Genomic DNA, 56622 nt, shown 5'->3' on the forward strand with positions numbered 1-56622 from the left:
GGACGAGGACTGGGATACCCTCATCTTGCTTGACGCGTGTCGGTACGACATGTTCGCCGAGCGGACCGCTCTCGAAGGGACCCTCGAGTCGCGAATCTCGGCCGGCTCGACGAGCGAAGAGTTCCTCGATCGGAACTTCGGCTCCGGCACGTTCCACGACACCGTCTACGTAAACACGAACCCGTACCTCCCGAAACTCGGTCTCGATGACGACGGGACCTTCCACGCAGTCATCGACCTGCTCGACGACTGGGACCAAGACCTAGAGACTGTCCACCCCGAAACCGTCGTCGAGGCCGCACTGGACGCCCACCGACGGTTCCCAAACAAACGGTTGATCGTCCACTTCATGCAGCCACACTTCCCGTTCATCGGCGAGACCGGACGCCGGATCGCCGCGAAGGGGTGGTCGACCGAGCAGGGTGATGGGGGCGGGGGCGAACAAGCCATCGACGGCCGGACGGTGTGGCAACAGCTCCGCGCGGGAACGGAGGGAACGGAGTTGACTCACGAACTCGCCTGGGAAGCGTACTGCGAGAATCTTGAGGTGGTCCTCGATCACGTCGAACGACTCCTCGACGGTATCGACGGCAAGACCGTCGTCTCGGCGGACCACGGCAACATGGTCGGGGAACGGCTCCGCCCGCTCCCCTCGCGTCGGAAGTACGGCCACTACTACGGTGTGTACACGCCCGAACTCGTTCGCGTCCCGTGGCACGTGATCGAGTCCGAGGAGCGTCGGGAGATCGTCGCGGAACCGCCGGTCGAAACCGGCGGTCAGACCGACGACGTCGTCGAAGAGCGGCTGGATGCACTCGGCTACCGCTGATCCGGATCTAGAGGGTTCGATCGACATCCTCGACGGTCCGTTCCAGCCCGGTTTCGAGGCCGACCACCGGCTCCCAGTCGAGCATCTCCTGCGCCTTCGAGATGTCCGGTCGCCGCCGCGTCGGGTCGTCCTCCGGAAGCGGTTCGTAGACGACGTCGCTATCGGTGTCACAGATCTCGAGCACGCGTTCCGCGAGCGTTCGGATGCTGATCTCGTTCTCGCCGCCGACGTTCACCACGTCGCCCTTCATGTCGTCGGTCCGCATGACCGCGCGGAGGCCGTCGATCATGTCGTCGACGTAGCAGAACGTTCGGGTCTGGCTCCCGTCGCCGTAGACGGTCAGGTCCTCACCCCGGAGCGCCTGCGAGAGGAAGGTCGGGACGACACGGCCGTCGTCCGGTCGCATCCGTGGCCCGTAGGTGTTGAAGATGCGAACCGTGCGCACGTCGAGGTCGTACGCGTCGTTGTACGCCACGGTCAGCGTCTCGCCGAAGCGCTTGGACTCGTCGTAACAGCCCCGCGGCCCGCGGATGTTCACGTTGCCGGTATAGCTCTCGGGCTGGGGGTGGACCTTCGGATCGCCGTAGACCTCGCTGGTGCTGGCAAAGAGCATCGTCGCGTCGTGTTCGAGCGCGTGATCCAACAGGAAGCGGGTGCCCTCGGTGTTCGTCAGCGCGATGCGCACCGGGAACTCGGTGAAGTCAGCCGGCGACGCCCGCGAGGCGAGGTGGTATATCTCGTCGACCGCCGGGAGGTCGGGGCTCTCGCGCAGGTCGGTCTCGACGACCTCGAACCGGTCGTTCGAGTCGAGGTGTGCGACGTTGTCGTATGTTCCGCTGCCGAAGTTGTCCACGCAGACGACTTCGTAGCCGTCGGCGAGGAGTCGCTCGCAGAGGTGGCTGCCGAGAAAACCGGCGCCGCCGGCGACGATGGCGCTATCTCCCATACCGTCGGCATGCGCGCCTATGCGTGAAAAGTCGCCCGACTCGAATCTGATTCCGATCGTTCTTTATCCTCGCACGGGGAGGAACGTGGCAAGCGACCTATGCGATTCGGGACCCACCTCTCCGCTCGAAAGATCCGCCGGAAACTCGACGCTAGCGGACCGCTGGACACCGGACGCGCTGGCGTCGAACTCCTCTCGCGGAAACTCGTCTTCACGCCCCTCTTCGCTACCCTGTTCGAACGCGGTTATCCCCCATCGATTCCCCGTCATCGCCTGCTCGACGAGTCCGAGACGTTTCGCCCCGAACCTATCGACTCGTCGGCGACCGACGCCGCATTCGACGAGGACCGATTCGTGACGCTCGTCCCCGGCGGTCGCATCCTCGCCGGGAGCGGCGCGATCTTCACGGGCGAGGGTGAACTCGTCGTCGAGTCGCTCTCGCCGTCCGCGGACCGCTCCGCGTACACGACCATCCCGCTCATCGATCACCTGTTTCGCGACGGCCCGCGGTTCGTCACCGACATCTTCACCGGTGACGTCCATTCCCTCAGGCCCGCCGACGACTCGACCGGCCTCCTCTGCCCGTTGATCCCCCGCTACCGAAACTACTACCACTGGACGATCGAGACGCTCCCGAAACTCCGTCTCCTCGACGCGTTCGGGGACGAAACCGGCCGCGAGCCGACGCTACTCGTCCCGGCCGATCCACCCGCGTGGATGCGGGACTCGCTTCGACTCCTCGGCGGCGAGGACTTCCCGATCCGGCACGCCCGCGAGCCGGTGTACGACGCCGATCCGACGGTCGTCCCCTCGTTCGCCGGCACGGTCACCGGTGCGGAACACCGGTGGTTCAAACGGCAGACGAGTGGTCTTCGCGGCGACGCAGACACCGACCGTTCCCGGCGCATCTACGTCTCTAGAGCGGGCGCACGGGAGCGGCGCGTCCACAACGACGACGCCGTCCTCGACGCCCTCGACGACTACGGGTTCGAACCCTACCGCCTGGAGGAACTCCCCGTCGCCGAACAGGTGCGACTGTTCGCGGAGGCCGAGGCGGTCGTCGGCCCCCACGGCGCCGGGCTGTCGAACATCGTCTACAGCGATGACGTCGCAGTCGTCGAACTGTTCGGGTCGAACGTGAAGACGAACTTCGCCCGCATCGCGGAGGCGGCCGGGTTCGAGTACCACCGTCTCGAGGGCCGTCAGGACGGCCCCGACATCGAGGTCGACGTGTCGCGGCTCCGCGAGACAGTCGAGCAGATCGTCGACTGATCGGCCACGCGAACGTGGATCGCCACCGCTTTGAAGATCGACCGCGCTTCAGTCGGTACGATGGGTATCTCGTTTCGGGCGTGGCTGGACGAACACCGCGAGCAGTTCCACGACGACGGACCGAAACGGTGCGCGATGCACGCGGCCTACACCGCCTTTCTCGGTCTCTGGTATACGCTCACGTCCCGGCGATCGATCGGTCGGAACGTCTACGAGAAGGAGTGGGACCTGCTTGTCGTCCTCGACGCCTGCCGCGTCGACGTCCTGGAGGCCGTCGCCGACGACTACGAGTTCGTCGACTCCATCGACCGGGTGCTGTCCGTCGGCAGCCACTCCCGGGAGTGGCTGGCGGGGACCTTCACCGACGCCCGGCGCGACGATATCGCCCGGACCGCCATGGTCACCGGCAACGGCCACACGCAGGCCATCTTCTTCGACGACGAGTTCCCGCCCAAGGAGACGGTGCCGTTCTGCCGGCCGAAGTGGGATGTCGTCGACGGCGACGATTTCGATCTCCTGGAGATGGTGTGGCAGGACGACCACCCCGAGGGCTACGGCGTCCCGCCACGGTCCATCACCGACCGGACGATCGCCGCGGGACGCGAGGGGGATCACGACCGTCTGATCGCTCACTACATGCAACCGCACATCCCCTACATCGCCGACGCGATGCGGGAGGATCGGGAGCCGACCGAGGACGAAGCCCGCGGGTGGAAGCGACTGGAGTCGGGCGACCTCGACGCGGACACCCACTGGGATCTCTACGAGGCGAACCTCCGACTCGTCCTCGACGACGTCGAACTCCTCCTCGAGAACATCGACGCCGAGCGGGTGGCGATCACCGCCGACCACGGCAACGTCTTTGGCGAGTGGGGGACGTACGGCCACCCGGAGGGCTTTCCCCATCCCGACGTGCGGGTGGTGCCGTGGGTGGAGACGTCGGCGACCGATTCGGGGACCCACTCGCCGGAAGGCCTCCGGGAGGACGAGGTGGCGACCTCCGTGGAGGAGCACTTGGAGGCGATGGGGTACGTATAGGTGAATACTTTCCACAATACTAATATCAGAGCCTTCGACAATGAGCGGTATGTCAGCTCCAAATATTCTACTCATCTCGATCGACAGCCTTCGTTCCGATTTCTGTTCCTTCCTAAATGATTCCGAACGGACGATGGATTTTCTGGATGACCTCGCTGGGGAGTCGACGGTATTCGAACGGGCAATCTCACCGTCCACGTGGACTCTTCCTGTCCATGCATCAGTTTTCACCGGTCTGTATCCCTTCGAACACGGTCTGAACGACGGCGAGACCATCCTCGGAGATCATCCGACGTTGGCGGAGATCCTTGTCGAACGGGGATATACGGCTCGATCGTTCACCCACAATGACTGGTTTCGAACTAGCGGTATGGCACGTGGATTTGACCACGAGCACACACGAATGCCCGGAATGGTCCAACATGGGTTCGACAACCTACGCGATGGGGTTCGAGATCGGGATTCGTCGTCGATAACCAAGGGAACGAAGCAGCTGTTGGAGGCGGTACCGGTCAAAGCACGGAAAGCATTCTTCAGACACCGGCTCAAGGGCGCACGAACGGTGACGAAAGCTATTCGCCGACTGAAGTCGGATGACGCTCCCTTTTGTCATATGGTTCATCTCAACGACGTTCATCACGCATACCGGCCGCATATCGACTATTATCGGAAGTTCGGGGAGGAAGGGTTGATCAACCTTCACAAAAATGTACTGTACCAACAGGAACTGAAACGAAAGCGCGACGGGATCGAGACAGGGAATTACGATATCGACGAGGACAGGCTCGAACTTATGATCGATTTGTACCGGGGATCGATACTGCAGGTCGACGCCCAAATCGAACGTCTGGTCGATTCTCTTATCGAAACCGGCGAGTACGAGAATACCGTCATCGTGGTCTTCGGTGACCACGGTGATCTGCTGGGCGAACGTGGCCGGTTCGGACATGGGTCCCCGATCTGCGACGAACTCGTCCGTGTCCCTCTTCTCATCCGCGACCCGACCGGACAGCTGGAAGCAAGTCGTCGTTCGGATCCGGCACAACTGAACGACCTCTATCCGACGCTGCTTAAATTGATCGGGGAATCGCCTCCCCCGACTCATAGTCTTCCGTTGCAGTCTGATTCACGTGATGCCGCTTTCGTCCACTATCGGAGCGGCAAGCTTAATCAATCCTCCGACGCTCTCGATTTTCCAGAATCGGAGTTTCCACCCTTCAAACAGGCAGCGATTTGGAAGGCGCCCGATTCCAAACTAGTGTATTATCCTGATGAAGATCGGTACCGGCATGATGAAGAGATGAATACTGACCTGCTACCGGAACTCCGCGCCCATCTTGAAAACCTCGATCCCGTGCCAGCAAGAGGAGAAAAAGAACTGTCGGCAAATGTTCGATCGAACCTGAAACAGATGGGCTATTTGTAACCGTTCTCAATTTGTGTACAGATCCGGAAGATTTCTCAAATCGAATTTAGTGACTGTAGTGAGCGTTTAATGAGCTCCGTTCTCCTTGGCCGGAGCAATAAAGTCCGACATACGGTCGTTGTTCACCTGGTCTTCGTAGAATTATAAATGGAACTAGCGATCCGGTAGCCTGGTTTTCCGAACACCGCAGCGAATACTAATGCGACCGTTACGACGTTCACGTACGACTGCTTCGACATCCAATAAAGTGCCTTGAGACTGGAGAGAATTGCCTGTGGTGACCACAGTTTCTCATCGAGTAGTCGCCGAGAATGCATGCGGTAAACGGTTTCGAGACGCTGATATCTGATTTGCGGATCGTATGCATCATAGATCTCCTTGTAATCCTTGACGACCCGAATCATATCTGGCATTGCTTCGGGTTTCTCCCCGCGGTGATCCTCATGAATTCCGCGCTCCAGAAGCAGTTCGTCGCTATACTCGAACCTCGTCTTATTAGCCAGTAACAAACGGATATCGATTCCATCACGCGCGGGCCGAGGAGTGAGTGGCATGATAGATTTGAGAACCGACCGCTCGATCAGCATAGTTGAGGGAATACATGGATGCATCGACATCCTTAGTGCCTGTTCGAGCACGTCCCCGCGGACGTCCGGTTTCGGATGAACCTCTCGACGCGAATCGCTCGTCCCATCGGTCCTGCCTTCCTTTTCATCGGTAAAGAAACCACAATAAGCCACGCCAACATCCTCGTTTTCCCGAATGATTTCGACGTGTCGCTCTATCTTTTCTGGCAGTAGTTGATCGTCATCGTCTAGGAATTGAATATATTTGCCGCTAGATGCTTGGAACCCGGTATTCCGTGCCGGGTTCGCCCCTCTGTTCTTGTCATGGGGAATATAGGTCACATCGTAATCCGAGACCACGTTTTCGGCGTGCCTTTCTCCCGAATCGTCGACCACTATCGTTTCAACGTTTTCGTATGTTTGATTTATTGCACTCTTGATGGCAAGACGAAGCCACTCGTTCCGATAGTATGTGGTTATGATTATTGATGCCAACTCAGTCATGTCTATTCGCTACTGTTAGGACTGGCCATATAAGTATCGAGTTGATAATCGGTGGTGCGTTTGACTGGTGCAGTCACCAACATTCGGATGGTCCGCTGTCTGAATCACCAGTACGATCCGACCATCCGGTGGGTGTCGGTGACACTACTGAGAGGTACTTACCCGTTCCGTCCGATTCGTGTTAGCCTGACCAATCGGATCGATCCAGTCATACGTCGTACTAAACCAGTTCGATGTTTGGAAAGTTTACAAGTATCCAAACCGACGTTCCGTGTCGGTCGGCAGTATCTTTGTTTAACAACCCCGTTTCTGAATTATAGTGTTGCCTGATTCCTTTTTTCAGCAAGTCGGATGCTTTCTGAAAAGAATCCCGGCATAGAAACAACAGCGCATACGCCAAGTGAATATAAGGAACCATCGAACCCTGTTCGTACGTATCCCATTCGATGGACTCCGAATCCCGTTTTATACCTTGTATAATGGTCTCGATTTTATCATGCGACCAGATAGAGTGTTCGGGAAACTGCCGCCGCAATTCCGCTAATGCGTATGCGTTTACTGGCAAATATCCGATTTCCTTTTTGAGCATATTGTTGGAATAGTTGTGGTACTTCGAGATTATCCAGTTCCAGATCATCTTCCAGTGTCGGGAGCTATCTACCGCTACGCTCGTCGCATCTTGAAGAGATGGATTCACATAATGCCTGATCACCCCCGAGGGATGCAATCCGATATTCGATTTCAGTCTGCGCAAAAATACTCCGATGAGTTCGCTTACCCCATCTCCGGAAGACAGCGTTGCACCGGCCGCGGCAAATATCAGTTGATGATTGAGTGTTCGGTCATACGAGAGCAGCGTTCCGTCTGTTTCGACGCGCTCCCAAAGTCCAAGTCGCTTGCTGAATGGATGTAATGAGAACACCTCCCGTGATTTTTCGATCAATTCGGGTCGGTTCAATTTCATGCCAGCATATGCAAGTGCACGGATGGGTGCGGCTTGTCCGATCACCCCATTACATTTGTCTTTGCCTTGGACCGTCCGAGCGTAGTATGTGTATTGGTTGGGCCGGAATTCGGTATCGAGGAGGAACTCAATCGCCTTATCAGCTGCCACAGCGAACGCCTCGTTGCTCGAGATCTCATGCGCCTTTATCAACGTCAATAACCAGTGTGCGGTTGCCCGGACAGGAGTAAGACGTTCAGCAAGTGCTCCATTCTGTCCGCTGGGGAATGCCCCATCCGAGCGCTGTAGATCGACCCCCCTCGTTGCGCTCTCTTCAATTAAGGCATGGACAGTAGTCGGAATATCATCATTTCCGACGCTTTCGGTCATTGGCCCGGCCTTCGCTCTTGACGGATATCAATTCCTTGGAAGATACGATCGGTAGAGGATCGGCAGAACCATTCGGTACGACCGGTAGCCGCTCGGCCCTATCGGACGGTTCACGCGACGAAAGAAAGTTTTTATACGGTCTTTGGATATGACTGTAGCAAGACTGGTGATACTATTTCGACCATCGTAGTCGGTATCGACGGCGCCACGTTCGATCTGTTCGGCGATTGGCTCGACGACCTCCCGACCATCGCCGGTATCCTCGAACGCGGCACCGGCGCCCGGATGGAGAGCGTGACGCCGCCGGTGACGAGTCCGGCGTGGCGCTGTTACGCGACGGGCAAGCAGCCGAGTTCCATCGGCGTCTACTGGTGGCGGCAGTTCGACCGCGACCGGCAGGAGTTCGTCGGGGTCGACCAGATACCGCTGACGAGCAAGTGTTACTGGGAGTATCTCGACGACCCGGACGAGACGGTGGCCGTCCTCGGCGTCCCGCTCAACGCCCCCCCTCGCGAGGTCAACGGCGTCCTCGTCGCTGGCGGACCGTACGCCGACCCCGAGGAGTACACGTATCCGGCGTCGATACAGGAGACGCTCGAAACCGAGTTCGACTATCAGCTTCACCCCTCGACCGACCCGGCGTCGGCCGATCACCCCGAGCGGCAGGAGATCGTCGACGACCTCGAGAAGATGATCCACCAGCGGTTCGACGTCGCCGAATGGTTGCGCGAGGAACGCTCGCCAGCGCTGCTGAACCTGACGTTCTTCTACGTCAACCACCTTCAGCACATGTCGTGGCGTTCCGACGGCGTGAAGCATCTCTGGCAGGTGATCGACGAGCGTCTGGGCCAGTTGCTCACCGACACGGACGACGTGGTGATCCACTCCGATCACGGACTCCACGAGATTCAGCGCGTGTTCTATCTCAACGCGTGGTTGGTCGAGAACGGCTATCTCTCGACCCACGAGGAATCCACCTCGAAGCGACAGACGGTCGGGCGCGTCATCGATACGGTAAACGATGCCCTCGAACGGGCGGGGGCGAAGTCGCTCGTGGTGCGTTCGCTGCCCGACAGCGTCGTCGACCGCCTCGGGGAGTACGGCAGCGACCGGATCATCGACACCAGCGACTTCGAGCGTCGGATCGACTTCGAGCGGTCGGCGGCGGTCGGCCTCCCCCACGGCGTCGTGTACGTCCTCAACGACGACGAGGCGACGACCGAACGTCTTCGAGAAGAACTCGCCCGTGCTCGCGACCCCGAGACGGGGATGGAGATCGCCAACGATGTCGTCGACGCCGCCGAGGTGTACCCGACGCCACTCCCCGACGATGCCCCGGATCTGTTCGTGCGGTACGCCGACGGCATCGAGGTGAAAGACGTCAACGCGGACGACGAGTCGCGGGTGTTCGGTAGCCGCGCCAAGTTCCGCGCCGACAACCACTTGGAGGGAGTGCTGATGGCCGCGGGACCGTCGATTACGGGCGACGAGGCCGCCCTCGATCGGCCGGGCCTGGTTGACATCGCTCCCACGGCGTTGCACCTGCTCGGGGAACCGATCCCAGAAGACGTCGACGGCGACGTGCTGACCGACCTGTTCGCGTCGGGGAGCGATCCGTGCGAGCGGCCGGTCGAGTCGCAGTCGCCAGGCCGGTTCGAGGCTACAGCCGCCGACGTGGCCGACCACGAGGAGACCAAAGAGCGGTTGCAGGACCTGGGCTACCTCGAGTGAGCGTCACTCTACGACGCTCGTCAGAGTTTGGATGGAATCGCGAAGCCGTTGAGCAGCGGTGAACGTCGCGTCGTGGTACGACCAGCGACGGATCGGTCGTTTTTCGGGTCCAAACTCGCTTTTGAACTTCACGACGCCCTCGATCCCGCCGCTGGGATTGAAGTCGTAATACTCCGTCCCCCGTTCGACCGCGTCTTCGATGATGTCGGCATGGATGCGATCGTTGATATACTTCGAAAAGTAGTCGGCGTAGGCGGCGGCATGCCAGTTCACCGCGTGGCCGTTCCAGTAAAACACTAACGCGCCGGAGGCAATTTCGCCATCCACCTCCGTGACCCACAGTTTGATCGACTCCGGTCGTTCGGTCGCGAGCTCGTGGATGCGCTCGAAGAACTCCCACGAGTAGGTTTTCGAGACGTCGTCCCACCGTTCTATCGACGCCTGGTACGCGCCGTAGTACGTTCGGTAGTCGTCGAGTGTCGTCGCCCCGCGCACCGAAACGCCAGCTTCCTTGGATTTCCGGACACCGTATCGTCTATCTTTCGAGAAGTCGTCGTACAACTCGTCGAACGGTCGGTCGAGCGGGAGGATCTGTGTGAAGTCCTCCTCGGTCGAGACGGTCCCTCCGTTGAGGGCGTCGAGTCCGGGTTCCTCCGGGGCGAGTGGCGACTCTACGACCTTACACTCCGCCGTCCGCCAGCCGCACACACGATCGTAGAATTCGGTGACCTCCTCGGTGAGCGGACCGTCGGCGATCAGCCCGCCGTAACAGCCGGCGTAGCTTGACCGGAGCCGTCGGAACACCCGGTTACCTCCGGGAGAGAGGCGGACCATCGGTAGCACGACCGTCGTTCCGTTGGAGAGTTCAGCAGCCACGGGATCAGCCCCCGAGACGTCCTCCGCAGCGGTGGCGATATCCGCCCAGAGCGGCGTGTGGAAGAAAGTCGCATACGAACACGCGTTCGCGACATCCCACCACCGGTCGTCGCTCACGTCGTGGATGAATCGCATTGCGACTGCCTTTTCGACACCGATAGTTAGTGTTTGTTATCGTCCGGAACAAAAAGCTCATTCCGACGTGGGCGAAGGGGTAGTGTATGGCTGACCGGATTCCACTGTACGAGGTCACGAACGTCATCGGGACGGAGGTGCTCGACGACGTTCGAGATGTTATCGAATCGGGATGGCTCACCCTCGGTGAGAAGACCGAGCGGTTCGAGCGGGGCTTCTCCGACGCACACGATACCGCCCACGGAATCGCAGTAAACTCCTGTACGTCGGCACTATACGCCGCGCTGCGAGCACTCGGGATCGGAGCAAACGACACCGTCGTCGTTCCGGCGATGACGTTCTCCGCGACGGCCAACGTGGTGCGTCTGCTCGATGCCGACGTCGTTCTCGCGGACGTGGACGACAACGGCAACCTAGATCCTGACAGTCTCTCTCGTGTTCTCACGACCCACGACGTTGACGCGGTCATGCCCGTTCATCTCTACGGACTTCCCTGTGACATGGAGCCGATTCTCGATCTCGCCGACGAACACGACGCTGCGGTGGTCGAGGACTGTGCCCACGCTCCGGGAGCGACGCTCGATGGTCGCCCGGTCGGGTCGTTCGGTGATGCCGGCTGTTTCAGCTTCTACGCGACGAAGAACATGACGACTGGCGAGGGCGGGATGGTCACCACGAACGACGATACCGTCGCCGAGAAAGTACGAAAGCTCCGGAATCACCACCAGACGAAGTCCCCCGACGAAAAAGTGGACGCTTGGGGATACGACGTTGACGGACTCGGGTTCAACTTTCGTATGAGCGAGATCACGGCCGCTCTCGGCGTGAACCAGCTCGAGAAGCTCCCGGACATGAACGAGAGCCGACGAGCCGTCGCTCGACGGTACCGCGACGCAGTCGCGGACATCGACGGCCTGCGCTGGGTCGGCACCGACACCGACGACAAGACGCACGTCTTTCACCTGTTCGTCGTCGAGGTGGAAGATTCGTATCCGTACACGCGCAACGAACTCTACGACCGTCTCTCCGAACAGGACATCCTCACCGGCGTCCACTATCCGTCGATTTCCAAACTCACGTACTATCGGGACGTCGACGGCGAGTACGAACATGCGGAGGCCCTCTCGGATCGCATCCTCTCGTTGCCGATGTTCCCCGAGATGGAGACGGCAACCCAGCAGCGGGTCGTCGAGGCCCTCCAGGTATGACCGGATCGGCACCGCCGACGGTCGGCCATTTCCGCACTCGCTATCTCCCGCTCACCGAGACGTTCATTTATCAGTACCTCACGAACTACTCCCGATACGATCCGTTCATGTGTAGCCTCACCGAAGAGAACGTCGACAAGTTCCCGTTTCAGCCGCGGGAGACGCTCTCCACGCAGCCAGTTTGGCAACCGAAACGATGGTGGTATGAGGCCGTTCATCGAACCAAACTGGACGCACCGTTCTACGGGGAGATCATCGATCGCCGAGACCCGGAGCTCATTCATGCACATTTCGGGCCGACGGGGGCAGCGCTGTCGAAATATCGCACTCCCGACCGGCCGCTGGTGACGACGTTCTACGGCTACGACACGTCGGAGGTCGTCACCCGCGGCGGGACGGCGAAACAGCGACTCAAGCGCCAGTACTACCTCCGACTCTATCGACGCCTGTTCGACGCCGGCGATCTCTTTTTGGTTGAGGGACCAGCGATGAAGGAGAAACTGGTCCGTCTCGGCTGTCCCGAGGGCAAGGTGGCGCTCCAACGCATCGCCATCGACACCGACCGCATCGAGCCCTCGTATCCGAGCGGCGAGCCACCGCTCACCGTTCTGATGGTCGGGCGGTTCGTCGAAAAGAAGGGGATGCCGGACGGAATTCGGGCGTTCGCGTCGACGTTCCGCGACACCGACACCGAACTCAGAATCATCGGCGACGAAGGGGTGAAAGGCTACTCCGAGACCGACCTCCGAACGATAGCCGAAAACCGGGATGTCCTCGACCAGGTGACGTTCACCGGGTTCCTCGACTACGAGGCGTATCTGGACGAGGTGCATTCGTGTGATCTACTGCTGGCACCGAGCAAGGTCGGATCGCGGGGCGATTCCGAGGGGGGCGCACCGACGGTGTTGCTCGAGGCGCAGGCCGCGGGCAAACCCGTCGTTTCGACGAGTCACGCCGACATTCCCTACGTCGTCGCGGACGAAGAGACGGGGCTCCTCTCGCGACCCGGCGACGTGAAGGGACTCGCCGACGCCCTCACCCGATTCCGTGACGACCCCGACCTGTTCGGTGAATTCGGTCGTCGGGGACGCTCCCGCATGGAGCGACGCCACGATATCGACCGCCTTGCTCCGGCGCTGGAGGCGAAGTACGACCGGATCCGTGGCTGAGGGAAGGTTTCGGTCTGACGAATCACAACAGTATTGATTCGGGAGGATGTGGTACCGACAACACCGTGAAGGGACTCATATTGGCCGGTGGAACGGGTTCCCGTCTCCGCCCGATAACGCATACCGGACCGAAACAGCTGCTACCGGTGGCGAACAGACCGGTTATCGAGTACGCGATAGAGGACTTGCGTTCGGCTGGTATCACCGAGATCGGCGTCGTCTTGGGACAGCATGGTGCCGACGCGATTCAGGAGTCACTCGGCGACGGCCACGACTTCGGCGTCGACATCACGTACATCCTCCAAGGGGCCCCGCTCGGCCTGGCTCACGCCGTCGGGTGCGCTCGTGATTTCGTCGGCGACGACACGTTCGTCGTCTATCTGGGCGACGATCTTCTCGGCGACGATATCGACGACCTCGTCGCCGAATTCGATCCCAGAACGCACGAGGCCAGCATCGCGGTCCAGACGGTCGACGACCCGTCCCGGTACGGCATCGTCGACCACGACGACCGAGGCGACGTCGCCCGGCTCGTCGAGAAGCCCGACGATCCGCCGAGTCGCTCCGCCATCATCGGCGTCTACGTGTTCACCCCACAGATCTTCGAGTGTATCGAGGGTCTCGAGTCGTCGTGGCGGGGCGAGTTCGAACTCACGGATGCCATTCAGCGACTGCTCAATGATGGGTATCGTGTGCAGGCACACACCATCTCCGGGTGGTGGAAAGACACCGGCACCCCCGAGGACATCGTCGGCGCCAACCGACTCGTCCTCGACGACATCGCGAACGATGTTCGAGGAGATATCGCCGACGATGCGACGATCGAAGGCCGCCTTCAGGTCGGCGAGGGGACTGTCATCGAGGCGGGCAGCACCGTGCGCGGCCCCGTATCGCTCGGAAACGACGTCCACGTGCGGGAAGGGGCGTACGTGGGTCCGTATACGAGCGTTGGTGACGGATGTACCATCGAGAACGTCCATCTCGAATCGAGCGTCATGATGGCCGACGCGACGGTAACGACTTCGGCGACCATCGTCGATAGCCTCCTCGGCCCCGACGTCTCTATCACCGCTCGCGAGACCGAACCGAACGGCAATCGACTCGTCGTCGGCCGGGATTCGACGCTCGAACTGTAACAATGACACTCAGAATCATCACCCATCGGTGTGACCGGTGCGGGACTATCGTCGGCGGCAACGTACTCGAACGCAATCGGACGCTGAAATGTCCGGGGCTGAACTGTTCTCGAGTTCACGAGTTTCGGGAACTTCCCGCCGACGATCGGGAGTACCTCACGTCCCAGACCGAAACCTATTCAATCGAATAAGACACCCGTCGATACATGACTACGCTGGTTACGGGCGGCCTCGGCTATCTCGGTTCCCGCCTCATTCGTGAACTCCCTCACCATCCGTCGTTCAGCGGCGAGCAAATCCGGATTCTGGACAACTACCGCCAGCCGCGGTTCCACGCGCTCTGGGACCTCCCCGTTGTCGCGGACTACGAGTTCATCGAGGGAGATATCCGCGACGAGGAAACCGTCTTAGAGGCCCTAGATGGCGTCGATACCGTCTTCCATCTCGCGGCGGTCACGAACGCCTCCGAAACGTTCGACATTCCGGAGAAGACGTGGGAGGTGAACTACGACGCCGCGATGCAACTGTACGACGCCGCACAGGAAGCGGGTGTCGAGGAGTTCGTCAACGTCTCCACGTGTTCGGTTTACGGGACGACCGACGAGGAAATAACCGAGGAGTTCGACTGTGACCCGGAGTCACCTTACGGGGAGGCGAAGCTGGAAGCGGAACAGGAGATGCTCGAAGAGTACGACGGGGAGATGGGTCTGACGGCCCTGCGCCTCGGTACCGTCTACGGCTGGACCACGGGGATGCGCTTCGACACCGTCGTCGACAAGTTCGCCATGTTGGCGGCGATGGATCGACCGCTCACCGTGTACCGCGGCGCCGAGAACCAGAAGCGCCCGTACCTCCACGTACAGGACGCCGTTCGCTCCATGCTGTTCGCGGCGAGCGAACTGGGCGACGGCGAAGCGTACAACGTCGTCGGACAGAACGGTCGACTCCAGGACGTCGTCGACGCCATCGTGAACCACTTCCCCGACGTCGAAGTCGGCTATACCGACGCGGAAAACATCAACCAACTCTCCTACATCGTGAGCGACGAGAAGATTTCCGACCGGGGATTCGAAACCGTGTACACGCTGGACCAGGGCGTAGAGGAACTCGCCGACAAGTTCAGGGCCCTGATCTGAACGTTTATCGTGGCGAGTCGGAGAGGAGAAAGGAGAGATGGTGAACGTCGACGTGGTCGTTCCCACGTACAACGACCCAGCGGGAACGAAACGGACGCTTGACTCGCTCTCCGTACGGTCGGTCCGGGGACGATTGGTATTCGTCGACAACGCCTCCACCGACAACACACCCGACGTCGTTCGGTCCTACGAACGTGACCACGATCACGTCGTTCTCCACACGGAACACGACGTCCAGTCCTCCTACGCCGCCCGAAACACCGGTATCCGCCACACCGACGCCGACGTCATCGCCTTCCTCGACGCCGACATGACGGTCTCTGACGACTACTTCGACCGTGCACTCGCCCACCTCCACGAGGACGACCTCGACTACATGGGCTGTCGCGTCGACCTCACCATCCCCGACGACGAACGCACCCGAACCGCCCGCTACAACGCTCACACCGGCTTCCCCGTCGAGCAGTATCTCGCCCGCCACCGCTACGCCCCGACCTGTGCCCTGTTCGTCCGACGCGAGGTGTTCGAGGACGTGGGCCTGTTCGACCCGCGTCTCGTCTCGGGCGGCGACATGGAGTTCGGCAACCGCGTCGACGCCGCGGGCTACGAGATGGGCTACTGCGCCGACGCCGTCGTCAACCACCCGGTGCGCTCGTCGTTTCGCTCCCTCTACGACAAGAACGTCCGGGTCGGGCGGGGTCACTGTCAGCTCCAGCGGTACTACCCCGGGCGGTACGGGGAGCCGCCGATCCCGCCGCGTCACGCGCCGCTCGATACGGACGCTCCCGACCTGCCGCTCGACGACCGCCTCGCCTTCGGCGCGCTCTCGGCGGCGATGACGGCGGCACGGGCGAGCGGCTACGCGCGTGAACTAGCGTCGCCGTCCGAGACGGGCGCGGACGTGGACGGGCCGCCGTCGCTGTAGCGAACGGTACGGCTTTGTCGGATCGGATCGTACTTTTCGCATGAACGACCTCGCGGACTTCTGGGGCGTGTGGAGCGAGGAGACGGCGACGAAGACACGCGAAGCCGTCGGAGTGGTTCGTGATCGAAACACCGCGCGCCTCGAACGAATCGTCGACTGATACTGCCGGCTGTACGTCGACCGAGACGACGCATCGTGAAGCGGGTGCGAAAGTTCGAACGCGGATCGGTTCGTCGAGTATATGGCTGATAACGGTACGACCTACTCCTCGACCGTCTCCACCTTCTCCAACAACCCCGGCGTCAGCAGCGCGTACAGATACCCCAGCCCCACGGCCCCGGTGAACACAACGATAGCCAAAATTTGCAACACGGCGGCGACGGACGGCTTCGTCCACAGCCCTTTCACCCGCCGCGGAACCCGATCCAGAAACAGCAGTCGGAGATAGTCGGCTTCGTCCCCGTCTTCGTCGGGGTACAGCAGGTTCATGACCCGCTTCGAATACCCCTGCCAGAACGACCGGAAGACGAGCCACTTGAACTCACCGCGGTAGTCGAACAGTTTGTGCTCCACCACCGCGTCGTCGGTATAAATGACGCCCCGCCCGGTCAACTCCCGAATCCGGATACAGACGGGGGCCTCGTGGGCCTGGATGTGTTTGTCGCCCCGGCGGCCGGTGTGGGTGTCGTAGCCGCCGGCCTCGAGGAAGACGTCCCGGCGAAAGGAGATGTTCGAGCCGTAGCCGTTGCGGATCTCCTCGCCGTCCTCGGCGAAGCCGGGTTCGACGCAGCCGACAAGCCAGTAGAACTCCGCGGGGAAGAAGTCGGGGCGGTCGGTCTGCCAGTCGGGGCGCACGTCGCCGCCGACGGCGACGGCGTCGGTGTTCTCGTACACCGCGACCAGTTCGGCGATCCAGTCCTCGTGGGCGACGGCGTCGTCGTCGAGCATCGCCACGATTTCCCCGGAGGCGAGTTCGGCACCCTTGGTCCGGGAGTAGGAGATGCCGCGGTTCTCATCGTTGCAGTGACAGACGACGGTTTCGCGGTCACAGAAGTGCTCCTGCACCCGGTCGTACACGTCCGGATTCCCGTCGACGACGAGGACGACTTCCAGCGGCTCGTACGTCTGGGCGAGGACGCTCTCGACGGCCTCGCTGAAGGCGTCGTACCGCTCCATCGCGTACGTACAGACGACGACCGACACCTGCATCGCCCGGACGTTCCGCCGAGGTGCGAATAAGCGTTTTCGTTGGCGACGCCCCGTCGTTCGGGCGTGGAAACTCCTTGCGGCCGCCGGGAGATAACAAGGTTTATGCCCATAATCCCAGTCCGTTCGGCCAATGAGCGACGATCAGAGACAGGGGTCCTCGTCGGTCGTAGACCTCTTTTTCGAGTGGTACCACGTCCCCGTGCTCGTCCTCGTCGTGGCGACGATGCTCGCCATCCGCCTCCAGAAGTACAGTACCTTCGTCCGGGACGGACGGGTGTACTTCTCCGGCAACGACGCCTGGTATCACCTCCGCCAGGTCGAGTACACGGTGCGCAACTGGCCGTTCACGATGCCGTACGACCCGTGGACGAACTTCCCGTACGGCACGAACGCCGCGCAGTTCGGGACGCTCTACGACCAGATCGTCGCCACGGCGGCGCTGGTCGTCGGCCTCGGGAGTCCGTCGAGTGACCTGATCGCGAAGACACTCCTGGTCGCGCCGGCGGTCTTCGGCGCGCTGATCGCACTCCCCGTCTACGCCGTCGGCAAGCGGATGGCCGGCCGCCTGGCCGGTCTCTTCGGTGCCGTCGTCCTCCTCTTGCTTCCGGGGCAGTTCCTCCAGCGCGGCCTCGTGGGCTTTGCCGACCACAACATCGCGGAGCCGCTCTTCCAGACGATCGCCGTCCTGGCGTTGATGATCGCGGTGACGGTCGCCAGCCGCGAGAAGCCCGTCTGGGAACTGGTCCTCGACCGCGACCTGGAGGCCCTCCGCCAGCCGCTCCTCTGGAGCGCCCTCGCGGGCGTCGCCGTCGCGCTCTACATGTGGGTGTGGCCGCCGGGCGTCCTGCTCGTCGGCGTCTTCGGCGTCTACCTGGTCTATCAGCTCACCAGCGATTACGTCACCGGCGGCTCGCCCGAGCCGGTCGCCTTCGTCGGCGTCGTCTCGATGGTCGTCGCCGCCCTCCTGATGCTCCTCCAGTTCGAGGAGGGATCGTTCAGCCCGACCGACTTCGGCTTCCTCCAGCCGGTCGTCGCGCTCGGCGTCGGCGCCGGCGCCGCGTTCATGGCCGGACTCGCCCGGCAGTTCGACCGGGCCGACCTCGACCGGTCGCTCTACCCGGTCGCGGTCGTCGGGCTGATCGCTGTCGCGGCCGGCGTCGGCGCCGTCGCGCTCCCGTCGCTGTGGGGAACGATCACCTCGAACGCCCTCAGCTTCATCGGCTTCAGCGCCACCGCCGGCCTCCGGACCATCTCCGAGGCACAGCCGTACCTCTCGCCCGACATCCTCGAACAGAACGCGATGGACGCCACCGGCCGGATCATGGCCGACTACGGCTTCGCCCTCTTTACCGGCGTGGCGGCGGTCATCTGGCTGATCGCCAAGCCGCTGGTGCGCGACGGCGAGACCGAACGCGTCGCCTACGCCGCGGGCTCGCTCGCGCTGATCGGCCTCATCTTCCTCGTCCCCGGGCCGTTCCGGGCGCTCGGCGACGCCGTCGGCGTCGTCTCCGAACTGATCGGCATCGCGCTGGTGGCGCTGATGCTGTTCGGGGCCGTCCTCCAGTCGAACTACGACGGCGAGAACCTGCTGTTCGTCGTGTGGGCCGCCTTCATGACGTCGGCGGCGTTCACCCAGGTCCGGTTCCACTACTACCTGGCCCCCGTGGTCGCGATCGCCAACGCCTACCTGATCGGGCAGGTCCTCGCGTATCTCGACCTCGACGTCTCGTCGTTCGAGGCGCTCAGCGACCTGCAGGGGTATCAGGTGCTCGCGGTGCTCGCGGCGGCGATGCTGATCGTCACGCCGGTGTTGCTCGTGCCGATGAACGTCCGCAGCACGGGCAACCCCGACTTCGATCGGAGCAGCACCGCCTGGGAGTCGGCCCAGAGTACGGGGCCCGGTGCGATCACCGAGTGGGAGGGGTCGCTCGACTGGATGGAGTCGAACACGCCCGCACCCGGCACCCTCGGCGGTGCGGACAACGAGATGGAGCATTACGGCACGTACTCCCTGACGAGCGACTACGACTACCCGGCCGGCGCCTACGGCGTGCAGTCGTGGTGGGACTACGGCCACTGGATCACCGTCCGCGGCGAGCGGATTCCGAACGCCAACCCGTTCCAGCAGGGCGCTACTGACGCCGCGAACTTCCTGCTCGCCCCGAACGAGACGGCCGCGCAGGACGCCCTCGGCGAACGCGACGAGGAGGCCGCGGGCACCCGGTACGTGATGGTCGACTGGCAGATGGTCAACCCGCAGTCGAAGTTCGGCGCCCCGACCGTCTTCTACGACGCCGAGAACGTCTCCCAGAGCGACTTCTACGGTCCGGTGTACGCCAGCAACCTCCGCGGGCTCTTCTACCTGCGCAACCAGCGGTACTACGACAGCCTGATGGTTCGGCTCTACGCCTACCACGGGAGCGCCATGGAGCCCCAGCCGATCGTCGTCGACTGGGAACAGCGCCGCGCACAGACCCAGAGCGGCGAGACCATCTCCATCCGCGCCGGGCCACAGGGCGAGAACCAGCGGGTCCTCCGCCAGTTCCCCAACATGTCGGCCGCGGAGTCCTACGTCGCCAACGACAGCACGTCACAGATCGGCGGCGTGGGCCACTACCCGACCGAGCGGGTGCCCGCACTGGAACATTACCGGCTGGTGAAGGTGAGCGAGTCGAACGCCACCAGCGCCTCGCAGTACCAGCGGGCCACGCGGGGCACCTTCGCCGTGACGGGCGTGCCGCCGTCGTCGCAGACGGTCTACGAGCCCTCGTGGGTGAAGTCCTTCGAGAAGGTGCCCGGAGCGACGGTCACCAGCGACGGTCTGCCCCCGAACACGTCGGTCCGTGCGACGGTGCCGATGCGGGTGCCGACGACCAACGAGACGTTCACCTACACCCAGGAGACCCGGACGAACGACGACGGCGAACTCCGGATGACGCTCCCCTACGCCACGACGGGCTACGACGAGTACGGCCCCTCGAACGGCTACACGAACGTGAGCGTCAGGGCGACCGGCCCGTACACGATCGAGACGGGCCTGGCCACGCGGAACGGCTCGTTCGTCCAGTACCGCTCCCAGGTCCAGATCGAGGAAGGCCGCGTCAACGGCGACATCGAGGGCGACCGCGAGGTGACCCTGGAGGAGAACAACCCGTTCCAGAACCTCTCGCTCGGCGGCGGTAACGAGTCCGAATCCCTGGACCCAGCCGGCTCGGTCGACGGCTCGACCGACGGGGCCGAGAGTCCGGACGACGGCGGGGGCACCGACGACGCGTCGCCCGCCGCCCAGTCGCGGCTCCACGCACCCACCGCCGACGTTCGGGCCTGACGGGAGATGGACCGTCGCCTCCCCTCGCTGGTCGTCGTCTACCTCAAGGGGATCTGCATGGGCGCGGCCGACGCCGTGCCGGGCGTCTCGGGTGGCACCATCGCGCTCATCACGGGCATCTACGAGCGCCTCATCGCCGCCATCACCGCCGTCACGCCGGCGCGCGTACTGTCCGTCCTCGCCGCCCCGGTTCCGGGGCGGCGCGCGGACGCCCGCGCCGCCTTCCGTGCCGTCGACGGTCGCTTTCTCGCCGCGCTCGGCGGCGGCATCGCCACCGCCATCCTCGTGGTGACGCGCGTGCTCCACGTCGCGCTCGACTCCGAACCCGTCCTCACGTTCGGCTTCTTCTTCGGACTGATCGCCGCCTCGGCGGTCGTCCTCGGCACCGAAGTCGCCCTCGACACCCCTGGACGGGTCGCCGCCGCCCTCGCCGGGTTCCTCGTGGCCTTCATCTCGGCTGGGAGCGCCGGTACGGCGCTCCCCTCCACGCCACTGGTGACCGTCGCCGTGGGTGCCGTCGCCATCAGCGCGATGGTGTTGCCCGGCATCTCGGGGTCGCTCATCCTCGTCATCCTGGGGCAGTACGAGTTCCTCGTCGGGCGGTTGACGGCCTTCGTCGACGGCCTCCTCGGCCTACTCGTCGGAGGGAGCGTCGCGGCGGTGATCGCCCCCGGTACGACCGTCGTCGCCTTCGGTATCGGCGCCGTCGTCGGCCTGCTATCCGTAGCCCACGCCGTCCGCTGGGCGCTCGCCACCTACCGCTACGCGACGCTCGCCTTCCTCGTGAGCCTCGTCGTCGGCGGCCTGCGCGCCCCGGTCGTGCAGGCGGGCAAGGCGCTCGCGCCCGGCGGCTGGACGACCGGAGCGCTCCTCGTCTTCGCGCTCGCCGGCGTCGTCGGCGCCGCCCTCGTGGTCGCCCTCGAACGGTACACCGAGGGTATCGTGGTTTAGAGGCGGGCGACACAGACGAACGTCTCGGGCCGCGTCGTCGCGCGTTCGACGGCGAAGCCGGCGTCGGTCTGGAGGGAGACGGCGTCGCCGAGGGCGTAGGTTTCGTCCCGCGGCGGGCCCGCCTCGCCCGCGCCGTTCCGGGCCCAGTCGACGGTGACGAGGTGCCCGCCCGGTCGGAGGACGCGGGCCACCTCCGCCATCGATTCGGGGGCGGCGAACTCGTGGAAGGTCATCGTCGAGACGACGGCGTCGAGTTCGTCGTCGGCGAGGGGCAGGTCGGTGGCGTCAGCCTCGAGTAACTCGACGCTCTCGGGGACCCCTTTCTCGCGGTAGCAGTCGTGCATGGTCGACTGGACGTCGACGGCGTAAGCCCTCCCGACGTGTGGCGCCAGGTCGTCGGTGTAGAAGCCGGTTCCGCTGCCGATGTCGGCGAGCACCATGTCGGAATGCGGGCCGACGAGCGCGTGGAGTTCCTCGCGCGAGCAGTATCGGTACCTAGTCGCGGCGTCTTCGAGGGCGTCGGCCCGGTCGCTGTCGAACGTATGAAAGCCCATGGGGACCATTGGTCGGCACGACGTAAATTCCGTGCGCCGACGGTACCGTTAAATCCCCGTCGACCGCTACTCCCGCCATGGGCGTGACAATCAGGAAACCGACCGCCCGCCAGTGCGAGGACTGCGGCCGGCGGGAGGTCTGGAACGACGCGACGAGCACGTGGCGCATCGACGTCGACGACGACGGCAAGCGGCTCGTCGGCGAGGTGTACTGCATCCACGAGTGGGACATCAACGGCACGTTCGTCCCCATCGAGACGGAGCGGGACCCCGCGGACGCCTGATACGGATTGTTGTACCCGTTTACCGGTGGTTCGCCAAGTCAGGCGAACCACCGGTAACGACGTACAATAAACAGTACGAGGATGCCCACGGCGTGCGTCACCGCTCCCCCCGAGGCGGCACGGACGCTGGCGCGACGGCTGCGTCAACCTCGTCCCCTGTTCCTCGGTCTACCGGTGGGAAGGGTCGGTGGAAGCGGACGACGAGACGATACTGCTGGCGAAGACGACCGACGACCGGTACGCCGACCTCGAAGCGCGCGTCGCCGAGTGGCATCCCCACGACGTCCCCCGTATCGAGCGCATCGGCGTCGCCGGCGGCCACGATCCGTTCGCGGCGTGGGTCGCCGAGAGCGTCGACGCCGGGGAGTGATCAGACCCCGTCGACCGGGGACGCCCCGACCAGTCGCCGGAACCCTCCGACGACGACGCCGTGAACCTCGACCAGGACGACGACGCTCGTGACGATGATGGCGACCTGCCGCGGGGTCGACAGCAGACCGAGCGAGACGATGAGCGTCGTCGCACACGCGGGGGCGTGGTTCGTATCCGTGGCGATCATGCCCCACGAGGTCAGGACGATGGAGCAGACGCCGCTGCCGACGAGGCGGAGTCCCGCCGTCGAGAGGGCCGGCGGCGTCGACGTGAGCGTGACGCCCGCGCCGAACAGGGTGTACGCCAGCAACCCGGCGACGCCGCCGATCAGATGACTCCCGACGACCCGGTAGGTGGCCGTCCGGTCCCCCCGGCGCTCGAAGGCGAGGACGAACGCCGAGGGGCCGAGACTCGGGAAGACGAACGGCCGCCCGCTGGCCCACGCGACGGCGCCGAGGACGGTAAAGAGGACGCCGGCATAGAGGCTCGTCCCGAGGCGACGGCGCCCCGGCGTCACGCGAACGTGGCGAGCGCTTCCAGCGTGCCGTCCATATGCGATCCCTCGGTCACCTCGTCGGCGGCGGCGCGCGCGCGGTCGTCGGCGTTCGCCACCGCGAACGACCGCCCGGCGGCCGCGAAGGTGGAGACGTCGTTCTCGCTGTCGCCCACCGCGACGAAGTCCGCGGGATCGCGGCCGAGCGTCGCGGCGACCGACCGGAGTCCGTCCCCCTTCTCGACGTCCGGCGTCTTGAGGTGGTAGGCGTAGCCCGTATCGACCACTTCGAGGTCGAACTCCTCGGCGACGGCGCCCAACAACGCCGCGTCGGCGTCGCGATGGACCGCCACCTCCGTCTCGCGCCAGCGGTTGACGGTGTCGGCCGCCCCCCACCCCAAGTCGCCGCCCCGGTCGACGAACGCCCGCGCCGCCGCTCGGGGGCGGTCGGCGCCGTCGACGGTCACCGTCACCTCGTCGTCGGCGTAGACCACGCCCCCGTTCTCGGCGATCACCCGCTCGGGGACGTTCGCGAAATGACAGAGCGCGACGGGATACGGGAACGCCTTGCCCGTCGCGACGACGACGGGCGCGTCCCACTCCCGGAGCGTCTCGATGGCCCGCGGATCGATCCCTCCCGTCGGCGCGGTCAGCGTCCCGTCGATGTCCAGTACGAGCGGTGGCACCATACCTCCGCTCCGGCCGGGGGCGTTAAAAGCACCGCGTCACGGAGCGCCCCACCGACGCCGTGAAGTGCGGGGCTCGACCACGGGACGGTATGCGCACGACTGTCCTCGTGATCGGCGGCGGGGCGACCGGCGTCGGCGTCGCGCGGGATCTGGCCCTTCGCGGCGTCGACGTGACTCTCGTCGAGCGCGGCGCCCTCGCCGGCGGGACGACGGGGCGCTCGCACGGCGTCCTCCACAGCGGCGCCCGGTACGCCGAGGCCGACCCCGACGACGCCGCGGCCTGTCTGGCCGAGAACCGCGTCCTCCGCGAGGTGGCGAGCGGCTGTCTCCGCGAGACCGGCGGCTACTTCCTCCAACTCGACGGCGACGACCCCGACTACTTCGAGCGCAAGCGCGCGGCCTGTGCCGACCTCGGCATGGAGACGACGACCCTCGACGGCGACGCGTTCCGGGCGCGGGTTCCCGAGGCGAGCCCGGCCGTCGAGCGCGCCCTCGCCGTCCCCGACGCCGTCGTCTCGCCGTCGCGGCTGGTCGTCGCGAACGCCCTCGACGCCCGCGAGGCGGGGGCGACGATCCACACCCACGCGCCGGTCGAGTCGATGCGCGTCGCCGACGGCCGCGTGCGGGCCGTCGCGGTCGGCGGGACGGTCGGGACGACCGTCGAGGCCGACGCCGTCGTGAACGCGGCCGGTCCGTGGGCCGAGCGGTGTGCCGCCCTCGCGGGTGTTTCGGTGCCCATGCGTCCCACCCGGGGCGCCATGGTCGCCGTCGAGAACCCCGGCGTCGACGCCGTGTTGAACCGGTGTCGACCGCCGGCCGACGGCGACATCGTGGTGCCAACGCCCGAGGCCGCCGTCCTCGGCACCACGAGCGTCGCCGTCGACGACCCGGACGACTTCGAGCGGTCGGACGCGGCGGTCGACCGGATCGTCGACGAGTGCGCGGCGATGTGTCCGGCGGTGGCCGGGATGCCGACCGTCCGTACCTACTGGGGCGTCCGCCCGCTGTACGCCCCCGACGAGTCGGGGCGCGACGGCCGCGCCATCTCCCGGGGGTTCGCCCTGCTGGATCACGAGGCCGAGGGCGCGGCGGGCCTCGTCACCGTCGTCGGCGGGAAGCTCACGACCTACCGGCGGATGGCCGAGGCGACGGCGGACCTGCTCTGTGACCGACTCGCCGTCGACGCCCCCTGTCGGACCGCCGAGCGCCCGCTCCCGGGGAGCGACGACCCGGAGCGCCTCGATACGGCCCTCGATGCGTTCGACGTCGACGCGCCGGCGGGCTGACGGCTCGTCACCGCCGGGGGATCGGCCCGGATCGGCCGCATCCGAACCCTCTTTGATCCGTCGTCGCACAGGGTGGGGTATGAAGATCGGTATCGTCGGGAGCGGGTACGTCGGCACGACCGTCGCGGCCTGTCTCGCCGACTTCGGGCACGAAGTGATCAACGTCGACGTCGACGAATCGGTGGTCAGACGGCTGAACGAGGGGGAGTCGCCCATCTCCGAACCCGGTCTCGACGACCTGCTCGACCGCTACGCCGGCTCGTCGCTGTTCGCGACGACCGACTACGCGGACCTGGCGGACGTCGAGGTCGTCTTCCTCGCGCTCCCGACGCCCACGAACGACGACGGGAGCATCGACACCGCGTACGTCGAGGCGGGCGCCGAGGCGCTCGGCGGGGTGCTGGCCGACGTCGAGGGCCATCCGACCGTCGTCGTCAAGAGCACCGTCGTCCCCGGGACGACCGCCGACGTGGTCGGGCCGATCCTCGAACGCGAGTCCGGGCTGCGGGTCGGGGCCGACTTCGGCCTCGCGATGAACCCCGAGTTCCTGCGCGAGGGGAGCGCCGTCGACGACTTCAAACACCCGGACAAGCTCGTCTTCGGGACGACCGACGACCGCGCGCTCGACACGCTGGAGGCGGTCTACGCGCCGTTGCTCGACGAGGTCCCGGTCGTTCGCACCGGGCTCGACGAGGCCGAGATGATCAAGTACGCCAACAACGCCTTCCTCGCGGCCAAGATCAGCCTCATCAACGAACTCGGCAACATCTGCAAGGAGTACGGCGTCGACGCCTACGAGGTGGCCGACGCCATCGGCCTCGACGACCGCATCGGCGAGCGGTTCCTGCGGAGCGGCGTCGGCTGGGGTGGGAGCTGTCTTACGGGTGATCAGCGTGTTCTGGCGAAGGATGACGATGGAACGACGCTCCTCACGCTGGCCGACTTCTTCGACCAGTACGTGGCCGACGGATCGGTGGACGACGTGTCCGTGCTCAGTTACGCTGACGGCGACGTGGAGTTCAAGCCCGTCGTGGCCGCGACTCGCCGTCGGTACGATGGAACGCTACACACAATTGAGACGAGGATGAACAAGGAGGTAACCGTCACCCACGACCACCCCATGGTCGTCGTCGACGACGATTCGTCGGTCGTTCGACAAGCACACAGGATCGACGAGGGTGATGCGCTCCCCGTCCAGTCGGGTTTGCCGGCCGATCCGGTCGGATCGTTCGACCTCATCGACTTCGTTGCGGAGGCGACCGAATTCGACGACGACTCGGTGTATCTCAAAGTGTCGTTCGAGGCGGAGTCGGTTGCAGAACGGGTCCGGGAGTGTCTCGACGAGTACAACGGACGGTTCGACTACGACAGGGTCCACGAGTTCATCCGGAACGACTACATCCCACTCGACGTGTTCCTCGAATTCGAGGCTCGACTCCCTTTCGACCGGAACGATGTCGCCCTGTATACGACCGTCGGCGGCGGGCAGACGTACGTTCCCGCCGTCATCCCCGCGGACGAGCGGTTCTGGCGGTTCATCGGCTACTACCTCAGTGAGGGACACATCCACACCGACGAGTCGGGTAACGGATCGACCCCTCGGAAACGTGTCTTTCTGAGCTTTCATCCGACCGACGAGCAGGAGTACGTCTCGGATGTGGCGTCTTACCTCGATGCACTCGGTATCCGGTACCGGACGGACACACAGGAGACGGCAACCCACGTCGAGGTTTCGAGTCGCGTGTTCGCCCACTTCCTCGAACGACTCGGCTGTGGGACGGGTTCGTACTCCGCACGGATCCCGGATCCGGCGTATCGGGAGCGTGAGGCGAACCGGCGAGCACTCCTGTCGGGACTGTTTCGTGGTGACGGTTACGTCGAATACACGAACCACTCGAACGCCGTCGTCTACGACTACGGTTCGGTTAGCGAGGAGTTGATCCAGGGAATGCAGTTCCTCCTGCACAGTCTCGGCATCGTTCCGAGCTACAAGACATCACAGTCCAAGAAATCGACGACACCGGCTCATTTCCTCAGGGTGAGCTCGGAACGACAGATAGCCGAGTTGGCTGGGATGTTTCTCCCGTCCGAGCGGAAGCGGATCGAGGAGCGACTCGCGAGTTACGACCGACAGATCGCTCCGACCGGCTACACAGACGGCGGACGGCACACGACCGTGAGTGTGAGCGGAGTCTCGACTCGGGAGGCCGCGGTCGACGTCTACTCGCTGGAAGTCGCGGACAACCACACGTTCGTGACGACCGACGGCCTCGTCGTTCACAACTGCTTCCCGAAGGACGTGGCGGCCATCGTCGCCGCCGCCCGCGACCGGGGGTACGAACCCGAACTCCTCCAGGCGGCCATCGACGTGAACGACCGCCAGCCCGAACGGATGCTCGACCTGCTCGATACCCACGTCGACGTCGCGGGCGAGCGGGTGGCCGTCCTCGGCCTCGCCTTCAAGCCCGGCACCGACGACATCCGCAACTCCCGGGCCGTCCCGATCATCGAGGGACTCAAGGACCGTGGCGCGGAGGTGATCGCCTACGATCCGAACCAGGGGGCGGCCGATGCGATGCGGGAGCGGTTCCCGGACGTGGAGTACCTCGCCTCGGCGTCGCCGACGCTCTCGGGCGCGGCGGCGGCGCTCGTCGTCACCGACTGGCCCGAGTTCGCCGACCTCGACCGGGAGTTCGACCTGATGAGCGGCGACGTCGTGATCGACGGCCGGCGGGTCGTCGAGCGCCGCGACGGGCTCACGTACGAGGGGTTGACCTGGTAGGCGGCTCCCGCTGCCGTTCGGGGGGTCCGTACGGTCCGGCCTCGGGACGGCTCACCGACACGTTGAGGGAGGATCGGGGACGACTGCTTCCCATGGTCCCCTCCGACGAACCCCGCGAGAACCGGATCCGCGCCATCGTTCGCGACGAACTCCGGACTGCGGGGCGGTCCCTCCTCGGCACCGTCTGCTGGACGCTCCTGGCGGCGTTCGCCGCCCTCGTCGGCCTCCAGTCGATCCAACTCGCGGCGTTCGCCGTCTCGACCGTGGCCGCGGTCGGGTTCGCGCTGGTCGGCCTCGTCGTGGTCGCGTCGAGCCTGTACCTCCTCTATCTGCTCTACTGGGCGTAGCGGCGAGGGAGGAAAGGCGGCCCTTATGCGGCCCGCTGTTCGGCTTCGACCCGCGCGATGCCGATGGTGACGGCGACGCCCTCGACCTCCCACTCCTCGGTCAGGTCGTCGGCGTCGGCGTCGAACTCCGCGGTCCGAGTCTCCTCGGCGATGAGGTCGCGCCGCTCGTCGACGAACGCGGCCACGCGGTCGTCGTCGACGTCGATCCGGGTGCGGATGCGCTCGTCGACGTCCAGGTCGAGTCGCTTGCGCATCTCCTGGATCCGGCGCACCACGTCGCGGGCGTACCCCTCCGCCTCGATATCCTCGGTCAGCGAGGTGTCGACGTAGACGGTGCCGCCGGTCCGGTCGCCGTCGTCGGTCACCTCGAAGTCGGCGCCGGCGACGTTCTCCGGGGGTTCGGCGCGGAACGAGACCATCTCCCCCGTCAGGTCGTAGCGCTCGCCGTCGAGCGTGACGGCGTAGGGGGTCTGGCCGTCGGCGTCGGCTTCCAGTTCCTCGCGGCGGCGCCCCTCGACGGCGGCCATCACCTCCTGTGCGTCGCCGCCGAATGCGGGGCCGATCACGCCCATCTCCGGTTCGGCGCGCTCGATCAGTTCGTCGAACGAGTCGGTCACCTCGATGGATCGGGCGTTCACCCGCTCGCCGAGCAGGGTCGACAGCGAGTCGACGGCCTCGCGGACCGACCCGTCGTCGCTCTCGACGAGCACCCGCGGGACGGGCCAGCGGAGCTTGCGCCCGCCCTGCTGTCGGGCGTTGGCCGCCGCCTCCTCGACCGCCCGGAGGACCGCCACGTTCCGCTCCAGCTCCGGATCGTGGTGAGTCCCGTCGACCGTCGGGTAGGAAAGCTGGTGGACCGTCGTCGCGCGCCCGTCGAGCGTCCGGTACATCTCCTCGGCGATGTAGGGCGTGATGGGCGCGAGCAGGCGGATCGTCTCGTCGAGGACGGTCGCGAGCGTCGCGTAGGCGCCGCGTTTCGACGCCGAGTCCGCCTCCTCCCACATCCGCTCGCGGATCGCCTTGACGTAGAAGCGGGAGACGTCCTCGGTGACGAAGTCGAGGACGGCGTTGCAGGCGTCGTGGACGGCGTACTCGTCCCACGCCGCCTCCACCTCGGCTTTCACCGACTGGAGGCGCGAGAGCACCCACTCGTCGACGACGGTCAGTTCCCCGTCCGAGAGGTCCGCCTCGGCGGGGTCGTAGTCGTCGAGCGCCATGTACTGGAGCGGGAACCGGAAGACGTTCCAGAAGATGTTGAGCGTCGACTGGGTCTCCGCGAGTCCCTCCCACTCGAAGGAGAGGTCGGCCCCGTGCTGGTCGTGGCTCATGAGGTAAGCCCGGAGCGGGTCGCGCCCGTAGCGGTCGATGGCCTCCTGGGGCGTGACGATGTTGCCGAGGGACTTCGACATCTTCCGACCCTCGCTGTCGTTGGCGAAGCCGTGCATGACGACTTCGTCGTAGGGAATCTCTCCGAGGGCGGCGGTCCCCATCCCCAGCTGCGACCAGAACCAGCCACGCGTCTGGTCGTGGGCCTCGACGATGAGGTCGGCGGGCCAGAGCTCCTCGAAGTCGTCCTCGTTACCCGGGTAGCCGAGGGTGCCCCACGTCGCCACCGAGGAGTCGATCCACACGTCGAACACGTCGGGGACGCGCTCGTAGGTGACGCCGTCCTCGGTGATCGTGACGGGGTCGACGCTCGGCCGGTGGAGGTCGATCGTCTCGGGGTCGAGGTCCCCATCGGCGCGTTCGGCGAGTTCCTCCCGCGTCCCGATCACGAGGATGTCCTCGGCGTCCGGATCGGGGTCGTCCTCGGGCACCCAGATGGGGAGGGGGATGCCCCAGTAGCGCTGTCGGGAGACGTTCCAGTCCGGGGCGTCCGCGACGAAGTTACGGAACCGGTTGTCCCGGGCCCACTCGGGGTGCCACTCGCTGTCCTCGATGTTCTCCAGTAGTTCGTCTTTGATATCGGTGACCGTGATGAACCACTGGTCGGTGGCGAGATAGACGATGTCGGTGTCACACCGCCAGCACTGCCCGTAGCGGTGGGTGGTGGTGCCCGACGCCAGCAGGTACCCGTTCGCGTCCAGGTCGGCGATGATGTCGTCGTTGGCGTCGCGGACGAACCGTCCGGCGTACTTCCCGGCTTCCTCGGTGAAGGTGCCGTCGCCGGCGACGGGCGAAAACACGGGCACCCCGAGTTCCCGTCCGCGTTCGAAGTCGACCTCGCCGTGTCCGGGCGCGGAGTGGACCAGCCCCGTGCGGTCGGCCTCGACGTAGTCGGCGGCGTACACCTGTCCCGTTCCCTCGACGTCGGGGTTGTCGGGCACTTCCTCGGCGAGTGGGTGGTCGTACGTCCAGCCGACGAGTTCCTCGCCGGGTAGCTCCTCGATCACCTCGTAGTCGTCGTAGCGCCCCTCGCGGAGGACGTCCTCGACGCAGGGAGCGGCGACGTAGAGGCGGTCGGTCTCGCCGTCCCGCGTCGCGTCGACCGCCCGGTATGTCATCTCGGCGTCGACGGCGACGAACTCGTTTGCCGGGATGGTCCACGGCGTCGTCGTCCAGACGACGAGCGATCCCTCGCGGTCGCTGAGGGGGAACCGGACGTAGATGGAGGGGGATTCGATCTCGTGGTACTCGACCTCGTTGTCGGCGATGGCGGTCTCACACCGGGGACACTGGTTGATCGCCCGCTTGCCGCGCTCGACGAGGCCGTTCTCGTGGACGCGCTTGAACGCCCACCACGTCGCCTCCATGTACTCGGGCGAGACGGTCCGGTAGGGATCGTCCCAGTCCATCCACGCGCCGATGGACTGGAAGTCCTCGTCCATCTTCTCGCGGTTGCGCTCGGCGAAGGACTTGCACTCCTCGATGAACGCCTCCATCCCGTACTCCTCGATGTCCTTCTTGGAGTCGAAGCCGAGTTCCTCCTCGACTTTCACCTCGATGGGGAGGCCGTGCATGTCGTAGCCGGGCCGGTCGGTCACGTCGTGGCCTGCCATCCGCTTGTACCGGATGATGGCGTCTTTCAGCGTCTTGTTCCACGCCGTGCCGAGGTGCATCTGTCCGCTCGTGTACGGCGGGCCGTCGACGAAGAAGAAAGGCGGGTCGTCCGCGTGGGCCTCCTTCGCCGCCTCGTAGGCGTCGTGTTCGTCCCAGTAGGCGTTGACCGAGGCCTCCACGTCCTCGGGGGCGTACTGGTCGCTGACGTCGTCCATACCCGTCCCAGTTTCCGCGCGTATATCAAAACGGTGGTCGGGCGTCACGTCCGTCGGATCCCGGTCGCGCCGACGAAACACAGGATTCAGGTGCAGACCGCTCGCACGGCCCGCGTGGACAGTCGAATCCGTCCCCGTCCGGCGTTCGCGCTCGTCTTCCTCCTCCTGGTGCTCGTCTCGGTCGGCTCGTCGCTCGCGTACGACCCCGTCGACGACGGCTCGCTCGGACCCGGAACCGTCGAGCGCGAACCGGCGAACGCGACGGTGATCAGCACGCAAGGGGTCCACTTCGCCGGGCAGTTCGACCGCTCGCGGCCGCCACGGCTCCTCTCGGTCGACCCCGACGGCGGCCTCCGGTGGCAGTACGAGGGCGACCACGGCGACGGCGTCGGCGGCTGGTTCTTCGACGTCGACCCGCTCCCCAACGGCAACCTGCTGGTGGTGAGCCCGCGGAACGGCGAGACGCTCGTCTACGAACTCGACCGCGAGACCCGTGAGCGCGTCTGGACCGAACGGCTCCCCTTCACCGACACGCACGACGTCGACCGACTCGACGACGGCCGGCTGGTCGTCGCCCACATGCGCACGGACGTCGAGAACGGCACCAGCGGCGACCGGGTCGTCGTCTGGAACCGGTCGCGAAGCGAGGTGACCCGGGAGTGGCGCTTCGCCGACCACTTCCCCGCCGACACCGACGGCGGCGTCGACGACGACTGGACCCACGTCAACGATGTCGATCCGGTCGGCGAGGACCGCCTGCTGGTCTCACCGCGCAACTTCGATCAGGTGTTGCTCATCAACCGCACCACCGGCGACGTCGAGATGCGTCTGGGACGCGACGGGAACACGGACGTCCTACACGCCCAGCACAACCCCGACTACTTGCGCGGGCCGGACGGCCCGACGATACTCGTCGCCGACAGCGAGAACGACCGCGTGGTCGAGTACGCCCGGGAGGACGGCACCTGGAACCGCACGTGGACGCTGACGGGCAACCTCACGTGGCCACGGGACGCCGACCGCCTCCCGAACGGCAACACGCTCGTCGTCGACAGCCTCGGCCATCGAGTGATCGAGGTGACGCCGACCGGGGAGGTGGTCTGGGAGTTCTACGCCACCTGGGCGCCCTACGACGCCGAGCGCCTCGGCACCGGCGACGGGTCGAACGGGCCGACCGTCCAGGAACTGAACGCGACGGGGCGCTACGCCGTCCACGACGGCGCCGGCGAGTCGCCGGGCGCCGGGCGGACCACCCCGCAGGCGTGGCTCGACCGGGTCACCGACGACACGCCCGCCGCGGGGGTCGGCACGGCGATCGCGACCTGGTGGGCCCACCGCGCCCCGTGGTTCCGCCCGGTCTGGATCTCGCCGTGGGGCTTTCTCACCACGGTCCTCGCCGCCTGTGTCGGGGCGACGTGGCTGACGGCGGAGGTCCACTGGCGGTGGGGCGATGCGGTCGCCGCGTGGCTCTCCGGCGACGGCTGAGCCGTCTCTCGGGTAGCTTCGAAAGAAAGAGCGGGGACCCCTCGACCGCTGGATCTACGAGACGTCGGGGGCGCTCTCGTCCGTTCGTCCCGGCAGTTCCAGTTCGATTTCGAGTTCCGGCTCCCCGACGCCGTCGAAGTCGACGTCGAGGCACACGGGTTCGCCGAAGGCAAAGGGCAGTTCCCACTCGTCGGTCTCGATTTTCAGTTCGTCGCCGTCCCTGAGCTGTTCGCCGAGGTCGATCAGGAACCGTCCCGCCTCGTCGGCGTCGAGGCGGTACTCCTGTTCGAACTCGCGACCGGTTCTGATCGTCGTCTTCTCGGTATCCGATTCGGACATGGGTTCACCGACGGACGTCGACGGTCACGTCGCTCGCGATCCATCCGTCCGTGTTCCCCGATTCGAGGAAGACGGCCGTGCCCGGGCCGCTCTCACAGACGGCTATCTCGGGGGCGGCGGCCGCCGGACCCGACGATGGCTCGGCGTGTGACTGGGTGCGTGCGTCCATCGAGAGCCTTTAGGCAAACCTAAAACAAAAAGGTCGCGGTTCCAGTTGCGGTCACCGCGCGACGACCGTCCGTCGCGCACGCGCCGAGGCTTTATCGCCGCGGGCGACGAACTGGGGCCATGTCGCTCGACGTCGCCGTACCCGACCCGCCCGAACTCGAGGAGACCGATCCGAACGAGTACGATGACGCGGACGTGGTCGGGGATACGGATTACAAGCGCGAGGAGATCGAGGCCCTGCTCCGGGAGGGAGCGTGGGCCGAGGCCTTCGGCGCGTGGGCCGAGACGACCGACCTCGACGAACGGGAGTTCGGGATCGTCACGGACCTGGGGCTGCTCCGCCGGTTCGACTTCTTCTGGGACTCCTTCGCGGAACGGGTCGGCTACCACGCCCCCGGCATTCCCGAGGACTGGAAGGAACGCGAGTACCACCCCGATCTGGACTCGTGGGGGACGGTCTCGGGCATCAACGCCGCGATGACCGAACTCGGACAGACCGTGTGTGACGTGTTACTCGACGAGTACATCGAGTGGGAGACGGAGTACGAGGCGCCGGACGACCTCCCCGATTTCGACTAGTCGCGACACGGAACCGAGAGCGTGACGACGGTTCCCCCCGACTCCGCGTCGCGCACGGAGAACTCCCCGCCGGCCTTGGTGATGATCCAGTGGATCTGCCAGAGGCCGAGCCGTTCGGCGTGGTTCAGGGGGCTCTCGCCGCCTTCGAGCACCTCGACTTCACGTTCCGGGATGCCCGGCCCGTCGTCCTCGATTTCGATATCGATCCACCCCTCGTCCCGGGAGTCGACCCGGACCTCGACGGCGGGCGCGTCCTCGGCGTTGTGCCGGACGGCGTTCTCCATCGCCTCCTCCAGGGCCGCTGTCAACCCCCCGACTGCGACGTCGCAGGTGGTGTCGGGGAGCGTCACGTCGAACGTCGCCGTCGGATAGCGGTCCCGCAGGACGCTCACCAGTTGCTCGATCCGCTCGCGTAGGGAGACCGGTTCGTCCGCGGGTTTGGCGGTCGAGATGATCCGGTCGATCCGGCGCACCGACTCCCCGAGCGCCATGAGGTCGTTCGCCGCTCGCTCGATCACCCCGAGCGAGTCGAGCGAGCCGTCGCGGTCCAGCTCCTCGCGGAGCAACGCGACGTGACCCTCGATCAGGTTCATCTTGTTTTTCAGGTTGTGGCTGAGGACGCGGTTCAGCACCTCGAGGCGTCGCTCCCGGATCTTGCGGTCGGTGATCTCGGTCTGGAACCCGACGAAGTTCACGACGCGCCCGTCCTCGTCGCGGACGGGAGCGACGTCGAGTTTCTGCCAGAACCGCTGGTCGTTCTTGCGGTAGTTCACGATGTCGACCGACACCGGCTGCTCGGCGTCGATCCGCTCCCGGAGCAGGCGACGCGTCTCCGGGTCGGTGTCCTCGCCCTGCAGGAACCGACAGTTCCGCCCGAGTACCTCCTCGGCGTCGTAGCCGGTCAGCTCCTGGAACCGATCGTTGACGTAGACCATCGGGTTGTCGTCCCGCGACGGGTCGGTGATGGTGATCCCGACCGGTGCCCTGTCCATCGCGCGCTCCTTCAGACGGAGTTCGGCGACCGTCTCCTCCAGCTTCCGGGACCGGGATTCGAGTTCGACGGCGGTCCGTCGTCGCTGGATCAGGTTGTCGATCCGGGAGAGGAGTTCCGCCCGTTCGACCGGGAGTTCGATCACGTCGTCGACGTAGTCCCAGACGGCCGTCCCCACCGAATCGGCGGTCTCGGCCGGGACCAGCAACACGAACGGTAGGAAGGCACTCCCCGTCTCGCGGCCGGTCTCGACGAGGTCGGCGATCCGGGAAAACTCGGTTCGGTCGAGCCCCTGTCGGTCGAACACACAGCAGTCGAAGGGCGTCTCCAGCGCCGTCGGGTCGGTCGTCGTCTCGACCCGGTAGCGACGACCGAGCGTCTCGACCAGGAGGTCACGGTTGCGACCCGGAGCCATGAGCAACAACACCCGTGGCTCGTCGACGCTCGGACGGGTGTCGTCGCCCCCTTCGATCGCTCCATCCGCCTGTTCCCGTGACATGTATCCCGATAGGGCCGTGGCGTCCCCCCTCCGGGCCACTTGCCCGTAAGGGTTGGCTTCTGACCGTTCGTTGTCACGACGGCTGTCGCTTATCCCCCGTCCGCCCGAATCGGGGCATCCATGGCGTCGGTCAGCCGGCGGTCGACGGGGTCCTGCACGGCGGGTTCGTCGCCACCCAGGGGAACAGCAGCTACCCCGCCGACAACATTACCCCGAAGTTCAGGGCGAACTCCGGAAGGCCATCGGTGTCCTGAAACAGCGCACGAGCGACTTCGAGCGGACGCTCCGGGAGTTCGACATCACCGGCGACGGCATCCGCGTCGGCGACCCCCTCACCCGGATGCGCGGCATCCCGGGCGGGACGCCGGAACTCCTCGACGAGTGGTCACGCCATCCGCTCGACGAGCCGTTCGAACTGCGTCTGCCGGTCGTCGAGGGCGGCGTCGCGCAGCCGTCGTTCGGCCTCAGTCGGGCAGTCGAGGTCGGGCACCGACGTGGGATCCCCGTCGTCGTCGACCGCGACGAACGTGAAAAACGAGGAGGTGGTGTCGCGCTCGGTGTCCTGCTGGGGGTTCTCCGCGCGCACCTCGACGTTCACCTCGATGCTCGTGGTTCCCGTCCCGTAGACGTACGCCTCGACGACGACCACCTCGCCGAGGTCGATGGGGCTCTTGAAGTCGACGTGTTCCATCGACGCGGTGACGACCTTCTCGTTGGCGAATCGCATCGCCGCGATGGCGCCACAGACGTCCATCCAGTGCAGCACGGCACCCCCGAGCGCCCGCCCGTGCGTGTTCGTGTCGTTGGGGAGGACGATCTCCGTCATCTCGGTGTGGGACTCCGCCAGCGTCGCGGTCATGGCGTGTGGGTGCGTCGGGGCCGTGAAAAGTCCCCTCGATTCGTCGGTGCGACCGCGCCGCGGGGCCCGGATCAGGGCTCCTCGTCGAAGTCGTCGATGCGCTCGGGTTCGAACTCGTCCTCCGGGCGGCCGGCCCGGTCGAGGACGGCGTCGCTGACGGTGATCGGACAGTCGACGCGGACCGCGAGCGCGATGGCGTCGCTGGGGCGGGCGTCGAAGACGAACTTCCGCGCCTCGCCCTCGTCGTACCGCTCGACGTCAACCTTGGCGTAGAAGGTACCGTCCGCGAGGTCGTCGATCCGGATGCCGTCCACGGCGCCACCGAACTCCGTGAGCATCTCGACGAGCAGGTCGTGGGTGAGCGGGCGCTCGAACGGTTCCCCCGACAGTCCGAGTTGGATCGCGCGCGCCTGGTCGGCCGTGATGACGATGGGGAGATACTCCGATCTGGCGGCGAGGAGGACGGCGGGGACGTTCGACCCGTCGTCGCTCGTGCCCACCCCGATGCCGGTCACCTCGGCGGTGTGCTCCATGCCCCGACGTTCGTGCGCGGAGTATGAATAGCTACGGGCCCACGATCCGGGGCACGATCACCGGCGTGCGTCCACGACGGTCGCCCCGGATCGGGAGCGCAACCGTGAGGTACGTGGGTGGCAAACCCGGAGACGAGATGGGGCTGCTGGATCTGGACCGCCGCGTGTTCGCGCTCGGCCTGGCGCGGATGGCCGACGCCGTCGGCAACTCCTTTCTGATCGTCGTCCTCCCGCTGTATCTGGCGAGCGGCCAGGTGCCTATCGAGTCGCTCGTCGGGGCCCGGGTGTCGCTGCTCGGCGCGTCGCTGACGATCACGGAGTACCTGCTCGTCGGCATCGTCCTCTCGCTTTTCGGCTTCCTGAACAGCCTCGCCCAGCCGTTCACCGGCCGCCTCTCCGACCGGACGGGCCGGCGGCGCGCCTTCATCCTCTTTGGCCTCCTGTTGCTCGGCGCCGCGAGCGGCGCCTACGCCCTCGTCTCGTCGTACTGGCTCGTGGTCCTCCTGCGGGTTCTCCAGGGGGTCGGCGCCGCCTTCACCATCCCCTGTACCGTGGCGCTGGTGAACGAACTCGCGACCGGCCACGACCGCGGGAGCAACTTCGGCGTGTTCAACACCTTCCGGCTGATCGGCTTCGGGTTCGGTCCGATCGTCGCCGGTCTCGTCGTCGAGGCCCGGGGCTTCGACGCGGCCTTCGCCGTCGCCGTCGCCGGCGCCGCGGTCAGCTTCCTGACCGTCTGGGCGTTCGTCTCCGATCCGGAACGCCCGGAGACGGCCGCGAGCGACGACCTCTCCGTGGCCGTCCGCGGCGACGACCGCCTCCTCGATCCGGTGTTCACCCTCGGTCTCGGCACCGTCGCCATGGGGATCTGTATCGCCATGTTCGCCACCCTCGAAGGCCGGATCAACGAGCGACTCGGGCAGGGGACGCTCTGGTTCGGCCTCCAGTTCGGCGCCGTCACCCTCGCCAACGTCGCCTTCCAGATCCCGATCGGTCGGGCCGCCGACCGCTACGGGCGCCGCCCGTTCCTCCTCGCGGGCTTCTGTCTGCTCGTCCCCACCACCGTCGCCCAGGGTTACGTCCTCTCCCCGGCGCCGATGACGGTCACCCGCTTCCTGCTCGGCGTCGCCGTGGCCCTCGTCTTCGCCCCGTCGCTCGCCGTCGCCGGCGACCTGGCCCGCGAGGGCGAATCGGGGACCACCCTCTCCGTGCTGACGATGGCCTTCGGCCTCGGCGTCGCCATCGGCCCCCTCGCCTCGGGCTATCTGGAGCGGTTCGGGTTCGCCGTTCCCTTCCTCGCGGCCGGGATGCTCGCGACGCTCGCGCTCGTGCTCGTGAGCACGCAGGTCGGCGAGACGGGTGACCCCCAGCGGACCGTCGACTGGCCGTGGTCGCCCGGGGACTGACGACGCCTCTCACTCGAACTCGGGGTCGCGCTTCTCGACGAAGGCGTCCATCCCCTCGCGCTGGTCGGCGGTGCCGAACAGGCCGCTCCAGGCCCGGCGTTCGACGGTGAAGCCGCCCTCGCCGGCGGTCTCGTGGTAGGCGTCGAGCGCCTCCTTGGCCGCATAGAGGGCATGGCGGGGCTTGGACGCGAGCTCCGCCGCCATCTCGTCGACGTGGTCGTAGAGGCCGTCGTGGGCGACCACCTCGCCGACGAGTCCCCGTTCGTAGGCGTCCTGCGCGTCGAGGCGTTCGCCGAAGAAGATCAGCCGGCGCGCCGTCTCGTCGGACACGAGCCGCTGGAGGAGCTGCGTGCCGCCCCACCCGGGGATGATCCCGAGGTCGATCTCGGTCTGCCCGACGACCGCTCGCTCGCTCGCCACCCGCAAGTCACAGGCGAGGGCGAACTCGCAGCCACCGCCGAAGGCGTAGCCGTTGATCGCGGCGATGGTCACGCCGGGGAACGACCGCAGGTCGCGGACGACCGACTGGCCGCGCTCGGCGTAGGCGAGCGCCTCCGGCGTCGAGAACTCCTTCATGTAGTCGATGTCGGCCCCGGCGATGAACGCGTCGTCGCCGGCGCCCGTGAGGACGAGCACCCGCGCCGACTCGGCTTCGGCCTCCGCGATGGCCGCCGTGATCTCGTCCAGCGTCTCGGTGTTCATCGCGTTCAGCGCGTCGGGGCGGTCGACCGTGAGACGGGCGATTCCGTCGTCGACATCGAGCGTGACGGTGTTCCAGGACACGCCCGTCCGGACGACGGCCAGGGGGTTAACCGTTCGGGAGAGCGGTCCCCCGGGCCGGCCGCTGGGGAGCGACGACCGGTCAGGCCGTCCGTTCGACCGCCGGCGCCGACCCGTCGTAGCCCGCGGCCGCCACCGCATCGACGAGCGCCGCCGTCTCCGCGTCACCCTCGACGGTCGCCGTATCCGTCTCGTGGTCGGCCCTCGCGGCCGTGACGCCGTCGACGTCCGCCAGCGCCTCCTCGACCGTCCGTTCGCAGTGCTCGCAGGACAGTCCCTCCACGCCGATCGTTCGTGACATGTCGGTCGGGCCTACGGGCGCTCGGTCGCTTCGACCTGTCGTTTCGTCGCCGGACCGCCCGAGAACCCACCGCCCGTGTCGGCCCGACTCCCCTCCCGAACGACTTTCGGATCGAAAGTTACCGGCCCCTCGATCCCGTGGATCGAAGCAGCAAGCCCCCTAAGTGTGGAGGGCGTAGGATACGTCACGATGGATCCACGCACCACCCGGCTCGACATCACGGGGATGTCGTGTGCCAACTGCTCGGCCACGGTCGGGGACGCCCTGACGACCCTCGACGGCGTATCCGACGCGACGGTCAACTACGCCACCGACGAGGGGACCGTCGAGTACGACCCCGAGGCGGTGTCGCTCCGCGAGATCGTCGCGGCCGTCGAGGACGCGGGCTACGGCGTGGTCACGGAGACCGCGACCTTCGGGATCGCCGACCTGTCGTGTGCGAACTGTGCGGAGACGACCGAGGCGGCGCTCGACGGCGTCCCCGGCGTCGTCGAGGCGACGGTCAACTACGCCACCGACGAGGCCCAGGTCACCTACGTCTCCGGGGCTACGTCCCCCGACGAACTCCACGAGGCCGTCGCGGACGCGGGATACACGCCGGTCCGCGAGGGGGAGGACGACACGGGGACCGTCGACGCACCCGACGCCCGCGACACCGCGCGCCGGGCGGAGATCCGCCGACAGCGCCGGCTGACGGTCTTCGGGGCGGCGCTCGCGGCGCCGCTCCTCCTCCTCCTCGTCGAGGAACTCCTGCTCGGGGGTAGTTACCTCCCCGACCGACTCCTCGGCGTCCCGTTCCACTGGGTGGGGTTCCTGCTCGCCACGCCCGTGCAGGTCCTCCTCGGGCGGCCGTTCTACCGGAACGCCTACACGGCGCTCGTGAGGAACCGCCGCGCCAACATGGACGTCCTCATCGCCCTCGGGTCGACGACGGCGTACGTCTACTCCGTCGCCGTCCTGCTGGATCTGGTCGCGGGACGGGTCTACTTCGACACCGCGGCGCTCATCCTCGTGTTCATCACGCTCGGCAACTACCTGGAGGCCCGGTCGAAGGGGCAGGCCGGCGAGGCGCTCCGGAAACTGCTGGAGATGGAGGCCGAGACGGCGACGCTCGTCGACGCCGACGGCGCCGAACGCGAGGTTCCCGTCGAGGATGTCGCGGTCGGCGACCGGATGAAGGTCCGGCCGGGCGAGCGGATCCCCACCGACGGCGTCGTGGTCGACGGGACCAGCGCGGTCGACGAGTCGATGGTGACCGGCGAGTCCGTCCCCGTCGAGAAAGGCGCGGGCGACGAGGTCGTCGGCGCCACGATCAACGAGAACGGCGTGCTCGTCGTCGAGGCGACGCGGGTCGGCGCCGACACGGCGCTCCAGGAGATCGTCCGCACGGTCAAGGAGGCCCAGTCGCGCCAGCCCGACATCCAGAACCTCGCCGACCGCATCTCCGCGTACTTCGTCCCCGCGGTGATCGCGAACGCCCTCCTGTGGGGTGTCCTCTGGTTTCTCTTCCCCGAGACACTCGCCGCCGTCGTCGAGTGGGTGCCGCTGTGGGGCCTCGTCGCCGGCGGCCCCGCGGTCGCCGGCGGCACCGTCTCGACCTTCGAGTTCGCGGTCGTCGTCTTCGCCTCGGCGGTTCTCATCGCCTGCCCCTGTGCGCTGGGGCTGGCGACGCCCGCGGCGACGATGGTGGGGACGACCATCGGCGCGAGCAACGGCGTCCTGTTCAAGGGCGGCGACGTCCTCGAACGCGCCCGCGACGTGGACACGGTCGTCTTCGACAAGACCGGCACGCTGACCGAAGGGGAGATGCAGTTGACCGACGTGGTCGCCTTCGCGGACGGGCGGCCGACGACCGACGACGGGGCAGCCGCCGACGGGGGCCGGGTGGCCGTCCGCGAGCGCCCGACCGAGAACGAGGTCCTCCGCCTCGCCGCGACGGCCGAACGCGGGAGCGAACACCCCTTGGCCCGCGCTATCGTCGACGGCGCCCGGGCGCGCGGCATCGACGTGGGCGACCCCGAGGACTTCGAGAACGTCCCCGGACGGGGCGTCCGGGCGACGGTCGACGGGGCGACGGTCCTCGTCGGCAACCGGAGACTCCTGCGCGACGCCGGGATCGATCCCGCGCCCGCCGCCGAGACGATGGAACGGCTGGAATCCGAGGGGAAGACGGCGATGCTGGTCGGCCGGGTTCCCGCCGCAGGCGTCGGTGAACTCCTCGGGGTCGTCGCCGACGCCGACACGGTGAAACCGAGCGCGAGCGAGGCCGTGAGCGCGCTCCGGGCCCGCGACCTCGACGTGATGATGCTCACCGGCGACAACGAGCGCACCGCGCGCGCGGTGGCCGACCGGGTGGGAATCGATCCCGGGAACGTCCGAGCGGAGGTGCTCCCCGAGGACAAGTCGGACGCGGTGGCGGCGATCCAGGACGAGGGCCGGGCGGCGATGATGGTCGGCGACGGCGTGAACGACGCCCCCGCCCTCGCCGTCGCGTCCGTCGGCTGTGCCATCGGCTCGGGGACCGACGTGGCCATCGAGGCCGCGGACGTGACGCTGATGCGCGACGACCCCCGCGACGTGGTGAAGGCCATCCGGATCTCGGACGCGACCCTCCGGAAGATCCGGCAGAACCTCGTGTGGGCGCTCGGCTACAACACCGCGATGATCCCGCTCGCCTCGCTCGGCTTGCTCCAGCCGGTCCTCGCCGCGGGGGCGATGGCCCTCTCCAGCGTCTCGGTGCTGGCCAACAGCCTCCTCTTCCGGCGGTACACGCCGGACGACGACTACCGGGTCCTCGGGCGGTTCCGCTGAGCGGGCGCCGCCCGGCGTCGCGGCCCGCGGTCGAACGGAACACGGATATGGGAGACCGACGAATCGCCCCTCGATGACGCTGTCCCCGGAGGAACGTGACCGACTGGCGGATATCGTCCGCCTCCAGCCGACGAAGAACAAGGAGCTACAGGAGCGCTGGGGGTTCGACAGCGGCAGCGAGGTGCACGGATATCTGGAGGCACATCTGAGCGATTACTACTACCGAAACGACGACAGCTACATCTGTGCGACCCCGGAGGCGGCCGAACTCACGGACGCCGAACCGGGGATGGAGGGCGACGAGGACGGGCCACAGGTCATCCGCGTGCCGGAACTCGAAGCCCAGGTGTTCGAGGTGGTGGCCGGCCCGGCGGAGCGCTCCGAGAGCGTCGTGAGCGTCCTCCAGAAGGTGCGGGCGACGTTCGACGCCGACCCCGAGGTCGACGCCGTCCGCGAGGCGCTCCAGAGCCTCCGTCGCAAGGGGGTCGTCGAGGTGGTGTACCGCACCGTCCCGACGTTCAAACTGGCCGTCGACCGGGAGCGCGTCGACGTCGAAGTCGTCGACTCCTGATCAGGCCTCGGGGTCGACCGCCCGGACCCGACGACGGCGCCGCGCCAGCAACCGCCGGATCCCCTTCCCGGGCCCGCCCTCGATGGGCCACCCGCGGGTGCGCCAGGACGGCGGTTCGGGCTGGAACTCGGGACAGGAGCCCGAACACTCCCCGGCCGTCTGGTGGCACTCCGCGGCCGCACACCAGGGGACCAACGCCCCCGATTCCGACCGCAGTTCGAACCAGCGACAGTCCGGACGCATCGTCTCGACGTAGGACCGCCAGCCGTCGCCGTAAGCGCGCTCGGCGAGTTCGAGCCGCTTTCCCGCCTTCGTCTCCGCCGACAGCGACGTGTCGGCGCTCGGGTCGAGGGCGGCCGGATGCCACGCCACCCGCGCGTCCGGGTCGTCGCCGTCGAAATCCAGCACCAGCACGCCAGCCTCGACGGGGAGGTCCTCGAGCAGCGCGGGTTCGACGGCCTCGCCGGTGGCGGCCGTCGCGACCCACACCTCGTCGGCGAGGGCCGTCGTCACGTCGTGGTCCATCTGGTCGCCGAGGCGTCGCGCCGCGCTCGCCGAGAGGTCGGGTTTGTTCTCGATAGCGACGATCCGGCGGATCCAGTCGGGGTAGGGGGCGATCCGTCGGATCTCGATCCGGTTGCCCGCCCGTCGGGTCTCGACGACGTCCCGGTCGGCCGCCCGGTGGACGGCCGCGCGGACGTACCGCCACGGGTAGCCCGGTTCGGGGAGGGCGTCGCGATACCACGCCCACTCGGCCGGCGCGTGTCGGACGACGTGCAGCAGGTCGGAGTCGAGGGCCCGCTCCCCGAAGGCCGCGCGGGCCGCCAGCCCCGCCGGATCGGCCTCGACGACCACGGTGTCCCAGCGGCGGTTCCGGGTGCCGAGTTGGCGGGCGACGACCGGGACGGCGTCCGTCTCGCGGTCCGGTTCCGGCGGCCACGCGCGCTCGGCCCACCGGCAGGTGACGAGTTCGAAGCCGAACTCCGCGTCGCCGGGAACGCCGTCGCTCACGGCCCCAGGTGGGTGGTCGGGCTGTGGCGTGCCGGCGTCATGCGGTCACCCGACGTACGTCCGGTCGCCGTCCTCGGCTTCGGCCTCGGCCACGAGTTCGTCGAGGTATTCGTGGGCCTCCTCCAGTATCTCGCGGGGACCATCCTGTGTGATGGTGTTGATAGCCTGCTCGTAGTCCCGCCACTGCAGGTCGCGGTGCTCGTTCGAGAGTTCGGCGCTGGCCTCGAACGAGCGGGCGATGAACAGGTGGACCGTCTTGTGGATGGTGTTGCCGCCGGCCTCGAACACGTAGTCGTACTCCTTTCGAAAGCCGTCGATGAGCCGGAAATCCTCGATTCCGGCCTCCTCGGTAACCTCTCTGATCGCAGTCTGCTGGAGTTCCTCGTCCCCCTCGACCCCGCCTTTGGGGAACTCCCAGTCCCCCGGTCGGCTCTTCAGGAGGAGGTACTCCCGGTGGCCACGGGTGTCGCGGAAGAGGATGGCTCCAGCACTGGTCGCTTCGACCGTCATTACCCGCAGTAGACGGCCGTGGGTTAATAGAATGTCGGACGAGCGAGGACCCTCCCGCCGGGAGTAGGACGACCCGACCGATTCCGTGCCCCGAACCCGGCGAGTCGCCCGATCCGAGGTGTTCCGGACGTCGCTCGTCCCTCGACGCGACTGCCGGGGACGGACGGATGTGCTTTTGGTCCCCCGCGCACACGGATGGAGTAACGATGGCCTTCGTCACCAAACTCAGTTTCCAGAGCGGGGACCGCGAGGTGCTGGAGTCGCTCGTGACCGACCTGAAGCGGATGGTCGAGCGCAAGGGCGCCGAATGCAAGGGACCTCACTCCTCGCCGCCGGAACGGCTCACCGTCCCCCAGTACCGGACCCTCCAACCGGGCGAGCAGTTCGATTCCTGGGAGTACACCAGCTACTCCCGACGACTGGAGATCCACGGCAGCGACGACGTCGCTGGTCGGGTCGGACATATGGACTTCCCCGACAGCGTCCACGTCGAAATCGAGGTCGACCGCAAGAAACCGCTCGGCTACCGGAACGAGTAGCGGCTACGCGTCCCCCTCGACGACGTCGAGGAGTTCACCCGTTCCCCGGCTCTCGGCGTCGTCGAACTCGGTGATGCGGAGCCGTACCAGCCGGTCGCCGAGTCCGCGCTCCGCGTCCGGGAGCGCGATGATCGTATCGCCGATCCGAACCCGTGCCGTCCCGTTCGCGTAGCCGGTGACGTAGGCGGTGAGTTCGTCGCCCGCCGCGTACGCCGGGCGGTTCGTCCGGAACGTCCAGCCCTCGAAGAACTTGCCGACGTTCATACGCGGGCCACCTCCTCGCTCCGTCGGTCGGGGACGTACTCGAGTCCGTAGCCGGTCCAGGCCGCGACGAGGAAGACGGCGACGAGGAACCAGCCGTGGAAGACGTACGGCCAGACCGCCGCGGGGTTGGCGAGCATCGCCTCGGTGAACCAGTCGAACTGCTGGGGCAGCTGGATCATCGCGGCGTAGCCGGCGAGCACACCGCCGCCCCACGGGAAGATGTACCCGAGCGCCGAAGTGTTGGCGTCGAGGATGTTCGCCCGGCGGTACCCGTTGATGTTGAACCGCTGACCGAGCGTGCGGATGAACGGCGCGATGGCGATCTCCGCGGCCGTGTTGATCGTGATGGTGGCGTTGACGATGGCGGTGCCGATGACCATCGTCGTCTCGGCGCGCCGGACCGTCGTCGCGACGTGCTCCAACAGCCACTCCTCGATGGCGGCGAAGCCGCCGCCGGCCCGCATCACCTGCGCGGCGCCGACGATGAGGAGGACGAGGACGATGAGTGGGAAGAAGCCGAGCGCGCCGGTGTAGAGGCTGCCGCCGACCGTCGCCGACGCGTCGGGTGCGATCTCGATCACGCTCCCGACGACCGGCAGGGTGTCGAGCGTCGCCGCGATCCCCGACTCGCTCGTCGACCGGAAGACGAGCATCGCCGAGGCGGGCGCGAGGCCGAGCGCCAGGTTGAGGACGACCGAGACGATTAGCCCCCACGAGACCGCCTCGATGATGTGTCGACCCAGGACGGCGGTGCCGATGACGACCAGGATCGAGAGTAGGTGAACGAGGCCGAGCGGGCCGGCACCCGCTCCGGCGGTCGCGGCCACGTCGAGCGGTTCGCCCGCCATCGCCCGTCCGGCGACGACGTAACTCGCCAGGGCGAGCACCGCCGCGACGATGGCGTACTTGAACCGCGAGGCGACGACGCCGCCGATGTCGGCGTTCTGGGTCACCGCGCTCACGATGGTAGTGTCGGAGACGGGCGCGAGGTTGTCGCCGAAGACCGCACCCGAGAGGATGGCGCCGAACAGGAGGACGGGATCGGCGCCGAGCAGCACGCCGGCCGGAAAGACGAGGCTGGTAAAGGCCACCGCCGTGCCGTATCCGGTGCCGATACCCGTCGCCAGGAGGGCGGCGAAGACGAAGGTGAGCGCCGGGAACAACGCCGCGCCCACGTCGGCTGCGCTCGACGCCCACACGAGGCCGTCGACGAAGCCGCCGGCCTGGATGGTGTCGGCGAACATGCCGGCCCAGAGCCAGGCGACGACGGCCGTCGCGGCCACGCGCTGGGTCATCCCCTCGAAGATGACGTCGGCGTAACTCTTCCAGTTACCCTTCACGAACAGCATGCCGACGATGAGGCCGACGAGCATGCCGACGACGAGACCGGAGGTGTCGCCGATGCCAAGTAGGCCGCTCTGGACGATAGCCCAGACGATGAACATCGCGAGCGGGAGGGCGCTCATCGCCCGGCCACCGTAGAATTCGACGCGTGACTCCTCGGGTGGACCGTCGGGGAGGTCGGTTTCGCTCATCCCGTTCGAGGGTCGTCGACCCCCCGGATTAAACACGCCGGTTCCGGCCGACAACTTATCTCCCCTGCGGGCCATCGCCACGACATGAGCCTCGACGGCCCGGATCACGAAGCGCTACTGGACCTGCGCCGTGACCTCCATCGCCACCCCGAACCCGCGTGGCGGGAGTTCTACACGACTGCCCGCCTCGTCGACGAACTCGAGACGCGCCCGCTCGACGAACTGTACGTCGGCCCCGAGGTACTCTCCGAGGACCGCCGAGGCGTGCCCGACGAGGCCGAACTCGCGACGTGGGCCGAACGGGCGGTCGACGCCGGGGCCCGCGCGGACGTGGTCGACCGACTGGCCGGCGGCCACACCGGCCTCGTCGCGGTGCTCCGGCGCGGCCCGGGGCCGACGGTCGGGGTCCGGGTCGACATCGACGGCCTTCCGATCACCGAGGCCGAGGACGCCGATCACCTCCCCGCGAGCGAGGGCTTTCGCTCCGAGAACGAGGGATATATGCACGCCTGCGGCCACGACGCCCACGCGACCGTCGGCGTCGGCGTCGTCGACGCCATCGCGGCGGGTGACTTCGAGGGGACGCTGAAGGTATTCTTCCAGCCCGCCGAGGAGACCGTCTCCGGCGGCGAGCCGATGGCCCAGGGCGGCCACCTCGACGACGTGGACTACCTGCTCGCGCTCCACGTCGGTCTCGATCACCCCACCGGCCAGGTGGTCGCGGGGATCGACGGCTTCCTTGCGGTGAGCCACTTCGACGCCGAGTTCTCGGGCGCCTCGGCCCACGCGGGCGGCCACCCCGAGCGCGGCCGCAACGCGGTTCAGGCCATGGCGACGGCGGTCCAGAACCTCTACTCGATCCCCCGCCACCACGACGGGGCTACCCGCGTCAACGCCGGCCGCGTCGGCGGCGGCACCGCCTCGAACATCGTCCCCGAGGCGGCGTTCATCGAGGGCGAGGTGCGCGGCGAGACGACCGACCTGATGGAGTACATGGACGACCACGCGATGCGGGTCCTCCGGTCCGCCGCCGAGACCCACGACTGCGAGGTGGAGGTCGAGTACGCGGGCCGGGCGCCGAGCGGCGAGAGCGACGGCGAACTCGCCGCGGTGGTCGCGGACGTGGCCGGTGACACCGCGGGCGTCGACTCGATCCGCGACCGCGACACGCTCGGCGGGAGCGAGGACGCCACCTACCTGATGCAGCGAGTCCAGGCGCGGGGCGGCCTCGCCTCTTATGTCTGTGTCGGCACCGACCACCCGGACGGGCACCACACCCCGGCCTTCGACGTGGACGAGGAGACGATCCGGATCGCGGTCGACGTGCTGTCGGGGGCGGTCGAACGGATCGGCGCGGAGCGACCGTGACTGGAGGAAACGCCGACGGACGGACCGCTAGTACTTCGGCTCGGCGCCGGTCGTCTCGTAGACCTGGTCCATGACCGCGTCGCGGTCAGCCTGCCAGGCCGACAGCCCCTCGGGACCCGACGGGTAGGCGTCGTAGCGGTCGATCAGCTCCTCGGCGAGCTGTTTGGTCCGGTAGAAATCGAGGATCGTCCCCCAGTAGCCGAAGCTCCTGATCGCGCTCTTGAGCTTTAGCGCCAGCCCCATCGACGTCGACCCCGAGTACAGCGCCTCGGCGAGCTTCTCGCCGGGGAGCGAAGCCAGGAGTCCCATCAGGTCGTCGACGTCGACAGCGGTGGAGAGGACGTTGTAGACGTCGAGGCCGGCGTAGCGACCGCCGAAGTGGTCCATGACCCGCTCGTTGTACTCCCAGAGCGCCGCCTCCGTCGGGTCGTCGCGCGCGCCGACGATGGCCTCGGCGGCGTAGGTGCCGGCGTAGGCTGCGCCGGCGATGCCGCCGCCGGTGGTCGGGTTGACGTGACCGGCGGCGTCCCCGACGGCGACGAAGCCCGGCGCGACCGCCGAATCGTAGGGCCGTCGGGTCGGCAGCGCCGCGCCGAGTTTGTCCCGCACCTCGGCGCCCGCGAACTCGGGGCGGGCCTCCAGATCCGCCCGGAGGTCCCGGACCAGCTTCATCGGCTCCTCTGTCATCTGGAAGCCGAGCCCGGCGTTGATCGTCGTGCTGGTGCGCGGGAAATACCAGAGGTAACCCGCCGCGCGTTGGGTCGGCTTGAACACGAGGGCGTCGTCCCACTCGACAGGCTCCGGCACCTCGACGATCTCGCGGTAGGCCGAGCAGAACTGCGAGTAGGAGACGTTGGTGTCGAAGGTCGTCCCCCCGAGGTCGGCCTTGTCCTGGAGGATCGAGAGGGCGCCGGCGGCGTCGACGGTGACGTCCGCCGCGTAGGTGACCGGATCGCCCTTCCTGATCCCCCGGACGCCGATCACCCGGTCGCCGTCCTGCCGGACGTCCTGGACGACGGTGTCGTAGTGGAACTCGGCGCCGGCGGATTCGGCGCCGTCGATGATCCGTCGCCCGAACTCGTGGCGGTCGATGACGGCCAACTCGCCCGGGACCGGGATGTCGAGGACCGTATCGTGGTCCGGAATCTCGAACCGGCCGTGATCGACCCCCGTGTTCGTGAAGGAGGCCTCGATCCGCGATTTGGGGATGGCGTCCGGGAACGCGTCGGCTCCCTTCAGGGCGTCCCCGCACGCGATGTGACCCGCTTCCGCCTCATCTTTCCGCTCGACGACGACGACGTCGAGGCCGTCCTGGGCGAGGCTGGCGGCGGCGTAACAGCCGGCGGTGCCCGCCCCCACGACGACGACGTCGTACTCGTGGGTGATCATTGGTGAGGTGTCGCGGCCGCTGTGTGAAAACTCTTCGCTCCCGGTCCGGGGTCCGGCACGGCCCCTACGACGCCCGCTCGACGGCCGACTCGACGACCGCCCGTGCCTCCGCCACCAGGTTCTCAACCGTCTCGCTCTCGGCGTACAGGCGGACGTAGGGCTCGGTGCCGCTCGGGCGCACCAGCAGCCACGACCCGTCCGGACGGTCGAGTCGCACCCCGTGGTCGGTGTCGACGCTCGCCCCTGGGAACGCCTCGGGGAGCGCCGTCCGCAGCCGCTCCATCGCCCCCGCCTTCGCTCCGTCGGGGCAGGGAACGCTCACCTTCCGATAGGGGCGCTCGGTCACGGGCGCCCGTAGGGTCGGGAGCCCCTCGGCGGCGACGAACCGGGCGATCACGGCCGCGCTGGCGACGCCGTCGATCCACCCGCCGAACCGCGGATGGAGATGTTTCCAGGGTTCGGCCGCGAACGCGACCGTCTCCCCGGACGCCCGGACGTCGGCGACGCCTTCGTGGAGCGATCCGAGCGCGACGCGTTCGACGCGGCCACCGGCCGCCCCGATCCGTTCGTCGATCCGGCCGGAGGCGTTGGGTGTCGTCACGACCACCGGGTCGGCGGCGTCGCTCGCCCGGACGTATCGCTCGGCGATCACGGCGAGGACGGTATCCTCGTGGACCACCTCGCCGTCGCCGTCGACGATCACGATCCGGTCGGCGTCGCCGTCGTGTCCGATCCCGAGGGCGGCGTCCGGGTCGTCGGCGACGAACCCCCGGAGGTCCGCGAGCGAGTCCGGCGTCGGCTTGCTCCCCCGGCCCGGGAAGTGGCCGTCGACGTTCGCGTGCAGGGAGACGACGCTCGCGCCGAGTTTCCGGAGGACCGCCGGCGTGGCCCGTGCACCCATCCCGTTCCCGCAGTCGACGACGACCCGCAGGCCGTCGAGCGGTGCGCCGAACGCCCGGGCGTACTCCGCGACCGCCGCGCAGTAGTCCGGGAGGGGTGACGACGTCCGACGGTCCCCCCACCCGTCCCACGGGACCGGTCCCTCGTCGGCCTCGACCCGTCGCTCGACGTCCCGTTCGGCCGCGCGGTCGTACTCGACGCCGTCGACGAAGAGCTTGATGCCGTTGTCACCCGGCGGGTTGTGCGAGGCGGTGAGCATCACACCCCGTCGCCCCCGCGAGGCGAAGGCGAGCGCGGGGGTGGGGACGACGCCGACCCGCCGGACTGCGGCCCCGCCGGAGAGGGCGCCCGCCTCGACGGCGGCCGCGAGGCCGGGGCCCGTCGTCCGACCGTCGCGGCCGACCACCACCTCGTCGGCCTCGCGGCCGACCGCCCGCCCGACCGCCACCGCGAGTTCCGGCGTCACGTCCGTCTCAACGCTACCGCGGATGCCCGCCGTCCCGAACAGGTCCATACCGACCCTCCGGGATCCACCGGTTTGTATCGGTCGGTGGCTTCCGAAAGGTTCACCGGCACCCCGGCGGATGGACCGGTATGTCAGCGGCCGAGCCGTCCGACGGCGCTCCCCGGATCGACCGCGTCGCCGTCGCCGTCGTCGTCCTCACCGTCGCCGCCCTGGCGGCCCGCTTCGTCGGCCTCGGCGCCCGCCCCTTCCACTGGGACGAGGCCCGCGTCGGCTACTGGTCCCTCCGCTTTCTCGACTCCGGCGCGTTCGAGTACCGCCCCATCGCGGGCGGTCCCCTCCTCTATGTCGTCGACCGGACGGTCTTCGCGCTGGTCGGCGCCACGGACGCCACCGCCCGCGCCGCCGTCGCCGTCGTCGGCGGCCTCGCCCCGCTTGCCGCCCTCCTCGTCCGTCGCGGCCCCGACGACGGGACGGTGCCACGGTACCGCCTCGGCGACGCCGAGACGGTGGCGCTGGCCGCCCTCCTGGCCGCCAGTCCGGTCCTGCTCTACTACGGGCGGTTCCTCCGCGGCGACGTGCCGCTCGCGGTCTTCTCGCTCGTCGTCGTCGGGTGTGCGATCCGCGTCCTCGACGGGGCCGGGCCGCGCTACCGCTATCTCGGCGCCGCGGCCCTCGCCCTCGCCGTCGCGTCCTCGGGCTTCGTCGTCGGCTACGTGCTCTGCTGGCTGGCCGCGGCGGCGCTCACCGTCGACCAGCGGCGCCTCGTCGGTGAGGGGCCGTCCGCCCGCGACCACGTCACACGCGCGGCCGAGCGACTCCGCGGCTCCACCCGCTCGGCGCTCGGCGCCCTCGCCGTCTTCCTCGTCGTCCACGTGTTCTTCTACGCGCCGCGGGTGGGCGGGTCGATCCGGCCGTCGCCGGCGACCGTCGAGGCGGCCGTCCTCGGCGCGGCCCGGACGTTCTACGGGGTGCGCATCGTCGGCCGGCGGCAGGGCGGCGAACACGAACTGCTCCCCTACCTGAGCGCGCACGCGGAGACGCTGCTGGCGGCCTCGGGCGTCGTCCTCGCGCTCGCCGTGGTGGGCTTTCTCGCCGACCGCTACGGCCGCGGCCCGTCGCGTCCGATCGTCGCCTTCCACGCCTACTGGGCCGGCGCCTCGCTTTTGGTCTTCCCGGTGATCACCGAGGAGAGCGCGGCGTGGCTGACCGTCCACACCGTCGCGCCGGCGCTGGTGCCCGCGGCGGGGGCGGTCGGCCTGCTCGTCCGGTACGGCACGCGCGCCCTCGATCGGTCGGACGCGACGGCCGTCGCCGTCGCCGGCCTCCTCGGCCTCGCGCTCGTCGGCCAGGTCGGCGTCGCCGTCGCGGGCACGGCGTACGGCCCGACGACGACCGAGAACCCCCTCGTCCACCACGCCCAGCCGGCCGACGACCTCGACCCCTTCGTCGCCGACGTGTCGGCCGCCATCGAGGGCAACCGCGGGACCGACGTGCTGTTCTACGGATCGACGTTCGTCCCCGCCGGCCCCGACGGCGCCGCGGCCGAGCGCCCGCCGGTGAGCGACACCTGGGGCAACCGCCTCCCCCTGCCGTGGTATCTCGAACGGATGGGCGCCGAGACGGACGGCGTCCGCGACCTGCGGGGTCTGGAGGCGACGGAGACGCCGCCGGTGGTCGTCGCCGACGCGAGCCAGCGGTCGACGCTCGCGCCGCGGCTCGACGGATACGAGGCGCGCACCTACCGGCTGTCGCTCTGGAACCGGGAAGTCGTGGTGTTCGTCCGCTAGCGGAAGCCCATCGCTTCGATCTGTTCCTGGTAGCGGTTGCGGATGGTGACCTCGGTGACCTGGGCGACGTCGGCGACTTCGCGCTGGGTCTTCTTCTCGTTACAGAGCAGGGAGGCGGCGTAGATGGCCGCGGCGGCGAAGCCGGTCGGCGACTTGCCCGACAGCAGGCCCTGTTCGGCCGAGACGTCGATGATCTCGGTCGCCTTGGCCTGGACCTCCTCGCTGAGTTCGAGCGCGGAGGCAAAGCGGGGGACGAACTGCTTGGGATCGACCGGCTTGAGCTCCAGGCCGAGTTCCTGGGAGATGTAGCGGTAGGTCCGCCCGATCTCCTTCTGGGGAACGCGGGACACCTCGGCCACCTCGTCGAGCGATCGGGGGATGCCTTCCTGTCGACAGGCGGCATAGAGGGCGGCGGTGGCGACGCCCTCGATCGAACGCCCGCGGATGAGGTCCTCGTTGAGCGCGCGTCGATAGATCACCGAGGCCACCTCGCGTACCGAGCGGGGAACGCCCAGCGCCGAGGCCATCCGGTCGATCTCGCTCAGCGCGAACTGCAGATTGCGCTCGCCCGCGTCCTTCGTCCGGATGCGCTCCTGCCACTTCCGCAGCCGGTGCATCTGGGATCGTTTCTCCGAGGAGAGGGAACGTCCGTAGGCGTCCTTGTCCTTCCAGTCGATGGTCGTCGTCAGACCCCGGTCGTGCATCGTCTCGGTGATCGGCGCCCCGACCCGGGACTTGCTCTGTCGCTCCGAGTGGTTGAACGCCCGCCACTCCGGGCCACGGTCGATCTGCCGGTCGTCGATGACGAGCCCACAGTCCTCACAGACGAGTTCGCCCTGATCGGCGTCCGTGACGATGTTGTCGGACCCACACTCGGGACAGTCGACGGACTCGTCCGCTTCCTGTTCCGTCTCCTGGCTCCGCTGACGTTGGCGGCTCGGACGTTCCATTATAAGTGTCGTGGCGAACCTGTTATTTAAAACTTTGGCAGGGGTCCCCGGAATCCGGTGACGGCAGCGGGATCCGGTGTGTCGCTCCCGCCGGATATCGGCGTCGAACCGTGGACGGGACGGTGCCGGCGGCCGATCCTGGCCCGGTACAAAGGTATTAGTTCCGACCCACCGTCGCCTCGGGCATGGAAGACGCCGTCGACGCGCTCGTCGAGCGCTATCAGGGGATCGCTCCGGACTGTCTCCGGGTCGCCCTCTGGTACGAAGGCGACGAACACGAGGTCGTCTTCGCCCGCGACGACGTGGTGGAGACGTACTCCCCCGAGGAGTTCGACGCGAAGGTCAAACAGCTGGTCATCGAGGGGCTCGGCGACCAGCCCAACCAGGATCAGTTCCGCCTCTACGGCGAGATGAACGTGGTCATCCGCCGGTTCGACAACGCGATCATGGTGCATTTTCCGCGCGAGGAGTTCGCCGGCGTCGCCGTGACGTTCGACCGCGATGCGGCGCCCTCGCTCGACACCCTCGCCGACGTGGGCATCGACGCGCTGTCGGCGGGCGAGACCGATCAGTAGGTCCGCCAGCCGGCCCCGCGGCCGCCCAGTCCCCGCAAGCGGAGTTCACAGCCGCCCTCGCTCTCCCGCGTCTCGACGATGCCGTCGATCAGTTGACTGAGGATGTCGCGCTCCCGCTCGGTCGGGGAGTCGACGACGAACACGCCGATCCCGCCGATGCTCTCGATCTGTCCGGACAGGACGTGGAGCATCCGGTAGACGCGCTGGAGGTCGTGGTACATCAGGAACGTCGACAGCGAGTGGAGACCGAACCGTATCGGTCGGTCGGTGGCGTGAATCCGCTTGAACAGTCCGGAGAGTTCGATGCTCAGCCCGGTCATGTCGCGCGGCGACGAGACGTAGGACGTGGTGTCCGTCTCGCGAACGGTGCCGAGGCCCCGCTCCCTGGTCACGCAGTCGACGACGTGGAGCCGGCCGGACGGCCGCCGGCCGTTCCACTCGTGGAACAGTTCGAGGAGGTTGCCGGCGCCCATCTTCGTCGTCACCATCGCCACGTCCTCGTCCGGCTCGCCGCCGAGCAGGCGGATCATGAGTTCCCGCTTGCGCGTCAGCGGCGGCCCCGAGACCAGCAGGGACGTCCCCGGGGCCAGCTCCTCGACCGGCAACACGCCGGCAGTGGAATACGACATCGTTGTACGACAAACGGGTGCCACCGCTTCAAGCTGTGGCCTTCGTCCGGGGGTAGTTTTATATTGTCCCGGACATCCCCCATCGAACGTGAACGACTATCTGATCCTCCGCGAACTGGACGAACCGATCAGCCGCGACGACCTCCACGGCGCCGCCGAGAAGTCGGGCGAGGTGCTGGAGGAACTTCGTTCCGAGGGCGTGGACATCAAGTGGGTCGACTCCGAGGTGCTGACGAACGACGACGGCGCGGTGACGGGAACGTTCTGTCACTACCAGGCCGAAAGCGAGGACGCGGTCCGGGAACACGCCGACCGGGCGGGACTGCCGGCGACCCGGATCGACCGACAGGGCGAACCCCTCGCTGGCGAGGAGTAGCGGCCGCGAAAGGCATCCTTCAAGTCCCCCCACGACCAATCCTCGGCCGAACTATGCCCGAGTGCGTCGAATGCGGGGCCGACGTGACCCTGCACGAGGATCTGGAAGTCGGAGAGATCGTCGACTGTGGGACCTGCGGCGCCGAACTCGAAGTCGTCGGTCTCGACCCCGTCGAACTGGACGCCGCCCCGGAACTCGAAGAGGACTGGGGCGAGTAACGGACCCGTCGGCCGACTACTTCTCGGCGGAAGTCGCCCGGCTATCCGTCCGTGTCGACATAACGGTCAGTTGACTGGTCGGTCGATCCAATAAAAGACCACCCGCAGGCTTCCGGGGGACCGAAAGTACCCCTACCAACTGCCCCCGAACCCCTGCGTCTCGTTAGAGACGAGCGCACCGAACAGACATATATCTTGTGTCAGACGTGAGTCGTACACGGCGGCTACCGGCTTTGTGAGTGCCACTCACGGACGAACGGCGCGTGTCGAACTCGTGGGGCCGGCGCCGCCGTCCCCCGCGCCGTCCGACTGGTTGACATCCTCCTCCGCCTGAAGGCGGAGGAATCCCACGGCACCGTGCCGCTGGATTGGGATATTACGGTTTGCAGTCTACCACTTGTTCCTGCGGTTGGAATCCGCTGGACAAGTCATGAAGGTAGACTCCGGGCTGTGCCAACCAGCCGGTACTCCTATCCCCACACAAAACGGGTGCGGACTCGGAGTTACTTTGATTGATGTCGAGACGGATGTTCTCCGCCCCGTTCACGTCGGCGTTGAACGCCGTATCACACTCTTCACACACGTACAGGCCGCGTTCGATACGCTGACTGTCGTCTTCTCTCCCGCAGACGCAACACGTCTTGCTCGTGTCGCGCTCTGAGACCTCTACGACTTCGATTCCCTCGACTTTCGTCTTGTATTCGAGGATGTTCGAGAACCGGTCGAACGCCCACCCGTGTAGGTCGAGGTTGCCGTGCCGACCCCAGTTCTTCGACTCGCCGTTCTCATCCTCACGAACACCAGCGAGTTTCCCAACGTTGATGCGGCCAACTTCCTGCTCGACACACCGTTCTACGATGTGCTTCGCTAAGGAGTGGAAGAAGTGGCTTCGGCGCTCCGACCACTTCGCGTGGAGACGAGTGGCTCGTTCGCCCCCCGAATCGTCGCACTTGGCGATTTCCTTTGGGAAGTAGTACCCGTCCTGTTTCAGGCGATTGCCGGGGTACAGGTCGGCTTCCTCCGTACTGTACGCGACCGCCGCG

53 protein-coding genes and 2 pseudogenes (2 of these 55 cut by a window edge) are annotated in these 56622 nt (G+C 66.9%); 30 read left to right on the forward strand and 25 right to left on the reverse strand.

Annotation, left to right across the window (positions count from 1 at the left end; genetic code table 11):
* Positions 1–829: the 3' portion of a hypothetical protein gene (locus EI982_RS17605; RefSeq protein WP_157690930.1), read on the forward strand. It extends 2 nt beyond the left edge of the window; 829 of the gene's 831 nt are visible here — the last part of the coding sequence; only part of the start codon is in view: it crosses the left edge, with 1 base visible at position 1; it ends in the stop codon at positions 827–829.
* Positions 830–836: 7 nt separating this feature from the next.
* Here the strand turns inward: EI982_RS17605 and EI982_RS17610 are convergent, their stop codons facing one another.
* Positions 837–1775, reverse strand: coding sequence for a UDP-glucuronic acid decarboxylase family protein (locus EI982_RS17610; protein WP_157690931.1), 939 nt, complete (start codon positions 1773–1775; stop codon positions 837–839).
* A gap of 99 nt (positions 1776–1874) precedes the next feature.
* On the opposite strand from EI982_RS17610, the gene EI982_RS17615 reads away from it, so the two are divergent.
* Genes EI982_RS17615 through EI982_RS17625 form a run of 3 tightly spaced genes read left to right on the forward strand, consistent with a single transcriptional unit; the run spans position 1875 to position 5511 of the window.
* The gene (locus EI982_RS17615; protein WP_157690932.1) at positions 1875–3047 is read left to right on the forward strand and encodes a glycosyltransferase family 61 protein; all 1173 of its coding nucleotides are present in this window, start codon (positions 1875–1877) and stop codon (positions 3045–3047) included.
* 60 nt (positions 3048–3107) lie between these two features.
* The gene (locus tag EI982_RS17620) at positions 3108–4085 is read left to right on the forward strand and encodes a hypothetical protein (protein WP_157690933.1); all 978 of its coding nucleotides are present in this window, start codon (positions 3108–3110) and stop codon (positions 4083–4085) included.
* Between the two features lie 49 nt (positions 4086–4134).
* A complete protein-coding gene (locus EI982_RS17625; RefSeq protein ID WP_157690934.1) occupies positions 4135–5511 on the forward strand; it encodes a sulfatase in 1377 nt (458 codons plus the stop codon).
* Positions 5512–5633: 122 nt separating this feature from the next.
* Here EI982_RS17625 and EI982_RS17630 read toward each other — a convergent pair whose 3' ends face one another.
* Together EI982_RS17630 and EI982_RS17635 are read right to left on the reverse strand one after the other, a co-directional pair.
* Positions 5634–6581 carry a glycosyltransferase family 2 protein gene (locus EI982_RS17630; RefSeq protein ID WP_157690935.1) on the reverse strand — a complete coding sequence of 316 codons (948 nt, stop codon included), beginning with the start codon at positions 6579–6581 and terminating at the stop codon, positions 5634–5636.
* Positions 6582–6801: 220 nt separating this feature from the next.
* A complete protein-coding gene (locus EI982_RS17635) occupies positions 6802–7914 on the reverse strand; it encodes a hypothetical protein (RefSeq protein ID WP_157690936.1) in 1113 nt (370 codons plus the stop codon).
* A 216-nt stretch (positions 7915–8130) separates the two neighbouring features.
* On the opposite strand from EI982_RS17635, the gene EI982_RS17640 reads away from it, so the two are divergent.
* A complete protein-coding gene (locus EI982_RS17640) occupies positions 8131–9645 on the forward strand; it encodes an alkaline phosphatase family protein (protein WP_233255331.1) in 1515 nt (504 codons plus the stop codon).
* A 3-nt stretch (positions 9646–9648) separates the two neighbouring features.
* On the opposite strand, the gene EI982_RS17645 is transcribed toward EI982_RS17640, so the two are convergent.
* Positions 9649–10656 carry a GNAT family N-acetyltransferase gene (locus EI982_RS17645; RefSeq protein WP_157690937.1) on the reverse strand — a complete coding sequence of 336 codons (1008 nt, stop codon included), beginning with the start codon at positions 10654–10656 and terminating at the stop codon, positions 9649–9651.
* Between the two features lie 86 nt (positions 10657–10742).
* Here EI982_RS17645 and EI982_RS17650 point away from each other — a divergent pair, with 86 nt between their 5' ends.
* The 5 genes from EI982_RS17650 (at position 10743) to EI982_RS17670 (ending at position 16230) form a co-directional block, all read left to right on the forward strand.
* Positions 10743–11864, forward strand: a complete 1122-nt coding sequence (locus EI982_RS17650) for a DegT/DnrJ/EryC1/StrS family aminotransferase (RefSeq protein WP_157690938.1) — start codon at positions 10743–10745, stop codon at positions 11862–11864.
* Positions 11861–13033: a glycosyltransferase gene (locus EI982_RS17655; RefSeq protein WP_157690939.1), complete on the forward strand. Its 1173-nt coding sequence runs from the start codon at positions 11861–11863 to the stop codon at positions 13031–13033. The genes EI982_RS17650 and EI982_RS17655 overlap by 4 nt, the downstream gene beginning before the upstream one ends.
* A 65-nt stretch (positions 13034–13098) precedes the next feature.
* On the forward strand, positions 13099–14169 hold the full coding sequence (locus EI982_RS17660; protein WP_157690940.1) for a glucose-1-phosphate thymidylyltransferase: 1071 nt from the start codon (positions 13099–13101) through the stop codon (positions 14167–14169).
* A gap of 206 nt (positions 14170–14375) precedes the next feature.
* Entirely contained in the window at positions 14376–15305 is a 930-nt protein-coding gene (locus EI982_RS17665) for an NAD-dependent epimerase/dehydratase family protein (protein WP_157690941.1), read from the forward strand.
* 37 nt (positions 15306–15342) lie between these two features.
* Positions 15343–16230 carry a glycosyltransferase family 2 protein gene (locus tag EI982_RS17670; RefSeq protein WP_157690942.1) on the forward strand — a complete coding sequence of 296 codons (888 nt, stop codon included), beginning with the start codon at positions 15343–15345 and terminating at the stop codon, positions 16228–16230.
* 261 nt (positions 16231–16491) lie between these two features.
* Here EI982_RS17670 and aglG read toward each other — a convergent pair whose 3' ends face one another.
* A complete protein-coding gene (gene aglG / locus EI982_RS17675) occupies positions 16492–17439 on the reverse strand; it encodes a glucosyl-dolichyl phosphate glucuronosyltransferase (protein WP_157690943.1) in 948 nt (315 codons plus the stop codon).
* A 130-nt stretch (positions 17440–17569) separates the two neighbouring features.
* On the opposite strand from aglG, the gene EI982_RS17680 reads away from it, so the two are divergent.
* Both EI982_RS17680 and EI982_RS17685 read left to right on the forward strand, forming a co-directional pair.
* A complete protein-coding gene (locus EI982_RS17680; protein WP_157690944.1) occupies positions 17570–20767 on the forward strand; it encodes an oligosaccharyl transferase, archaeosortase A system-associated in 3198 nt (1065 codons plus the stop codon).
* Positions 20768–20773: 6 nt separating this feature from the next.
* Complete coding sequence (locus tag EI982_RS17685) at positions 20774–21718, forward strand: DUF368 domain-containing protein (protein WP_233255259.1); 945 nt, start codon at positions 20774–20776, stop codon at positions 21716–21718.
* Here the strand turns inward: EI982_RS17685 and EI982_RS17690 are convergent.
* The gene (locus EI982_RS17690; RefSeq protein ID WP_157690945.1) at positions 21715–22272 is read right to left on the reverse strand and encodes a class I SAM-dependent methyltransferase; all 558 of its coding nucleotides are present in this window, start codon (positions 22270–22272) and stop codon (positions 21715–21717) included. The two genes, EI982_RS17685 and EI982_RS17690, sit on opposite strands and share 4 nt — an antisense overlap.
* A 77-nt stretch (positions 22273–22349) precedes the next feature.
* Here EI982_RS17690 and EI982_RS17695 point away from each other — a divergent pair, with 77 nt between their 5' ends.
* Positions 22350–22556 carry an HEWD family protein gene (locus tag EI982_RS17695; RefSeq protein WP_157690946.1) on the forward strand — a complete coding sequence of 69 codons (207 nt, stop codon included), beginning with the start codon at positions 22350–22352 and terminating at the stop codon, positions 22554–22556.
* Between the two features lie 187 nt (positions 22557–22743).
* Entirely contained in the window at positions 22744–22926 is a 183-nt protein-coding gene (gene cutA / locus EI982_RS18860) for a divalent cation tolerance protein CutA (RefSeq protein WP_233255260.1), read from the forward strand.
* On the opposite strand, the gene EI982_RS17705 is transcribed toward cutA, so the two are convergent.
* Positions 22927–23445 carry an HPP family protein gene (locus EI982_RS17705; protein WP_157690947.1) on the reverse strand — a complete coding sequence of 173 codons (519 nt, stop codon included), beginning with the start codon at positions 23443–23445 and terminating at the stop codon, positions 22927–22929.
* A complete protein-coding gene (locus tag EI982_RS17710; protein WP_157690948.1) occupies positions 23442–24110 on the reverse strand; it encodes a phosphoglycolate phosphatase in 669 nt (222 codons plus the stop codon). The genes EI982_RS17705 and EI982_RS17710 overlap by 4 nt, the downstream gene beginning before the upstream one ends.
* An 89-nt stretch (positions 24111–24199) precedes the next feature.
* On the opposite strand from EI982_RS17710, the gene EI982_RS17715 reads away from it, so the two are divergent.
* From EI982_RS17715 to EI982_RS17725, 4 genes and pseudogenes are all read left to right on the forward strand, one after another.
* Complete coding sequence (locus EI982_RS17715; protein ID WP_157690949.1) at positions 24200–25396, forward strand: FAD-dependent oxidoreductase; 1197 nt, start codon at positions 24200–24202, stop codon at positions 25394–25396.
* Between the two features lie 79 nt (positions 25397–25475).
* Positions 25476–26297 (forward strand): annotated as a pseudogene (locus tag EI982_RS18865) (nucleotide sugar dehydrogenase); the annotation flags it as partial.
* Between the two features lie 33 nt (positions 26298–26330).
* A complete protein-coding gene (locus tag EI982_RS17720) occupies positions 26331–28178 on the forward strand; it encodes a UDP binding domain-containing protein (RefSeq protein WP_233255332.1) in 1848 nt (615 codons plus the stop codon).
* 92 nt (positions 28179–28270) lie between these two features.
* Entirely contained in the window at positions 28271–28525 is a 255-nt protein-coding gene (locus EI982_RS17725; RefSeq protein ID WP_157690951.1) for a hypothetical protein, read from the forward strand.
* Positions 28526–28548: 23 nt separating this feature from the next.
* On the opposite strand, the gene ileS is transcribed toward EI982_RS17725, so the two are convergent.
* The gene (ileS, locus tag EI982_RS17730) at positions 28549–31740 is read right to left on the reverse strand and encodes an isoleucine--tRNA ligase (protein ID WP_157690952.1); all 3192 of its coding nucleotides are present in this window, start codon (positions 31738–31740) and stop codon (positions 28549–28551) included.
* A gap of 114 nt (positions 31741–31854) precedes the next feature.
* Here ileS and EI982_RS17735 point away from each other — a divergent pair, with 114 nt between their 5' ends.
* Positions 31855–33225 (forward strand): aryl-sulfate sulfotransferase, encoded by a 1371-nt coding sequence (locus tag EI982_RS17735; protein WP_199243684.1) that lies wholly within the window; start codon positions 31855–31857, stop codon positions 33223–33225.
* Between the two features lie 54 nt (positions 33226–33279).
* Here EI982_RS17735 and EI982_RS17740 read toward each other — a convergent pair whose 3' ends face one another.
* Together EI982_RS17740 and EI982_RS18565 are read right to left on the reverse strand one after the other, a co-directional pair.
* Positions 33280–33564, reverse strand: a complete 285-nt coding sequence (locus EI982_RS17740; protein ID WP_157690954.1) for an amphi-Trp domain-containing protein — start codon at positions 33562–33564, stop codon at positions 33280–33282.
* A 4-nt stretch (positions 33565–33568) separates the two neighbouring features.
* Complete coding sequence (locus EI982_RS18565; RefSeq protein ID WP_199243685.1) at positions 33569–33733, reverse strand: hypothetical protein; 165 nt, start codon at positions 33731–33733, stop codon at positions 33569–33571.
* Positions 33734–33852: 119 nt separating this feature from the next.
* On the opposite strand from EI982_RS18565, the gene EI982_RS17745 reads away from it, so the two are divergent.
* Positions 33853–34311: a DUF7992 family protein gene (locus EI982_RS17745; RefSeq protein WP_157690955.1), complete on the forward strand. Its 459-nt coding sequence runs from the start codon at positions 33853–33855 to the stop codon at positions 34309–34311.
* Here the strand turns inward: EI982_RS17745 and EI982_RS17750 are convergent.
* On the reverse strand, positions 34308–35801 hold the full coding sequence (locus tag EI982_RS17750; RefSeq protein ID WP_157690956.1) for a PAS domain-containing protein: 1494 nt from the start codon (positions 35799–35801) through the stop codon (positions 34308–34310). The two genes, EI982_RS17745 and EI982_RS17750, sit on opposite strands and share 4 nt — an antisense overlap.
* A 158-nt stretch (positions 35802–35959) precedes the next feature.
* Between EI982_RS17750 and EI982_RS19260 the strand changes: the two are divergent.
* Positions 35960–36207: pseudogene (locus EI982_RS19260) on the forward strand (ATPase domain-containing protein); the annotation flags it as partial.
* Here EI982_RS19260 and EI982_RS17755 read toward each other — a convergent pair.
* Together EI982_RS17755 and EI982_RS17760 are read right to left on the reverse strand one after the other, a co-directional pair.
* Positions 36187–36660: an acyl-CoA thioesterase gene (locus tag EI982_RS17755; protein ID WP_157690957.1), complete on the reverse strand. Its 474-nt coding sequence runs from the start codon at positions 36658–36660 to the stop codon at positions 36187–36189. The pseudogene EI982_RS19260 and the gene EI982_RS17755 sit on opposite strands and share 21 nt — an antisense overlap.
* A 71-nt stretch (positions 36661–36731) precedes the next feature.
* Positions 36732–37193, reverse strand: a complete 462-nt coding sequence (locus tag EI982_RS17760; protein ID WP_157690958.1) for a bifunctional nuclease family protein — start codon at positions 37191–37193, stop codon at positions 36732–36734.
* Between the two features lie 137 nt (positions 37194–37330).
* Between EI982_RS17760 and EI982_RS17765 the strand changes: the two genes are divergently transcribed.
* On the forward strand, positions 37331–38599 hold the full coding sequence (locus tag EI982_RS17765) for an MFS transporter (protein WP_157691276.1): 1269 nt from the start codon (positions 37331–37333) through the stop codon (positions 38597–38599).
* 9 nt (positions 38600–38608) lie between these two features.
* Here the strand turns inward: EI982_RS17765 and EI982_RS17770 are convergent, their stop codons facing one another.
* Together EI982_RS17770 and EI982_RS17775 are read right to left on the reverse strand one after the other, a co-directional pair.
* Positions 38609–39382, reverse strand: a complete 774-nt coding sequence (locus tag EI982_RS17770; RefSeq protein ID WP_157690959.1) for an enoyl-CoA hydratase/isomerase family protein — start codon at positions 39380–39382, stop codon at positions 38609–38611.
* Positions 39383–39461: 79 nt separating this feature from the next.
* The gene (locus EI982_RS17775; RefSeq protein WP_157690960.1) at positions 39462–39680 is read right to left on the reverse strand and encodes a heavy-metal-associated domain-containing protein; all 219 of its coding nucleotides are present in this window, start codon (positions 39678–39680) and stop codon (positions 39462–39464) included.
* 189 nt (positions 39681–39869) lie between these two features.
* Between EI982_RS17775 and EI982_RS17785 the strand changes: the two genes are divergently transcribed.
* Both EI982_RS17785 and EI982_RS17790 read left to right on the forward strand, forming a co-directional pair.
* A complete protein-coding gene (locus EI982_RS17785; RefSeq protein ID WP_157690962.1) occupies positions 39870–42491 on the forward strand; it encodes a heavy metal translocating P-type ATPase in 2622 nt (873 codons plus the stop codon).
* Between the two features lie 73 nt (positions 42492–42564).
* Complete coding sequence (locus EI982_RS17790) at positions 42565–43062, forward strand: DUF5797 family protein (RefSeq protein ID WP_157690963.1); 498 nt, start codon at positions 42565–42567, stop codon at positions 43060–43062.
* Here the strand turns inward: EI982_RS17790 and EI982_RS17795 are convergent, their stop codons facing one another.
* Together EI982_RS17795 and EI982_RS17800 are read right to left on the reverse strand one after the other, a co-directional pair.
* Positions 43063–44073, reverse strand: coding sequence for a DUF5787 family protein (locus EI982_RS17795; protein ID WP_157690964.1), 1011 nt, complete (start codon positions 44071–44073; stop codon positions 43063–43065).
* 45 nt (positions 44074–44118) lie between these two features.
* Positions 44119–44583, reverse strand: coding sequence for a bis(5'-nucleosyl)-tetraphosphatase (locus EI982_RS17800; protein ID WP_157690965.1), 465 nt, complete (start codon positions 44581–44583; stop codon positions 44119–44121).
* A gap of 206 nt (positions 44584–44789) precedes the next feature.
* Between EI982_RS17800 and EI982_RS17805 the strand changes: the two genes are divergently transcribed.
* Positions 44790–45122, forward strand: coding sequence for an uS10/mL48 family ribosomal protein (locus EI982_RS17805; RefSeq protein ID WP_157690966.1), 333 nt, complete (start codon positions 44790–44792; stop codon positions 45120–45122).
* A gap of 3 nt (positions 45123–45125) precedes the next feature.
* Here EI982_RS17805 and EI982_RS17810 read toward each other — a convergent pair whose 3' ends face one another.
* Together EI982_RS17810 and EI982_RS17815 are read right to left on the reverse strand one after the other, a co-directional pair.
* On the reverse strand, positions 45126–45386 hold the full coding sequence (locus EI982_RS17810; RefSeq protein WP_157690967.1) for a DUF7513 family protein: 261 nt from the start codon (positions 45384–45386) through the stop codon (positions 45126–45128).
* Positions 45383–46921: a Na+/H+ antiporter NhaC family protein gene (locus EI982_RS17815; RefSeq protein WP_157690968.1), complete on the reverse strand. Its 1539-nt coding sequence runs from the start codon at positions 46919–46921 to the stop codon at positions 45383–45385. The genes EI982_RS17810 and EI982_RS17815 overlap by 4 nt, the downstream gene beginning before the upstream one ends.
* A gap of 84 nt (positions 46922–47005) precedes the next feature.
* On the opposite strand from EI982_RS17815, the gene EI982_RS17820 reads away from it, so the two are divergent.
* Positions 47006–48289, forward strand: coding sequence for an amidohydrolase (locus tag EI982_RS17820; protein ID WP_157690969.1), 1284 nt, complete (start codon positions 47006–47008; stop codon positions 48287–48289).
* 27 nt (positions 48290–48316) lie between these two features.
* Here the strand turns inward: EI982_RS17820 and EI982_RS17825 are convergent, their stop codons facing one another.
* Both EI982_RS17825 and EI982_RS17830 read right to left on the reverse strand, forming a co-directional pair.
* A complete protein-coding gene (locus EI982_RS17825; RefSeq protein ID WP_157690970.1) occupies positions 48317–49678 on the reverse strand; it encodes a geranylgeranyl reductase family protein in 1362 nt (453 codons plus the stop codon).
* 64 nt (positions 49679–49742) lie between these two features.
* Positions 49743–51092, reverse strand: a complete 1350-nt coding sequence (locus EI982_RS17830) for a phosphohexomutase domain-containing protein (RefSeq protein WP_157690971.1) — start codon at positions 51090–51092, stop codon at positions 49743–49745.
* An 80-nt stretch (positions 51093–51172) separates the two neighbouring features.
* Between EI982_RS17830 and EI982_RS17835 the strand changes: the two genes are divergently transcribed.
* Entirely contained in the window at positions 51173–52831 is a 1659-nt protein-coding gene (locus tag EI982_RS17835) for a flippase activity-associated protein Agl23 (protein WP_157690972.1), read from the forward strand.
* On the opposite strand, the gene EI982_RS17840 is transcribed toward EI982_RS17835, so the two are convergent.
* On the reverse strand, positions 52828–53781 hold the full coding sequence (locus tag EI982_RS17840; RefSeq protein WP_157690973.1) for a transcription initiation factor IIB: 954 nt from the start codon (positions 53779–53781) through the stop codon (positions 52828–52830). The genes EI982_RS17835 and EI982_RS17840 overlap by 4 nt on opposite strands.
* A gap of 185 nt (positions 53782–53966) precedes the next feature.
* Here EI982_RS17840 and EI982_RS17845 point away from each other — a divergent pair, with 185 nt between their 5' ends.
* The gene (locus EI982_RS17845; protein ID WP_157690974.1) at positions 53967–54356 is read left to right on the forward strand and encodes a DUF7522 family protein; all 390 of its coding nucleotides are present in this window, start codon (positions 53967–53969) and stop codon (positions 54354–54356) included.
* On the opposite strand, the gene EI982_RS17850 is transcribed toward EI982_RS17845, so the two are convergent.
* Positions 54350–54985 carry a DUF7504 family protein gene (locus EI982_RS17850; RefSeq protein ID WP_199243835.1) on the reverse strand — a complete coding sequence of 212 codons (636 nt, stop codon included), beginning with the start codon at positions 54983–54985 and terminating at the stop codon, positions 54350–54352. The two genes, EI982_RS17845 and EI982_RS17850, sit on opposite strands and share 7 nt — an antisense overlap.
* Positions 54986–55073: 88 nt before the next feature.
* Here EI982_RS17850 and EI982_RS18875 point away from each other — a divergent pair, with 88 nt between their 5' ends.
* A complete protein-coding gene (locus tag EI982_RS18875) occupies positions 55074–55361 on the forward strand; it encodes a DUF4242 domain-containing protein (protein WP_233255261.1) in 288 nt (95 codons plus the stop codon).
* A gap of 53 nt (positions 55362–55414) precedes the next feature.
* Positions 55415–55579, forward strand: a complete 165-nt coding sequence (gene lysW, locus EI982_RS17860; protein WP_157690977.1) for a lysine biosynthesis protein LysW — start codon at positions 55415–55417, stop codon at positions 55577–55579.
* A 376-nt stretch (positions 55580–55955) separates the two neighbouring features.
* On the opposite strand, the gene EI982_RS17865 is transcribed toward lysW, so the two are convergent.
* Positions 55956–56622 carry the 3' portion of an RNA-guided endonuclease InsQ/TnpB family protein gene (locus EI982_RS17865; RefSeq protein WP_157690978.1) on the reverse strand. Its footprint extends 653 nt past the window's final position, so the window shows 667 of its 1320 coding nt (coding positions 654–1320); its start codon lies beyond the right edge, outside the window; its stop codon occupies positions 55956–55958.

The organism is Haloplanus salinarum, assembly GCF_009762275.1.
In the GTDB taxonomy this organism is placed as follows: Archaea; Halobacteriota; Halobacteria; order Halobacteriales; family Haloferacaceae; genus Haloplanus; species Haloplanus salinarum.

Coding starts and splice junctions, on each gene's coding strand:
- EI982_RS17610 (WP_157690931.1), bottom strand. CDS start 1,775: ATGGGAGATAGCGCCATCGTCGCCGGCGGCGCCGGTTTTCTCGGCAGC.
- EI982_RS17615 (WP_157690932.1), top strand. CDS start 1,875: ATGCGATTCGGGACCCACCTCTCCGCTCGAAAGATCCGCCGGAAACTC.
- EI982_RS17620 (WP_157690933.1), top strand. CDS start 3,108: ATGGGTATCTCGTTTCGGGCGTGGCTGGACGAACACCGCGAGCAGTTC.
- EI982_RS17625 (WP_157690934.1), top strand. CDS start 4,135: ATGTCAGCTCCAAATATTCTACTCATCTCGATCGACAGCCTTCGTTCC.
- EI982_RS17630 (WP_157690935.1), bottom strand. CDS start 6,581: ATGACTGAGTTGGCATCAATAATCATAACCACATACTATCGGAACGAG.
- EI982_RS17635 (WP_157690936.1), bottom strand. CDS start 7,914: ATGACCGAAAGCGTCGGAAATGATGATATTCCGACTACTGTCCATGCC.
- EI982_RS17645 (WP_157690937.1), bottom strand. CDS start 10,656: ATGCGATTCATCCACGACGTGAGCGACGACCGGTGGTGGGATGTCGCG.
- EI982_RS17650 (WP_157690938.1), top strand. CDS start 10,743: ATGGCTGACCGGATTCCACTGTACGAGGTCACGAACGTCATCGGGACG.
- EI982_RS17655 (WP_157690939.1), top strand. CDS start 11,861: ATGACCGGATCGGCACCGCCGACGGTCGGCCATTTCCGCACTCGCTAT.
- EI982_RS17665 (WP_157690941.1), top strand. CDS start 14,376: ATGACTACGCTGGTTACGGGCGGCCTCGGCTATCTCGGTTCCCGCCTC.
- EI982_RS17670 (WP_157690942.1), top strand. CDS start 15,343: ATGGTGAACGTCGACGTGGTCGTTCCCACGTACAACGACCCAGCGGGA.
- aglG (WP_157690943.1), bottom strand. CDS start 17,439: ATGCAGGTGTCGGTCGTCGTCTGTACGTACGCGATGGAGCGGTACGAC.
- EI982_RS17680 (WP_157690944.1), top strand. CDS start 17,570: ATGAGCGACGATCAGAGACAGGGGTCCTCGTCGGTCGTAGACCTCTTT.
- EI982_RS17685 (WP_233255259.1), top strand. CDS start 20,774: ATGGACCGTCGCCTCCCCTCGCTGGTCGTCGTCTACCTCAAGGGGATC.
- EI982_RS17690 (WP_157690945.1), bottom strand. CDS start 22,272: ATGGGCTTTCATACGTTCGACAGCGACCGGGCCGACGCCCTCGAAGAC.
- EI982_RS17695 (WP_157690946.1), top strand. CDS start 22,350: ATGGGCGTGACAATCAGGAAACCGACCGCCCGCCAGTGCGAGGACTGC.
- EI982_RS17710 (WP_157690948.1), bottom strand. CDS start 24,110: ATGGTGCCACCGCTCGTACTGGACATCGACGGGACGCTGACCGCGCCG.
- EI982_RS17715 (WP_157690949.1), top strand. CDS start 24,200: ATGCGCACGACTGTCCTCGTGATCGGCGGCGGGGCGACCGGCGTCGGC.
- EI982_RS17725 (WP_157690951.1), top strand. CDS start 28,271: ATGGTCCCCTCCGACGAACCCCGCGAGAACCGGATCCGCGCCATCGTT.
- ileS (WP_157690952.1), bottom strand. CDS start 31,740: ATGGACGACGTCAGCGACCAGTACGCCCCCGAGGACGTGGAGGCCTCG.
- EI982_RS17740 (WP_157690954.1), bottom strand. CDS start 33,564: ATGTCCGAATCGGATACCGAGAAGACGACGATCAGAACCGGTCGCGAG.
- EI982_RS18565 (WP_199243685.1), bottom strand. CDS start 33,733: ATGGACGCACGCACCCAGTCACACGCCGAGCCATCGTCGGGTCCGGCG.
- EI982_RS17745 (WP_157690955.1), top strand. CDS start 33,853: ATGTCGCTCGACGTCGCCGTACCCGACCCGCCCGAACTCGAGGAGACC.
- EI982_RS17750 (WP_157690956.1), bottom strand. CDS start 35,801: ATGTCACGGGAACAGGCGGATGGAGCGATCGAAGGGGGCGACGACACC.
- EI982_RS17755 (WP_157690957.1), bottom strand. CDS start 36,660: ATGACCGCGACGCTGGCGGAGTCCCACACCGAGATGACGGAGATCGTC.
- EI982_RS17760 (WP_157690958.1), bottom strand. CDS start 37,193: ATGGAGCACACCGCCGAGGTGACCGGCATCGGGGTGGGCACGAGCGAC.
- EI982_RS17765 (WP_157691276.1), top strand. CDS start 37,331: ATGGGGCTGCTGGATCTGGACCGCCGCGTGTTCGCGCTCGGCCTGGCG.
- EI982_RS17775 (WP_157690960.1), bottom strand. CDS start 39,680: ATGTCACGAACGATCGGCGTGGAGGGACTGTCCTGCGAGCACTGCGAA.
- EI982_RS17785 (WP_157690962.1), top strand. CDS start 39,870: ATGGATCCACGCACCACCCGGCTCGACATCACGGGGATGTCGTGTGCC.
- EI982_RS17790 (WP_157690963.1), top strand. CDS start 42,565: ATGACGCTGTCCCCGGAGGAACGTGACCGACTGGCGGATATCGTCCGC.
- EI982_RS17800 (WP_157690965.1), bottom strand. CDS start 44,583: ATGACGGTCGAAGCGACCAGTGCTGGAGCCATCCTCTTCCGCGACACC.
- EI982_RS17805 (WP_157690966.1), top strand. CDS start 44,790: ATGGCCTTCGTCACCAAACTCAGTTTCCAGAGCGGGGACCGCGAGGTG.
- EI982_RS17810 (WP_157690967.1), bottom strand. CDS start 45,386: ATGAACGTCGGCAAGTTCTTCGAGGGCTGGACGTTCCGGACGAACCGC.
- EI982_RS17815 (WP_157690968.1), bottom strand. CDS start 46,921: ATGAGCGAAACCGACCTCCCCGACGGTCCACCCGAGGAGTCACGCGTC.
- EI982_RS17820 (WP_157690969.1), top strand. CDS start 47,006: ATGAGCCTCGACGGCCCGGATCACGAAGCGCTACTGGACCTGCGCCGT.
- EI982_RS17825 (WP_157690970.1), bottom strand. CDS start 49,678: ATGATCACCCACGAGTACGACGTCGTCGTCGTGGGGGCGGGCACCGCC.
- EI982_RS17830 (WP_157690971.1), bottom strand. CDS start 51,092: ATGGACCTGTTCGGGACGGCGGGCATCCGCGGTAGCGTTGAGACGGAC.
- EI982_RS17835 (WP_157690972.1), top strand. CDS start 51,173: ATGTCAGCGGCCGAGCCGTCCGACGGCGCTCCCCGGATCGACCGCGTC.
- EI982_RS17840 (WP_157690973.1), bottom strand. CDS start 53,781: ATGGAACGTCCGAGCCGCCAACGTCAGCGGAGCCAGGAGACGGAACAG.
- EI982_RS17845 (WP_157690974.1), top strand. CDS start 53,967: ATGGAAGACGCCGTCGACGCGCTCGTCGAGCGCTATCAGGGGATCGCT.
- EI982_RS17850 (WP_199243835.1), bottom strand. CDS start 54,985: ATGTCGTATTCCACTGCCGGCGTGTTGCCGGTCGAGGAGCTGGCCCCG.
- lysW (WP_157690977.1), top strand. CDS start 55,415: ATGCCCGAGTGCGTCGAATGCGGGGCCGACGTGACCCTGCACGAGGAT.